General features: G+C 56.0%; 41 protein-coding genes, 1 tRNA gene and 1 pseudogene (1 of these 43 running past the window's edge). 25 read left to right on the top strand and 18 right to left on the bottom strand.

Annotation, left to right across the window (positions count from 1 at the left end; translation table 11 throughout):
- The 5 genes from JAO29_RS02540 to JAO29_RS02560 all read left to right on the top strand — a co-directional run.
- A partial coding sequence (locus JAO29_RS02540; protein ID WP_334266608.1) for a tetratricopeptide repeat protein occupies positions 1–558 on the top strand: 558 nt, incomplete at its 5' end.
- The gene (locus tag JAO29_RS02545) at positions 555–2,111 is read left to right on the top strand and encodes a tetratricopeptide repeat protein (RefSeq protein ID WP_334266609.1); all 1,557 of its coding nucleotides are present in this window, start codon (positions 555–557) and stop codon (positions 2,109–2,111) included. The genes JAO29_RS02540 and JAO29_RS02545, both read left to right, overlap by 4 nt.
- 81 nt (positions 2,112–2,192) lie before the next feature.
- Positions 2,193–3,455, top strand: a complete 1,263-nt coding sequence (locus JAO29_RS02550) for a multiheme c-type cytochrome (RefSeq protein ID WP_334266610.1) — start codon at positions 2,193–2,195, stop codon at positions 3,453–3,455.
- A gap of 358 nt (positions 3,456–3,813) precedes the next feature.
- Entirely contained in the window at positions 3,814–4,689 is an 876-nt protein-coding gene (locus JAO29_RS02555) for a ThuA domain-containing protein (RefSeq protein WP_334266611.1), read from the top strand.
- A 63-nt stretch (positions 4,690–4,752) separates the two neighbouring features.
- Positions 4,753–5,763 (top strand): hypothetical protein, encoded by a 1,011-nt coding sequence (locus JAO29_RS02560; RefSeq protein ID WP_334266612.1) that lies wholly within the window; start codon positions 4,753–4,755, stop codon positions 5,761–5,763.
- A 41-nt stretch (positions 5,764–5,804) separates the two neighbouring features.
- Here JAO29_RS02560 and JAO29_RS02565 read toward each other — a convergent pair whose 3' ends face one another.
- Positions 5,805–7,427: a CRTAC1 family protein gene (locus JAO29_RS02565; protein ID WP_334266613.1), complete on the bottom strand. Its 1,623-nt coding sequence runs from the start codon at positions 7,425–7,427 to the stop codon at positions 5,805–5,807.
- A gap of 433 nt (positions 7,428–7,860) precedes the next feature.
- Complete coding sequence (locus JAO29_RS02570; protein WP_334266614.1) at positions 7,861–8,841, bottom strand: hypothetical protein; 981 nt, start codon at positions 8,839–8,841, stop codon at positions 7,861–7,863.
- 509 nt (positions 8,842–9,350) lie between these two features.
- On the opposite strand from JAO29_RS02570, the gene JAO29_RS02575 reads away from it, so the two are divergent.
- Both JAO29_RS02575 and JAO29_RS02580 read left to right on the top strand, forming a co-directional pair.
- On the top strand, positions 9,351–9,650 hold the full coding sequence (locus tag JAO29_RS02575) for a putative quinol monooxygenase (RefSeq protein ID WP_334266615.1): 300 nt from the start codon (positions 9,351–9,353) through the stop codon (positions 9,648–9,650).
- 27 nt (positions 9,651–9,677) lie between these two features.
- Positions 9,678–10,814 carry a Gfo/Idh/MocA family protein gene (locus tag JAO29_RS02580; protein ID WP_334266616.1) on the top strand — a complete coding sequence of 379 codons (1,137 nt, stop codon included), beginning with the start codon at positions 9,678–9,680 and terminating at the stop codon, positions 10,812–10,814.
- A gap of 34 nt (positions 10,815–10,848) precedes the next feature.
- Here the strand turns inward: JAO29_RS02580 and JAO29_RS02585 are convergent, their stop codons facing one another.
- The 9 genes from JAO29_RS02585 to JAO29_RS02625 all read right to left on the bottom strand — a co-directional run bounded on the left by JAO29_RS02585 (position 10,849) and on the right by JAO29_RS02625 (position 21,258).
- Complete coding sequence (locus JAO29_RS02585; RefSeq protein ID WP_334266617.1) at positions 10,849–11,823, bottom strand: aldo/keto reductase; 975 nt, start codon at positions 11,821–11,823, stop codon at positions 10,849–10,851.
- Between the two features lie 37 nt (positions 11,824–11,860).
- Complete coding sequence (locus JAO29_RS02590) at positions 11,861–12,304, bottom strand: DMT family transporter (protein ID WP_334266618.1); 444 nt, start codon at positions 12,302–12,304, stop codon at positions 11,861–11,863.
- Positions 12,305–12,655: 351 nt separating this feature from the next.
- Positions 12,656–13,765 (bottom strand): substrate-binding domain-containing protein, encoded by a 1,110-nt coding sequence (locus JAO29_RS02595; RefSeq protein ID WP_334266619.1) that lies wholly within the window; start codon positions 13,763–13,765, stop codon positions 12,656–12,658.
- Between the two features lie 78 nt (positions 13,766–13,843).
- Positions 13,844–14,950, bottom strand: coding sequence for a transaldolase family protein (locus tag JAO29_RS02600; RefSeq protein WP_334266620.1), 1,107 nt, complete (start codon positions 14,948–14,950; stop codon positions 13,844–13,846).
- A 61-nt stretch (positions 14,951–15,011) separates the two neighbouring features.
- Positions 15,012–16,043: a zinc-dependent alcohol dehydrogenase gene (locus tag JAO29_RS02605; RefSeq protein WP_334266621.1), complete on the bottom strand. Its 1,032-nt coding sequence runs from the start codon at positions 16,041–16,043 to the stop codon at positions 15,012–15,014.
- A gap of 64 nt (positions 16,044–16,107) precedes the next feature.
- Positions 16,108–17,586, bottom strand: coding sequence for a CoA-acylating methylmalonate-semialdehyde dehydrogenase (locus tag JAO29_RS02610; RefSeq protein ID WP_334266622.1), 1,479 nt, complete (start codon positions 17,584–17,586; stop codon positions 16,108–16,110).
- A 270-nt stretch (positions 17,587–17,856) separates the two neighbouring features.
- A complete protein-coding gene (locus JAO29_RS02615) occupies positions 17,857–19,008 on the bottom strand; it encodes a Xaa-Pro peptidase family protein (protein ID WP_334266623.1) in 1,152 nt (383 codons plus the stop codon).
- A gap of 63 nt (positions 19,009–19,071) precedes the next feature.
- The gene (locus JAO29_RS02620) at positions 19,072–19,929 is read right to left on the bottom strand and encodes an SDR family oxidoreductase (protein ID WP_334266624.1); all 858 of its coding nucleotides are present in this window, start codon (positions 19,927–19,929) and stop codon (positions 19,072–19,074) included.
- Positions 19,930–20,295: 366 nt separating this feature from the next.
- A complete protein-coding gene (locus JAO29_RS02625; protein WP_334266625.1) occupies positions 20,296–21,258 on the bottom strand; it encodes a hypothetical protein in 963 nt (320 codons plus the stop codon).
- 44 nt (positions 21,259–21,302) lie between these two features.
- On the opposite strand from JAO29_RS02625, the gene JAO29_RS02630 reads away from it, so the two are divergent.
- Entirely contained in the window at positions 21,303–21,596 is a 294-nt protein-coding gene (locus JAO29_RS02630; RefSeq protein ID WP_334266626.1) for a hypothetical protein, read from the top strand.
- Positions 21,597–22,074: 478 nt separating this feature from the next.
- Here the strand turns inward: JAO29_RS02630 and JAO29_RS02635 are convergent, their stop codons facing one another.
- From JAO29_RS02635 to JAO29_RS02645, 3 genes are all read right to left on the bottom strand, one after another.
- On the bottom strand, positions 22,075–22,842 hold the full coding sequence (locus JAO29_RS02635; protein ID WP_334266627.1) for a DUF4352 domain-containing protein: 768 nt from the start codon (positions 22,840–22,842) through the stop codon (positions 22,075–22,077).
- A gap of 955 nt (positions 22,843–23,797) precedes the next feature.
- Positions 23,798–23,862: transfer RNA gene (locus JAO29_RS02640), tRNA-Phe, on the bottom strand.
- Positions 23,863–24,191: 329 nt separating this feature from the next.
- Positions 24,192–25,940: a winged helix-turn-helix domain-containing tetratricopeptide repeat protein gene (locus JAO29_RS02645; protein ID WP_334266628.1), complete on the bottom strand. Its 1,749-nt coding sequence runs from the start codon at positions 25,938–25,940 to the stop codon at positions 24,192–24,194.
- Positions 25,941–26,198: 258 nt separating this feature from the next.
- On the opposite strand from JAO29_RS02645, the gene JAO29_RS02650 reads away from it, so the two are divergent.
- On the top strand, positions 26,199–26,789 hold the full coding sequence (locus tag JAO29_RS02650; protein ID WP_334266629.1) for a hypothetical protein: 591 nt from the start codon (positions 26,199–26,201) through the stop codon (positions 26,787–26,789).
- 85 nt (positions 26,790–26,874) lie between these two features.
- Here the strand turns inward: JAO29_RS02650 and JAO29_RS02655 are convergent, their stop codons facing one another.
- The gene (locus JAO29_RS02655; RefSeq protein ID WP_334266630.1) at positions 26,875–27,372 is read right to left on the bottom strand and encodes a DUF47 domain-containing protein; all 498 of its coding nucleotides are present in this window, start codon (positions 27,370–27,372) and stop codon (positions 26,875–26,877) included.
- Here JAO29_RS02655 and JAO29_RS02660 point away from each other — a divergent pair, their 5' ends adjacent.
- Positions 27,373–27,999 (top strand): site-specific integrase, encoded by a 627-nt coding sequence (locus JAO29_RS02660; protein WP_334266631.1) that lies wholly within the window; start codon positions 27,373–27,375, stop codon positions 27,997–27,999. It begins immediately after the preceding gene.
- Positions 28,000–28,771: 772 nt separating this feature from the next.
- Here the strand turns inward: JAO29_RS02660 and JAO29_RS02665 are convergent.
- On the bottom strand, positions 28,772–29,719 hold the full coding sequence (locus JAO29_RS02665) for a sortase domain-containing protein (RefSeq protein WP_334266632.1): 948 nt from the start codon (positions 29,717–29,719) through the stop codon (positions 28,772–28,774).
- Between the two features lie 531 nt (positions 29,720–30,250).
- Between JAO29_RS02665 and JAO29_RS02670 the strand changes: the two genes are divergently transcribed.
- The 3 genes from JAO29_RS02670 (at position 30,251) to JAO29_RS02680 (ending at position 36,843) form a co-directional block, all read left to right on the top strand.
- A complete protein-coding gene (locus JAO29_RS02670) occupies positions 30,251–32,401 on the top strand; it encodes a PAS domain S-box protein (protein WP_334266633.1) in 2,151 nt (716 codons plus the stop codon).
- Between the two features lie 316 nt (positions 32,402–32,717).
- Positions 32,718–35,912: a hypothetical protein gene (locus JAO29_RS02675; RefSeq protein WP_334266634.1), complete on the top strand. Its 3,195-nt coding sequence runs from the start codon at positions 32,718–32,720 to the stop codon at positions 35,910–35,912.
- Between the two features lie 40 nt (positions 35,913–35,952).
- Positions 35,953–36,843, top strand: coding sequence for an SMP-30/gluconolactonase/LRE family protein (locus tag JAO29_RS02680; protein WP_334266635.1), 891 nt, complete (start codon positions 35,953–35,955; stop codon positions 36,841–36,843).
- Here the strand turns inward: JAO29_RS02680 and JAO29_RS02685 are convergent.
- Together JAO29_RS02685 and uxuA are read right to left on the bottom strand one after the other, a co-directional pair.
- Positions 36,838–37,590 (bottom strand): SDR family NAD(P)-dependent oxidoreductase, encoded by a 753-nt coding sequence (locus tag JAO29_RS02685; RefSeq protein ID WP_334266636.1) that lies wholly within the window; start codon positions 37,588–37,590, stop codon positions 36,838–36,840. The two genes, JAO29_RS02680 and JAO29_RS02685, sit on opposite strands and share 6 nt — an antisense overlap.
- Positions 37,575–38,798, bottom strand: a complete 1,224-nt coding sequence (gene uxuA / locus JAO29_RS02690) for a mannonate dehydratase (RefSeq protein ID WP_334266637.1) — start codon at positions 38,796–38,798, stop codon at positions 37,575–37,577. Before uxuA ends, JAO29_RS02685 begins: the two co-directional genes overlap by 16 nt.
- A 247-nt stretch (positions 38,799–39,045) precedes the next feature.
- Between uxuA and JAO29_RS02695 the strand changes: the two genes are divergently transcribed.
- The 12 genes and pseudogenes from JAO29_RS02695 to JAO29_RS02750 form a co-directional block, all read left to right on the top strand.
- Positions 39,046–40,212: a substrate-binding domain-containing protein gene (locus JAO29_RS02695; protein WP_334266638.1), complete on the top strand. Its 1,167-nt coding sequence runs from the start codon at positions 39,046–39,048 to the stop codon at positions 40,210–40,212.
- Between the two features lie 310 nt (positions 40,213–40,522).
- Complete coding sequence (locus JAO29_RS02700) at positions 40,523–44,368, top strand: carboxypeptidase regulatory-like domain-containing protein (RefSeq protein ID WP_334266639.1); 3,846 nt, start codon at positions 40,523–40,525, stop codon at positions 44,366–44,368.
- 203 nt (positions 44,369–44,571) lie between these two features.
- Complete coding sequence (locus tag JAO29_RS02705) at positions 44,572–44,721, top strand: hypothetical protein (RefSeq protein ID WP_334266934.1); 150 nt, start codon at positions 44,572–44,574, stop codon at positions 44,719–44,721.
- Positions 44,722–44,877: 156 nt separating this feature from the next.
- Positions 44,878–47,144, top strand: a pseudogene (locus tag JAO29_RS23355) (glycoside hydrolase family 2 protein).
- 108 nt (positions 47,145–47,252) lie between these two features.
- Positions 47,253–48,434, top strand: a complete 1,182-nt coding sequence (locus JAO29_RS02720) for a glycoside hydrolase family 27 protein (protein ID WP_334266640.1) — start codon at positions 47,253–47,255, stop codon at positions 48,432–48,434.
- A gap of 40 nt (positions 48,435–48,474) precedes the next feature.
- A complete protein-coding gene (locus JAO29_RS02725) occupies positions 48,475–49,362 on the top strand; it encodes an alpha/beta hydrolase (RefSeq protein ID WP_334266641.1) in 888 nt (295 codons plus the stop codon).
- Positions 49,363–49,796: 434 nt separating this feature from the next.
- A complete protein-coding gene (locus tag JAO29_RS02730; protein ID WP_334266642.1) occupies positions 49,797–51,065 on the top strand; it encodes an SMP-30/gluconolactonase/LRE family protein in 1,269 nt (422 codons plus the stop codon).
- Positions 51,066–51,203: 138 nt separating this feature from the next.
- On the top strand, positions 51,204–51,830 hold the full coding sequence (locus tag JAO29_RS02735) for a hypothetical protein (protein ID WP_334266643.1): 627 nt from the start codon (positions 51,204–51,206) through the stop codon (positions 51,828–51,830).
- Positions 51,831–51,834: 4 nt separating this feature from the next.
- Positions 51,835–52,581, top strand: a complete 747-nt coding sequence (locus JAO29_RS23360) for a GlxA family transcriptional regulator (protein WP_442886302.1) — start codon at positions 51,835–51,837, stop codon at positions 52,579–52,581.
- A 522-nt stretch (positions 52,582–53,103) separates the two neighbouring features.
- The gene (locus tag JAO29_RS02740; RefSeq protein ID WP_334266644.1) at positions 53,104–54,792 is read left to right on the top strand and encodes a carboxylesterase/lipase family protein; all 1,689 of its coding nucleotides are present in this window, start codon (positions 53,104–53,106) and stop codon (positions 54,790–54,792) included.
- Between the two features lie 21 nt (positions 54,793–54,813).
- A complete protein-coding gene (locus JAO29_RS02745) occupies positions 54,814–55,896 on the top strand; it encodes an alpha/beta hydrolase (RefSeq protein WP_334266645.1) in 1,083 nt (360 codons plus the stop codon).
- A gap of 106 nt (positions 55,897–56,002) precedes the next feature.
- Positions 56,003–57,671, top strand: partial view of an alpha-N-arabinofuranosidase gene (locus JAO29_RS02750; protein WP_334266646.1) — the 5' portion only. The gene runs 290 nt beyond the window's last position; 1,669 of the gene's 1,959 nt are visible here — the first part of the coding sequence; it begins with the start codon at positions 56,003–56,005; its stop codon lies beyond the right edge, outside the window.

Here is a 57,671-nt window from a genome sequence, read left to right on the forward strand (position 1 = left end):
TACTCTGCTCACCAGCTGTTAGGCGAAACATACGAATATGCCGGTAAAGACGATCAAGCCCTCGCAGAGTACAGGATTGTCGCGGCATCTGCACCCGATCTGCCTGGAGTACATTATTCAGTCGGCCATCTCCTTATGAGGATGGGACAAGACAAAGAAGCACTCTCTGAGCTAATTGAGGAGCTTAGATTGAATCCGAGCAACGCAGAAGCGGACGCAGCTGTGGGTTCGATCCTTCTTGGGCGATCGGAACAGGCGGACGCCGTGCCCTACCTGGAAAAAGCGATTCAGCTGAATCCAGACCTTTCGGAGACACGAAGGCAACTAGGCAAAGCCTACTACTTACAGAAGGATTTCAGGAAAGCTGAAGACGTGCTGAGGGTGGCCCTTAAGGATGACCCGCAAGGTCTAGCCCATTACCAGCTAGGCCTTGTGTACAGGGATCTTGGAGATAAGATCGCAGCTCAAGAGCAATTCGCCATTTCTCGGAAGGCCAAGCTTGACAGCCTGTCGGACGCTGAGAACCGGATGACCGCCGTGGGAAATCTAAACAGATGATCCATTACCGCCAGATCGTAGGTGCAGGCCAGATCCTGGCCTGTGTTCTCGCATATGGGCAATCTACACCGTTGCAACTTGGAATTCTATCGCTTGAACGTGGAGATTACCCTGCCGCGCTCCGAGAATTGAAGGAGGCTAGTCACGGCCGCCCCAATGATGCTTCCATTCATAACTTTATTGGAATTACGGAGACCAAGCTCGGAGATATCGATGATGCCGATCGAGAGTACCAGGCGGCATCTCGTCTGGACCCTACACTTTCAGGCCCCTACAAGAATCTCGGATTCAATTATCTGAATGCTGGACAATATGAGCTCGCTGAAGCACCGCTGAAGACGGCACTGAGTTTGGATCACAGGGACCCCTTCATTCACTACTACCTGGCTATTCTTTATCTTTCCACTTCTCGAATAACAGAGGCCATCCTGCAGATCAGCCCGGCACAGGATCTTTTAGGAAAGGATGCATCGAACGCACTGCTGGCAATCAAGACCTGTCTGCAGTCTGGCCATCCTGATGAAGCCTTGAATCTCATCCATTTGCTCAGTCGCGGATCACTTTTATCGTTCGCCCAAGTGTATGAGGTTGCAAATCTGCTTACCGAACATTGGATGTACGTCGATGCCGTTCCGCTCTTCGAAGAGCTTGTACAGCGGCAACCAGGCTCCTGGGAGAACAAGTACAATCTCGCGAGCGCTTTTCTCAAGGCGAAACGGCCGAAGGATGCTCGGATGTTGCTTGTGCCGCTCTCTCTCGAGCACAAAGGAGATGCAAACATCCTTAGTATGCTCGGATCTGCCTATGACCTTGAAGGCAAGCCTGCCCTGGCTCTCGAGCCATATAGAAACGCAATTGATCTCGATCATAGCAACCCGAATCGCTATCTGGATTGCACGCGGGTTATGGTCGATCTAAATAGATTCGACGAAGCATCTGCACTCCTCCGGCGAGGTCTCGCGCTGGTGCCTGATCCTTACGTATTGAGGATCCGAATAGGTGCGATTGAGATGATGCAGGGCCATTACGAGAAGGCACGCGAAAGTTTCAAAGAAGCGCTGCTGGAACATCCAGACATTGCGTTGGGCTATGTTGCGCTTGCTCAAACCTACATGAAGGAAGCAGATAACCAAACGGCTATGAGTATTCTGATGGATGGACGTAATAAGGTGAGCAAAGACTTCGCTCTTGAGTACGTTCTTGGCCTTGTCTCTTTCGAGGTGGGGGAGCAGGAGCAGGCGTTAGAGGCCCTAACAAATGCAGAGCAATTAGGGCCAGATGTGGTGGAACCGCATTATCAGTTGGGCATGCTATATATGCAGCGCCATCAATGGATCGATGCGCAGGATGAGTTTAATCGCGTTCTCCGTATAAACCCGCATCATGCAACATCCTTTTACCAGTTGAGCCGAACATATGAACGAACGGGAGATGTAGACAAAGCCCGACAAATGGCCGCCCAGGCAAGTTCGCTTAACCGAACGCAACGCGAAGATGCGATCAGATTCGAGCAACTACGTCTAGGCATTCCATCAAATCCTGATCAACCTTGAGTTATTTGTGACTGAATAAACTTTCGAGTTTGCCCACCTTTCGGGCTTGACGCGACGTATCGATAAAGAGGAATCGGCAAGATGGTTCGAGCGGGTGGTGGCGCACTGATCTTAGTGGCGGTCGGGCTATATTGTCCCATTCTTCGAACTGGCGTGCAGTCTCCAGGGAATGCCATCGTGCAGGCGAATGCAGTCGGCTCGGTTGAGAATAGGCGAGGGCAGCAGGCCGACCACATTGCGGATGACGTTTGCCTGGAGTGCCACAAAGATAAGGCCACGTATACGACGACCGCTCATCCCAAAACATCCCAGACGAGCAGCAAATCGAGCATCCTCGGCTCGTTCGGCCTAGACGGCTCGAATATATTGATGATCGCGGACCCAGCTAAGGCTGAGGATTCCCCCGGCCTCTACTTTAAGATGGAAGAGAAGAACGGCAATCACTATCAGACTGCAGTGGCCGGCTGGCCTGATCAGTTACGTACAAGAAGCGAAGCAATCGATATCGTCATTGGGTCTGGGAAGCGCGGGCAGACCTACCTATACTGGCATGGAAGTCAGCTATATGAACTGCCCGTAAGTTATTGGTCGGAAGGCCATCGGTGGATTAACAGTCCGGGCTACAAAAACGGCACGATGAACTTTGCCCGTCCTATAACTCCTCGTTGTATGGAGTGCCATGCCAGTTTTATCCAGCAGGATTCCAGCGATATTTCAGCAAATCGTTATCAGAAGGACAGTCTTGTGTTTGGAATCACCTGCGAGCGGTGCCATGGTTCTGGCAAGGAACATGTCAATTTGCATGTCTCGGCCGGACCGCGGACCGGAGCTATCGAAGAAAACATTGTCAATCCTTCGAGGCTCTCCCGCGATCGGCAGGTTGATATCTGTGCACTTTGCCACAACGGCAATCAGGCAGAAGAAAAGATTCCTGCATTTTCCTTCGTCCCCGGTGAACGGCTCGATCGATACCTCCATCCGAACCCCCGGGATGCTGCAGAACACCCTGATGTGCATGGAAATCAAGTCGGCCTGTTAAAAAAGAGTCGATGTTACGCCTCATCACCGACAATGAACTGTTCGACATGTCATGACACTCATGCTCAGGAACATGAGCCCTCGTGGTATTCGTCCCGGTGTTTAACCTGTCACCAAGTGGAGAACTGCGGTATGTCAAAGACGATGGGAGCAAAGATCGCCGATAACTGTGTTGGCTGTCATATGAATGTAGAGCCAACAAAAGCTTTCAATTTTGATACCGCAGGTCAACCGTTGAGACCGGTGATGATAAATCATTGGATCAGAATTCCCGATCAGGTGAGTTCGGGTGCGAATAAAAACTAAAGGTTAGTCGATCCTCTTTAGCTTTGCCGTTCGAGATTTAGACCTCCTCTCAGCCTTGGTAAAGCCAGGCTGCTTGTCAGCAAATTTTACTTTGTAAGTCAACGGTAAGTTTAGTTCCTTATTGAATCGTCACTTTTGACAACAGAATCCTTGACAGGCTTTTACAGAACGGAGTAGGGTCGGGTACATAACCGGCTAGAAGAAATAAGTTCATTTGGGAACAAATTGAAAACGTGGCCTTGCATTTTAAACGTCTGATTATGAACCTACGTAATTTGCCATCGTATCCGAAGACGAGGGATGCGAACTCACAGCACTGGTTAGTCTTGAACGGCAGATTCAAATCTCAAGAGGCGGAGTGAAAGTGAAAAAGCTTATCTATCATTGCTTGCTGGTGTTATTTGTGACTGCTCTTAATCCACTAAGCGCCCAGCAGGGATCTACTGCTCCCGGGAAAAAGATTCGCGTGCTCATTCTTACTGGTAGCTCAGACTGGTCTCACCCCTGGCAAGGCACCGCACCCTTTCTCCAAGGTGCCTTGATGAACACTGGCCGGTTCGATGTCAAGCTTGAAGAGGAAGTCGTGGGTATAACGGCGGCGACCCTGGCAAACTATGACGTGCTGGTGAACTACTACTATGGACCTCGGTGGGGGGAAGTGACTGAGCATGCAGTAGAGGAATTTATTAAATCCGGTCATGGCATGGTGGGCATTCACGGTGTAACCTACGGCCCATTCTTTGGTCAAGCTGGTGGAAGTGCCAAGGAACCGCGTCGGATGGAAGGAGAGGCCTGGGCTGCATACTCTGACATGCTGGGCATGACTTGGCCGATTGACGATATTGGGCATGCAAAGCGCCACGTCTTTGTCGTCCAATGGATAGATCAGGAGCATCCTGTTAGCCATGGATTGCCGCCCACCTTCGTCGCTAACGACGAGCTCTATCACAAAATCCAACTGAAGCCCAATGCTCATGTGCTCGCTACCGCGCGTGACCTTCCGGTTTCCGAAAAGGGAACAGGCAAGGATGAACCAGTGGTCTGGACGGTTCCCTATGGCCAGGGGAGGGTCGTGATGACGGTACTCGGGCATGACCTCTTGGCAATGAGCCAACCGGGATTTTTGGATTTATTGAGTCGGGCGACGGAATGGGCAGCAACGGGCAACGTAGATCCGTCGACACCGACGCTAGCGCCTTCCACGAGTTTGCCAAGTCCTTCAAAGACTCAATAGATCCGGGATGTTATAGCGGTTTTATGAGCCGCTATCAGGTTTGACTGAGGAGTACAGGGCTTTATGCGTCAAAAGTTATTGGTGGGCCTCGTTGCTTTATTAATGTCAGCTTCCCGAGCGTGGTCTGCTCCTCCTCAAGCTGAAATCACTAACGGAATTTTAAACTTGCGTGTCTATCTACCTGACGCTGAAAAAGGCTTCTATCGCGGAACCCGATTCGATTGGGCGGGTGTTGTCGCAGATTTGCGCTATGCGGGGCGCAGCTACTATGGTCCGTGGTTCTCAAGGACTGACCCTAATATCAAAGACTTTGTCTATGACGGTTCCGACATCGTAGCTGGCCCTTGCAGTGCAATTACAGGTCCTGTTGAAGAATTCGCACCAGCGCTGGGTTTCGATGAGGCGAAGAGCGGAGGTCACTTCATCAAGATCGGTGTCGGAGTCCTTCTGAAACCCGACGATGAAAAATACGGTGCTTTCCGCATGTACCAACTGGTAGATGGTGGGCGAAGGACTGTAAAGAGGGGACAAGGCTTTATCGAGTTCCGACAGGAAGTCGAGGACCCTTCTTCAGGGTACGGCTACATCTATACAAAAACTCTAAGACTCACCAAGGGGCAGCCTGAGATGGTAATCGAGCACACTCTGAAGAATATAGGAAGGCTTCCAATCAGAGGGAACACCTACAATCATAACTTCCTCGTGCTCGAGAATGAGTCCCCCGGCCCCGCTTATACGATAACTCTCCCTTTCAATGCCACAATCGAGGAAGGTAAAAATAAAGATCTCATCGAAGCGCATTCCAATCAGATTGTGTTTCTGAAAACGCTGCATGGAAAAGATCGAGTGTTTACAGGGATCGAAGGGTTTGGGACTACCTCTGCTGATTACAATGTTCGGATTGAAGACAAGAACGTGAGAGCGGGGCTTGTCATATCCGGCGATCATCCCCTCTCGAAGATGGCCCTATGGTCGATCCGGTCGGTGTTAGCGGCAGAGCCTTTCATTGACTTCTCGATCGACTCTGGTAGCGAAGCATCCTGGAAGATCAGGTACGAGTATTACACTTTCTAGGATTCCTCTAACCTGCCTTGGATGCTGTTATCGCATTGCTTTCAAGGTAAGATCGCCTGTGCTGGCTTCCCCTCGACTACCGTATAGAACGTGTCAAGCACGGTAGGCGGAGCAACTTGCTGGGTCGCGCCGTCAGGCCAGCGAATCTCAATAGCGTCGATCTTAGTGGCGCTTCCCAGCCCAAAGTGCAATCGGGGGTCTGGATTAGATTCGAAGCTGCCTCCGCTGATCAGATCGGCGCGCTGGCGAAATCCATTGGCTGTGACATAAACTCTGGATCCGATCGCATCATGAGGAGACCTCGGACCCCCCGTCAGGCAGAGGGTTATCCAGTGAGAGGTCGTGGACAGTGCGGCAGACTGGCCTCCGCCGTTCGCCGGAGCATCTGCGACATTGACCAAAAGAGATGGTGTGACGTCCATGTTATTGATGACGACATCTATCTTTCCATTGTTGAATAAATCGCCATAGGCCATGCCGCGTGAACTTGCGATCTTTGCGAGACCACTTCCTTCTACTGACGGGACAAGACGCAACGATCCACGATCGTTATGAAAGAGTAGCGGCTTTTGTGCCCAGGTCGTACCCCAGTTCTGATGATCGACTTGGGGATAGACATGTCCGTTAACTACCATGAGATCCAGCCAGCCATCGTTATCGTAGTCGAAGAAGGCGTTACCCCAGCCAAGGAAGGGAATGGTAGCCTCTGCGATACCAAACTGATGCGCAACATCGCTGAAGTTGCCATGACCGTCATTCAGGTAGAGAGGGTTATAGTCGTCAGAAAAAGTGGTGTGATAGATGTCGATATTGCCGCTGTGGTTGAGGTCTCCAACGCCAATGCCCATGGAAGCGGTTTCAGCGCCACTTTCATTGAGAGCATAGCCGCTTACAAAAGAGGAATCCTCGAATGTACCATCGCCCTTATTGATGTAGAGATAATTGGGGGTAGAGTCGTCGGCGACAAGAAGATCCGGCTTGCCATCATTGTTGACATCGATAAAAAGGGAAGCCAACCCATAATATCCAGGAGCATCGGCAACGCCCGCTTTAGCGCTGGTATCCGTGAAGGTTCCATCACCGTTGTTGTGAAAAAGATGATCGGGTTCTCCCTTAAGGCCACGAGGACCACACATGACATCGATGCCACGGAATGTGCAGAAAGCAATATGGGAGGTTCGGCTGCCTGGCTTTGTGCCTAGTCCAACACTCGCGACATGGATGTATCCCGGGACGAAAAGATCGAGTTTGCCGTCACCGTCATAGTCGCCCCAGGTTGATCCCGTAGACCAACCATCAACTGCAACGCCGGCCTTCTCAGCAATGTCCGTGAAGGTACCGTCATGGTTATTTCTATAGAGTCGATTTTTGCCATAGTTGGATACGTAAACATCTGTCCAGCCATCATTGTCAAAGTCTCCGGCGACAGCTCCAAATCCCCATCGGTCGTTCGTTATTCCCGCTTTAGAGGCCACGTTAGAAAAGGTGCCGTCATGATTGTTATGAAAGAGAGCAGCCTGTGGTGGGGCTTCCTTGCCAGCGAGTGCGTCGAGAGTAGAGCCATTGACGAGATAGATGTCCAGCCAACCGTCATTGTCGAAGTCCAAAAGGGCAACGCCTGAACCAATTGACTCTAGGATGAGCTGTTTATCCGGTGTGCCCATTCTATGTGTCCATGACGATAGACCCGCTTTAGCCGCGTTATCTTCGAATAGGATAGGACCGGATTTCACAAAACCACCAGCTGTAATCGGCCGGTGTTGATCGTCCAGGGTAGGTGGTCGAGCATCCCCCGTTGCAGATCCAGAGGATCCACCATGTGCTGACGGCGCTTGTGATGTCTGGCTCATGCCTTCCTGTTGGCCGGCAGTATCCGCAGCTGTCTGAGACCTTGCCGCTATAGGAAGGAAGGCCAGCGTAAGCGCAAGAACGGCTAGTGAAACCACATTGTGAACTGGGATTGCGATTAGACGGCTCCATAAAGATCGGTATCGCTATCTCGAGAAGGCAGCATGTGTTGTTCCAGTCCGATGGCTGCCACTCCCGTGCATCGGCAAGGCAACTTTAGCCTCAGAGCGCCGAAATAGATGGCCGGAATCATGGCAAGATGTCCTCGAAGAGTATAGGAAGTGTAGCGTGACTTGTTCCTAAATGGGGGTCGATGGTCGAAGACGGCACCGAGCCTGCATTTGGACTTCCGCCAACTGAAAATTCTTGTGGAAGTACAAGGCCTTCATAAAACCGAGCGGTGGCGTTGATGGTCTCAGTCCCCCCGCCCGTACTGGGGACCCCTTCTTCATACAATTTCATTGCATCTGTCGCCTCGCTTGATTGAGCGGGGACCTTCAATGCCGTCCAGTATCTTTCTTTGGTCGAAATGGTGGCTGATCCAGCAGAGGGGATTCCAATAAACGTTCGAGTTATTTCTTCTACGATGTAGCCGCCATCGCGGGAGGGCTGCGCGAGATGCCATCTTAAGCGCCGATGCGAAGATTCTGGGTCGCCTGCAATCTTTGTATAGCTCAGCCATTGCCCAGCTACGTCGATACCGCTGATCGTGAGTGTTGAAGGAAGCAAGTGGCCCTTTGCTGCGACGCGACCGTTGTCCGCCGAGAATTCCCCGGTTTTCCCCATCAGCGATGTCGCCATAAAACTTGCTCTCCAATCGGCATTGGCAGGCCAGAACGCATCCTTCATCGGCTGAATAACTACAGCGATATGATTGTCTCGTGCAGGCGTTGCGTAGCTTAGCTCATAGCGTTTCTCCGTGCGAGATGTATTGAGCTTTGCGTTGGAGAGAGTCGACATTCCAAATTCCCATGTCGCATCCCCAATTTGGAGTACTGCATTGGTGCCAGGCGAATCCAGTGTGGTGTTTGCTATTTCGGATTCGGTGATGAGCCCGTTATAGGAGGCTAGGATTCTCTCTCGTCCTTTATGGTCATCAAAGGTGTAGACCAGAGTGAATGGTGTGCCATCCGGAATATGTTGGTAGGAGCTGTAGCCGAAGATTGGACCTTCCTCCACGTACACACTTTTGGTAGTTCCTGTGACAGCAACGCGGACCGTCGACGCCATTGCGGATGTCAAGCAGGTTGAAACGAGAACACACGAAGCGAAAAGCCGCACAATTACCTCACAGGGAAACGTCAAGCTGCACTGCGATGTGGCAGAAGAATTCTATACGGAGCGAGCTTCAAAGGAGCTCCGAAGTGGTGGCTCTTGCGGGTATTAAGTTCTATTGGGAACTACAGCTTATTCTTCTTTGCTTGACAGCCACCAGAGTGGAGATTATCTCTTTTTAGAGCTGCTTCCGAGTGCTTGGAGATGACTTCAGGCCATTCCCAAGTTCTTATCGGAACTATGCGAGTTTACTGCAAAAACACTCGATCCGGGCGCTTTAGGGGGTGTGCAGCTGCAAGGTGGTTCGTGTCGGATAACACTGCTTCCGCAAGTACAGGCTTTGTGAATAAGAATCGGGTGTATTTCTGTCATTTGTCACCGCACAAGGAAGTCCCGGATCCGCGGGTTTGAGGTGGGGGCTTTCGGTGGATGTGAAAAGCAACGGTCCTGAGGAGGAATATTCGATGGTGGATACGATCGTTCTGAATGTACATATTGAAGCAAGAGATGGGCGTCAGGAAGACCTAGCTCGAGAGTTGCGTGCGCTAGTGGCGCCCACTCGATTGGAAGTCGGGTGCTTGGCCTATGAACTACACCGTGATCCGGAAGATGAGAGGAAGTTCATGTTCTACGAACAGTTTGCGGATCAGGCTGCCCTAGATACTCACATTGCTGCTCCGTACTTCAGGAGATTTTTGAGCTATCGTGAACAAGATGATCCCGTGCTGGGCCAAACCGTAACACGATGGAATAAGCTCGCCTGAGTGCGATTGGGAAGGGACAGGATCAGCTTGGAAAAGATAAAAGTGGCAATCTTTGGCACCGGCTTCATGGGACGCGTACATACCGAATCACTGCGACGCTTGGGAAATATTGAAGTAATTGGTGTAGCGGGTTCGACCGCCGAGCGTGCCAGGGCATTCGCTAATGAAGTGGGCATCGAACGCTCAACCGGGGATTATCGTGAGTTGCTTGAAGATGACGAGATCAAGTCCGTTCACATCTGCTCCCCGAATGCCCTTCACTACGAGATGACGATGCGTTCGTTGGAGCACGGCAAGCATGTAATCTGCGAGAAGCCGCTCGCTTCTACGGTGGATGAAGCGCGCGAAATGGTAGCACTTGCTAAAAGGACCGGCCTCGCGAACTGCACGCTATACAACATTCGAAGCTACCCTCAACTCCAGAACCTGCGCCGAATGGTGGAGAATGGCGAACTGGGAGATATCCAGATTGTCCAGGGAGCCTACTCCCAGGACTGGTTGCTCTTCGACACTGACTGGAATTGGAGAGTCAATTCAGGGAGCTCACGTACGTTCGCTGATATAGGTACTCACTGGTGCGATCTGGCGGAACATGTGACCGGCCATAGAATCACATCACTGTGCGCTGACCTTCAGACATTCATCAAGACACGTAAAAGACCAAAACAATCTGTCGATACTTTCAAAGGAAAGAATCTGGAACGTTCAAAGGACGTGGAAGAAGTTTCCATCGATACGGAGGACTTTGGATCAATGATCTTCAAGATGGGCGGTGTGATACGTGGATCTATGACAACAAGCCAGGTATCCGCGGGGCGGAAGAACAGGCTGTACCTCGAGATATACGGCACGCAAGCATCGGCCGTTTGGGATGGAGAGCGACCCGAGGAGCTCTGGATTGGTCACAGGAAAAGGGCGAGCGAGCTACTCATCAAGGATTCTATGATCTTCCCAGAAGCTGCACGGAGCTATTCCGATCTTCCGGGGGGACACAGCGAAGGATACGACGCCACCTTCAAGCAAACGTTCCGAAGGTTCTACCGCACTGTGGAAGATCCAGGGGCACCGATCGAGTATCCGACGTTTGAAGACGGTCTGCGCCAGTTGGCTTTGGTTGACGCCGTACTGGAAAGTTCTAAGCAGCAATCCTGGATTACTTTATAACGTTGCGTTGCCCATTTCTGAGAGGGAATAGGTATTAGGTCGGCTGTATCCATCCCTGTTTATCGGTTGGATTTCCAGCCGTATCGAGCTTGTACATCTGTTCTTCGGTCAGGGTGAGGCCGCAAGCGGCAATATTTTCTTTTAGCTGATCTATCTTGCTTCCCGCAATAATGGGAAGAACCGCAGGCTTACTCTGTCGCATCCAGGCGATGATAACCTGATTCACGCTGCGACCGATCTCCTTACCGACTTCTATCAAAACGTTGAGGCGCTCGTTGGATTCTTGGCCTGCGAACTGAACGGGAAGGTCTCTTTCGGCGCGGCTGTATGCACCTTGCAACAGCACAGAATAAGCAACAAGAGCGACGTTTTCTGTAAGGGCGAAATCCTTGAGCTCTCGACTGATGACGATCTGTGGCCCAAAGTCAGCACCGTGCCGCGGACGAAGATAGGTGTATCGCTGCTGTACCACGCTGTAGGGGGTGAGGCTCTGAGCCTTCGCAATTGTGTTAGCTGCAGCGATGCGCCAGACCGCGACGTTGCTGGCCCCGAGCGCTCGTACTTTGCCTGCCTGTATCAAGCGGTCAAAGGTGCCCATGGTCTCCTCCTGAGGCACGTCTCGATCATCGCGATGCGCATAGTACAGATCGAGTCGATCCGTTTGGAGGCGTTTGAGGCTTTTTTCGCATTCACGTTCGATCTCCAAGGCGGTAAGTCCGCCGGCACAACCGGGATAGTCAAAGGCAAGCTTAGAAGAGAGAACGATCTGGTCACGATTAGTGCGTGCCTTCATCCAGGCGCCGATCACCGTCTCGCTCTCGCCCCCGTGACAGCCCGGAAGCCAGCTTGCATAAAAGTTTCCAGTGTCGATGAAGTTGCCGCCTTCGCTGAAGTAGTAATCAAGCAGTGCGAAGGTCGTAGCCTGGTCGATTTTACTTCCAAGCACGTCTGTGCCCATAGCCAACGCGCTTACTCGAAGCCCGGTGGTACCTAGCAATGTTTTATGCATTGTTATCCCTGCGCGTAACGAGAAGATGATGCGCTGTCTATTTGCTGTATGTCGCCAAAGCAACACCGGCAAGCATGATGGCAGCGCCGATGCAATTTTGAGGGGTGATGCGCTGTACGGGAGACCCTAGCCAACCGAAGTGAGAGATAATCATGCCACCTAGGACCTGACCCGCAATCAGGCTAATGAACATTGCCCGTGCGCCTACATCGGGCAGTAGCCACGCGATCGCAAAGACAAGACACGCTCCTAATGCACCGGCTGTTAGGAGCCAAGGGTTGACCCCTTTCAATCCGGTGAAAGCATTGGATTGCCACCCCGTGGCGCCGATAAGGACAGCCGTAAGCGCACCGATACACCAGAACAGAGCGTTACCGACACGCGGATTGCCGATGGATGCGCCGACCTTACCGTTCATTGAGAGGTGAAGTGCAAGGATGATGCCCAGAAAGATGGAAAATACTAACGAGAAACCCTTCATTGTTACTCCTTTTCTCTGCGTTACATCGGACGTTCCTGTCGAGGAGCTGCGATTTCTCCGATGTCGTTGCTTGAAAGCGCCTTACTTACACAGATTTGTTTCAACCGAATACCCGGCGAATTAGGTAGCAATGATCCCGCTGGCATGTGATTGAGCGTACCGTCGCGCCTAAGTTCCCAAAAGAACTTCTTTCAAGTGCTGATCACGTACGTGTATACCTTCGCGGTTTGAGCTTGTCAAGCCGTACTTGTGTTCACAGGAAGCCTCCTGCTAATTGAAACTCTGGCGAAGCAAAAAGTAGCCGCCGAAATTCGGCGGCTACGTCACGGCGACCCAGATTCCAGTGAGGAATCACTTCGCCGGAGCACGACTGATCAGTTTGTGCGGTACATAGTGACCTGTGGGAGCCGAACGCCCCTGTACGATGGGCAATGCGAAATTTAAGAGTTCGGGTCCATAGCGCTCGGCATGGAACGAGACCACACCAATACATGGACCTTTAGGATCTTTCAGGATTTCCAGAATGTCGGAACTCCCACCAAAGCCGACAATAGCAATTTGGCGAGCCCCCTTATTCGCGTTGACTGCATCGACGGCGCCGAGGGCACTTTCATCGTTGATTCCTGCGACAAGAATCCTACTGGCAGGACGCATGGTCTTCAGAAAAGTGGAGAGAGCCGTCTTGGAGATCGCTCTGTCCCCACCTCCGTCGAGGTGGTGAACTACGTTTTCCGGAAGTTTGTTCAGTCGCTCCTCCATTCCCTTTTGAACGCCAACGCTCCGGCTTTGCGTCGTTCTGCCGGCGAGAGGGGACTCTAAAAGGACAACAGCATCAACTTTGCCTTTCCAGTGACTGATCGCATGGTCCGCGAGTGCCAAGCCAGCTGTCAGGCCCGCCCGATAGTTGTTGACACCAAAGTAGACCGTTCCGTGATGGGGATTGACCAGGGAGATGAGTGGTATCCCGGCGCGGGCAAAGATATCGGAGATTACCGGAGCAACATGCTCGAAGATCTGGAACTCGATAGCCAAATCCACCTTTTCGGCGACCATCATTTCTGCATTTCGAATGGCAGTGTCAGCATTGCGGTCGTTGTCCCAGACGACGAGAGCGACGCCTGCCGCCGTTGCGGCTTTTTCCAGACTTGTTTGAATCTCTACGGCGAGGTGAACGTGGGTCGACAGGTTTGCGAAACCGACCTTTATTTTCTTTCGCAGACGGCTAAGCCGGTACTGCCGCCCGGACTGGCTCAGATAGTCTCGAACGACGAGTGTGTGGAGGATGCGGAAAGCACTTGTGTGCGGTATGCCTGTCCGCCGGACAACTTCTTCAAGGGTCAGCGCTTCGTTGACAGAATTAAAGCAGTCCAGAAGATCAAGGGTTTTAGCCACAATGGGCACCCAATACTTATCTAGTTTTCTCGAAGGCTCCTGTTGTTTTGCTGGCGATTTGCTCTTCATCGTGCCTCATATTAGCACCACTGCCCGTCAAGGGCTGCCGGAGACAGCCCTATAGAGAACAGGGAACAGCAAGATGGCTTAAAGCAACGCATCGGGGTTCGGCAGCATGATGTCGCGAACCCGGACAGCCAATTCCTGACCTGCCTCAAGAAATTGACGTACAGTGCGCATGGTAGGACCGAAGCTATCGAACTCACTGGCGGCGAGACCGCCATCATTGAATGCGCGACCAAAATCCTCGAGCTTTTTGAGCAGAACCTCGACAATCTCGGGATCGACAGGCTTGTCTATACGAGGGATCACGGGGACGTCGCTGGAATTGAACCGAACCTGCCACTTATAAGGCGGAGAGATGACAACATCACCGCCGATGAATTCGCTCCAATGCATATGATTGCGGAAGGCAGCTGACAACAGTCTTATTCGATATTTACGTTCTTGGAAGAGTTCGTAAGCTTTCTTAAAGACCGCCACACCAGCCCACTCAAGAGATCCGGGGTCCAGAGTGATGTTCTTTTTTTCAGCGACAACCTTTAGCCAGTCGTCCAGACGGCCGACCATAATGGTGCAGACCGGGCCCATGGTAGAGATGTCCTTCCCCTGTTTCTCTCGTCGAGACAGTCCACGCTCGACCGCCTCAGCTACGGCGATGCATTGGGGAAGTGTGAAACAGGCAGTAGCGTTAATCGTGACACCCGCATAGGTTGTCTCCTCGATAGCCGAGATTCCTGCCTCCGTGACCGGGATCTTCACGATCATGTTGGGGCCGAGTGTGTCGAAGTGCAAAGCTTGTTCTACAAGCGCCTTGGGATCACGATAGAAACGCGGATCGGTCTGAATGGAAAGGCGGCCATTCTTGCCTTTGTACTTTTCAAAAATAGGCAGCAACAGCTTCGCGCGAGTGGCTGAGATGTCCTCAACAAGTTTCCACCCAATCTGGTCTTCAGTCGCCGTAGGCATCTCGACTGCTAGCTTCCTTATGTGATCATTCCACAGGTGGGGCTCACGCTTCAGTGCTTCGAGTACGATTACTGGATTACACGTCGCTCCAACCGCTCCATGCTCAATGGAATATGTAAGCTCATTGAGTGTCGCGGAATCATTCCACAAAACGGTAGAGGTTCTCTGCGTCATCTCATGCAGAGGACTCTTGTAGGCAACAGGTGTTTCAGTAGCGCTGCTCATTATTGTCCTTTTCGAAACTAAGTCGAGTTACGTAGCGAGCATAGGAATGGGGGTGCAGGTACTATTCTGGATACATCAGCACCTTTAAGGCCTTCTTTGTTATACAGAGCTCGAATGCAAGCTCCCAATCGGAGATTGGGAGCTTGACGCTGATCATCTCTCTGAGGCTGATCTCGCCGGTGGCATAGATCTTCATCATGCGATCCCAGGTATTGGCTGTGTAGCAGACGGAGCCCGACATGGTGAGTTGCTTATAGAAGATGTTGTCGATAGGGAACTGAATCTCTTGGCCACAGATCGCCACCTGAACATGCTGACCCTGCGGGCGCAACGATTCGAGACAGCCCTTCACTGAGCCCGCGACACCTGCGCATTCGAAGGCGACGTCGACTCCTTCGCCCTTCGTGTATTCGTTGATTGCATCCTGCAGCCTCTCGCTGCGCAGATTGACGATTTGCGCAGCCCCGAAGCGTTTCGCAGCATCGAGGCGATCGTCATCACCGGGCGCGCCTACAACGATAGTCTTAATGCCTTGCGCTACCAGGAGTTTCAGGCAGAGCAGGCCTATAGGTCCAGGGCCAGAGATAAGCACCGTATCACCAGCCCTGACCCGGGAAATCTCCGTTACAGCTTGTACGGCGGCGGCGAAAGGCTCGCTCATTGCCGCCTCCTCAAGCGTGAAGTTCTCCGGAATACGGAACAGCTGATCGGGCCGCAATAGGACATAACGGGTAAACGCACCATTCACGCCATGTCCCATGCCTCGGCGATTGGAACAGAAGATGAAGTAGCCAGACCTGCAGTATCTGCACTGGCCGCACGTTACAGCCGTCGCGCCCAAACCCGCGATTCGTTCACCGATCTGAACGTCTTTAACATCCTTCCCAACTTCAACCACTGTTCCAGCAAATTCATGTCCGAGGGTTACGGGAGGGAAATTGCGGAAGGTGTCATGCAACACATGAATATCGGTGCCACATACACCGCAAAAGGCGATCTCTACCTTGACGTTGCGATCGCCACAAGTGGGTTCGGCGACATCTCTTATGCCGACATTGCCTTCACCTGATGCGTATTTCACTAGAGCTTTCATTCGCAGGTTTTTATCAACCTTCCGGAAGTGTTCGAGCCGAAATCAGCACTCCTGACACTAACTCCTAAAATTTCCGAGACCATTCCTTCGGCCAACGCTCGATAACGACTTTCTTATCGGTATAGAAGTCGATAGCGTCGTGGCCCTGGCCATGTTGGACTCCAAGAAAGCTGTCCTTCCAGCCGCTGAACGGAAAGTACGCCATGGGGGCCGCTACCCCAATGTTGACCCCAATGTTTCCGGCCGCGACTTCGTATCGGAATTTGCGTGCATAATTGCCGTTCGATGTGAAGATCGACGCAGCGTTCCCGAATCTGCTTTTCGAGAGAATCGCAATTGCTTCGTCGAGGTCAGAGGCCGACTTCATCGAGAGTACCGGTCCGAAGATTTCGGTATCGGTAAGTTTGCTGCTGCTCTCGATGTCGCTGAGGATGGTCGGATCGAGAAACGAACTCGGCTCGCTTGAGCTCTCGTTACGCCGGCCGTCGAGAACGAGTTTGCCGCTCCCCTCCAGACCCGTATGGATAAGACTCTCAATACGTTCCCTGCTGGCGGGAGAAATGACGGGGCCCATCTGAACTCCTGCGTCAAGTCCATTGCCAACCTTTAGGCTTGATGCAAGTTCGGAAATTTTGTCGGTAAAGGGCTTAGCGGCTTCACCTACCGTGATCGCGACGGAGACGGCAAGGCAGCGCTGGCCGGCGCAGCCGAAGGCGCTGTCACTGACAATTCTCGCGGACATATCAATATCCGCATCGGGCATAACGACGACGTGATTTTTGGCCCCCCCTTGGCACTGCACACGTTTACCGTTCGCAGAACCTTCCGCAAAGACATATCGTGCGACTGGGGTAGAACCGACGAAACTTACCGCCCTCACGTCAGGATGGTGAAGGAGAGCATCCACGGCAGGCTTGCCGCCCACGACCATACCAACGACACCCTCGGGGATTCCGGTCTCCTGAAGAAGACTGATCAGAAAACGGGCAGTGAGCGGAACGCGTTCTGATGGTTTGAGGATGAACGTATTCCCGCATGCAATTGCATAGGGGAGAAACCACAGAGGAATCATCGCCGGGAAGTTGAACGGAGTGATCGCCGCGGTGACTCCCAATGGCTGGCGTATCATCATCTCGTCAATGCCGCTTGCGACATCTTCGAGGTTGTAGCCCTGCATCATGACGGGAACACCGCAGGCTACTTCGATATTTTCAATACCGCGCTGCAGTTCCGCACGAGCCTCAGCAAGGGTCTTTCCATTTTCCTGAGTAGTGATCTGCGCGATCTCACTCGCATGCGCTTCAAGCAACGTTTTGAATCTGAAGAGAAACTGAATGCGACTTTGGGGCGGGGTACGGCGCCAATCGGGAAAGGCTTTCGTGGCTGCTTTTACTGCTTCGTCCACATCCTGTTCGATTGCGCCGGTGAACTGCGCGAGGACACTCATGGTTGCCGGATTGAAAACCTCAAGTGTTTCGGTAGCTCTTCCCGGCGTCCATTTACCGCTTACAAAATTCAGCGGCTCCAGTTGACCAACAGACATTTATTCCATCCTTGAGAATCCATTTCGATCAATTCATAGACACAGAAGCCTGGGTACGGTTTATTCAAATCGCGTCTAGTTCTTCCGGGAACTAATTTCAAAGGACTTGACAAGAGTGAATATAGTGAGACGTCAAACTGTTGGCAAGGGTTCTTTAGCTCTATCAAGTCCCGATCCGACATTTTCTGCTTTCATTTTCTGATGGGAACTTTTTCGACAAAAGGCCCCTCTCGATTGCCTCTAAAAAAGACGCGAAGGGTCTCATGAGGGTCAAACCAGAGATTTTTGATACGGACCTAAAACTCTGGCACCCGTGGAGGTGACCAGGACGTCATCCTCAATACGCATGCCTCCAAAGGATCTGTCGTAGATTCCGGGCTCTACGGAAGTCAGCATACCCACTTCCAATACGTCTTGAGATTGTGGCCCAAGGATTGGCGAGGATTCGTGATACCCGAAGCCGAGACCGTGACCTGTGATGTGGGGGAAGAAGCTTCCGTAACCGGCAGACCGGATTGCGGAGCGCGCAGCTTGGTCTACCTCTGAGGCGGCTACGCCGGGCCTGATCTTCGCGATCGCGGCTTCCTGCGCGTGGACGACCCCAGCGAAGAAATCCCGTTGCGCCTCGCTCGGTTTGCCCGCGATCCGAACACGGGTACGATCGGCCCAAAAGCCATCGGCCACCAGACCCAGCTCAAGCAATGCGATTTCTCCGGGCTGCATCTGGCGTTTCGTCGAAATGATGTTAGGCCGATACGCGACGGCTGTCTCTTCTGTCCCCACGGTGACCTGGGCATAGGCACGCACGCGCACGGCCCCGCGGTATCCGGTACCGCGGACCATGACTTGATGCTCCACTTCCGCCGCCAGCTCTACCCCTGTCTTGCCAACATCGACCGCATTCTGAAAGGCTTCCAGCCCGATCGCCGATATCTCGCTGGCGATCTCAAGGCGAGAGATTTCAAAATCTGTTTTGGTACGACGCTGCTTCTTCAGAAGACCGGATACATCAGTGATTTCCGCAGAAGAAAAGGCAGAGCGCAACAGTGAGACAGTCGCGCCGGCGGGAACGAGAGATTCGGCGCTGTTCCACGAAGGGGCTATCGCCTCGAAGTCCGCCTCATAGCCGATCTTCCGCCATGATGACGCGTTCGTGAGGCTGCTCGCGATCTTTCGCACGGCGTCATTTGGCGGAGGTGAATCCGTGAGGCCGTACGGGAAAAAGATAGGCTCGGTAGAACGTAGAGCAGAGAGCGCCTCGTTCCGATAGCAGTCAGGAATGATACAGACGGACTCTCCGCTAAGAGGAAACACCAGAAACGCTGCGCCAATCATCGGCCAGAATCCACTAAGCAGAAGAACATTCTCTGGCAGTCGAAGAACGAGCGCGTCGAGCTGCGCTGCCTCCATTGCCACTCGCATCCTGTGTAGCCGTTCCTGATCTGGCAACTGAGTTTACCTTTCCTTTCAAGTCGAAACAATCTATCATCCGGCCCCGATGAAACCTGGATAGAGCGTCATGCCGCCGTCGACATAAACGGTTGTACCTTGCACATAGTCTGACTCGTCCGATGCGAGCCATACGGCTAGTCGCGATACGTCTTCAGGTTCTCCAATGCGCTTGGATGGAATCAAGTTAAGGAGCGTCGATTGGAACTGCTCAGGTGTTGTGAGCTTTTCGACATTCATGGGGGTCCGTATCGCTCCGGGAGAGATCGAGTTGACACGGATGCGAAGGTGAGCAACCTCTTGCGCGAGGCTTTTCATGAAAAGCATGAGGCCTCCCTTCGCAGCGGCGTAATTTGCATGTCCTTCCCAGGGAATGATGTCATGAACGGAGCTGATGAAGATAAGTTTTCCGCAGGCGTAGGATATCGACCGGTCGATGCCCTGCCGTTTGAATGCCCGGATGGATTCGCGGGCACACAGAAACATTCCGGTGAGATTGACGTTGATGACCTCCTGCCATTGATGGAGCGTCATCTCATCCACCCGCGCGTTCAGTTGAATCGCGGCATTCGGAACACATATGTCCAATCTTCCGAAAGTGTCAAACATGTGTTGAAACATGGCCTGCACTTCATCTTCGTGGGAGACATTTGCTTTGAACATTGTCGCGCGTCTGCCAATGCCTTCGATGATCCTTACGGTCTCCTCTGCACCCGCAAGATCAGTGCTGTAATTGACGAGAACGTCTGCACCGGCACGCGCAAAACCGATCGCCATTGCCTGACCTAGACCTTTGCTCGAGCCGGTTACAAGAGCGTTTTGACCGACGAGCACTTGGTGTATCGGTGCTGGCGGCATCTCATTCGGTGGTGTGTAGCCATTGGTTGAGCTCATCAGCAACCTTTCAAGTACGATGCGATCTTGCGTGATAGCGACAATGGGGCAAATACAGACCCCTGGAAGTGTAGCCACAGAGCGACGTAGTATCCGGCCCAAGCATTGACGACGATATCGGCAGAAATAGAAATCCGTTCCCGAATGAAAATAGTTCCACGGAAGCAATGCGAAATAGTATCTCAAGAATGCAGAAGAGGAAAGTGCAATCTCACACGGTTTGCCGATCTCTACTCTAAAGATCGATTGCCCTTTCATTCAGCAGCTCTGCGAATCGAGTCGGAGCTATTCGCTTGTGAAATCTATCATTGCGATGCGTCATAAACTCCAGGTGGAGGTGTCTGCTCCGGGTTGCTCGCAAACGAGCTAGGTTGGACTCGATGGCGCGGCGATCAGCCGTTCAAGGCGCTCTCGAACCAGCGCGATCTGCGTATTTGCTTCGGTAATCTGGGTATCTAAATCTCGGAGCATTTGTGCATTTTCAGCATGGTTGCGAATAGATCGGACAGCTTCATCTGGCAATGCTATTGCCTCCAGAGGAGCACCCTGCTTCCGTTCGACCAAGGCTTGCACCAACTCGTACGCCATCTGCCAGCTATTCGCAAGCGCAACCGTATCGAGAGCGAACTCCGGCGTTGGTATGAACTCTTGCCAGAATTGTTTCCGCTCCTGCGCCACCCTCACACTTCGCTCGAAAGCCGCTCGCCCGTCCCCTCCATGCTGCCGCTCCAAGAAGCGCAGAAGCTCTGCAATCTCGCTCTTTAACCGCCCATATTCTTCGCTGAAATACCCACGATAGGACTCAATTACCGGAGAGGTGTTTAGGGGTTGCGCACAGAAGGGACAATCACTCCGTTCCGTCTCCGACACGAATCCCATTCCTGTCGCGATCCACTGTTCGCCACCAGGGTCAATCGTGGAGATGTGCTCCTGTACCCGCGCAAGTGCGCCCATCTCCAGAGCGGCCAGATTATTGGCTAAGATTACCTCGATCCGTTCAATGTCTATCTCAGGCAAACGGAACGAATCAAACGTCGCTGTCGTCCGTATGGTTTCTGACTGACGATTCGCGGCGAGAAGTCTTTCCTCTGCGAGGATCGCGTCATCTATATCAACCCGGTCGGGAAGATTGCAGAAATCGTCAACTGTGAGTCCATTACGTTCCGTCGCCGGAATCGCGTTAGAGGCGTTCCTAATTCTTCCGTTGACGTTTTCGATAGCCTCGACCGCAGCGGTAACACGGGAATGCAGTGCCACACCTTGCGCGCCCAGAATCAGCTCATGCAGATTCTGCCGGTGTTCGGAAGCTACATCTAGGCCGGAGCACACATTTTCATCCACAAATTGGTCGTCGAAGATTTCGATTTGCGGGTATGTGCGGTTCCAAGCACCGTTCTGAAACATGGCCGCTGGTGGGCCGCCAGCGCAATCGATCGCTACGTGAGGAGGATTTGCAGCGGAAAGGCAAGCCAGAGACCTTCGACTTCCTCGGCTTCACGCATATCAGCGGGAAGAACGGGAATGGGTCTTATGCTGTGCGGCGCATCACGATCCGCAAACGCATGCGAAAGAAGCTGCAGGAAGGTCAAGCAGCAACTACGGATGCGCATGCACGATCCCGTGCCACAGACAGGCGCTCCGACGGTGAAAGTTTGGTTGTCATCTAATCTCCTCATCTGATTTAGGGGCTTTTCAACCGCCGCTAAGGGCTAATTCCCAGGCGGAGCCGGTTTACCGGGCAAAACCCAGTAAAAAAAAGCACGTTCTACAGGAGGGATTTCGTAGTTAGTTTTTTCTTCCACTTCGATTTTTACCGGGATCATCCGCTACTGATCGGAATCCAGGTAGATCAAACGAAGTGGAATACCGGACCCCATTAGTAGGAGCAACCAGCTCCCAGAAGAGGTCCAAATGATCCATGATGACCCCGCAGCTTACCGTGCTCGCGCCTATCGCGGGCTTTAACCGTAACTTCTTCTGCAAGAAAGCGTCGATCAAAGGCGCGGCAGCGCGGCGAGTAACTCGCTCTCTGAGGGTCGCAGGATCATTTGTCGCACGCCGAGTTTTGCGCTGCCCTGGAAAGGGCGATCAAGGATGAGATGGTGGCGGGGCAGGTGCGCCAGTGAGCGCCACGCTGCCTTGGCCTCAGTTCTGGGGCTGCGCGGGATCTGCTGGTGGCTGTTGCGGTTGCTGATCCGTCTCGACACGTTGCTGTGGAGATATCCCTTCGGTCCCGGCAGGCGCGTTCGGAGTAGTCGGCGGATCGCCCACCTGTTCGGCTTGTGATCCGGTCTGCGGCTGGCTCTGTACCGGCTCGGGCACAGGCTCCGACTTAACCGGCTCCATATCCGAGGCTACAACGCGCAGCGGCATAGAGGCCTCAGAACCAGTCATGCCACCTCGGAACTGAAGCGTGAGATTCCTCAAATCGAGGGTTGGGGGCACATCAAACACGATGATGCCGACCTTGGTAATGCCCGGGTTCAGACTGGCCAGGAAGAGATTCATTCCCGCGGGAACACTCATACTCTTAGACGATGAGCTGTACTCTACCCCATCTGGGGATAAGAGCTTGAACAGATTGTTGTCCATAGTTATGGCGTCGCGCTGATAGTTCGTGACCGCCACTTTGACCACAATGAATTTTCCGTCCGGACGCTCCATGCTGTAGCCGGTCGACAGGAATGGTGCATCACCGAAACCCAAGATAGCAGCACCGACATTACTCACTGTCTTACCGGTATATCTCTTGTCCGCTACCTCAACCGTGTACGGCGAGTCGGCCTTCGTCTCCGTCGCCTCGGTCGAACCTGCTGACGAATCAGAGGATGATGCGTTCGACATCATACCAAAAACGACTATCCCGAAACCCAAGCAGGCAACGAAACCCACAACAGCTAAGATGTTCTTCATTTTTCTCGCGATCTCCACTGGAAACCGCCATAGCTTACCTCAGCATCCCTAGGAGCGGAATCCCCCAATTAGGGCGGCCAGAGTCAATTACGGCCAGGTTTGGGGGTAGTGGATGTCTATGCTGCCGTTGTAGGGGGTCTGGAGACATCCATCGGCCCTCCCGATAAGCCATGAGCGTTATAACAGGCGTCGTGTGCCTGGCACGCCACGTCTAAGAATTCACCGTCGGTCCTGCTCCGCCAAGACCACAGTAAAAGGAGGTCATGCTGTTGATGACTTTTTGGCACGTCGGCGCTGAAACCATACCCCCAAAAAGTACCACCAGGCGGTTCCGACTATACCCCACAACGAAAGTCCAAACGCTAGCTTATGATCCCAGATCGCTGAAAAACCAATTACAGACACCGGAAAATCAGCAAAAAATAGAACTATGAATCCCCAACGGGCGGGCCCATCAAGGATGGGCTGTGGTTGGACGAAAGCGGTCAGCCATGTAAGCGCGAAGAGTACAGCGTGCAGTACAGGGGCAAACCATCGAGATTGAACTGAGCTTCTAATCACTTTCCATATGAACCTTCGACGTACGACAGCAATGAGGTCACATCAAGGGATTCCGCAGAACGTTGTCCTCTACTTAGAGGAAGTAGTTCCCATGAAGAACGGACCGGCCTCTCCTCGTTTTCACTCATCCATCCTCCAATCGCTGCGCAACCTAGGAGGCCGATATCTCAAATGCAAACGACCTCTTCGTTCATTTGTTGCGGCTGGCGTCGGAGAATAAGCGAATTACTATCTTGCTCATTGTAGAGATCTTAGGTTCGATCCCTTGTGCCTACCCGAAATCAGCGGGAACGATATGGGAACAACTGTTTAGATTCAGTGGGCGATCGAGCTGAGTAGGAAAAGAGAGGACATTCGTCGCGATCTTTAGTGTGCCTAAGTTATTGATTCTGAATGGTGGCCAGAGACGGGATCGAACCGCCGACGCCGGCCTTTTCAGGGCTTCCTACCAATGGACCTAAATGGCTTGGAATCAGCGGACGCGATTGATACGAAAGACGTTAGAACATCGTCGATTTAGGATGGTTTGAGAGCATTTGGGATGGTTTCGTCCTCAGGTTGTTCCCGTATTGTTCCCTCCAACGTGGAGGCGAGGCAAGCGCCGTTATTCCTGGTGGAGAACTTCATATCTCGAGAATTCGATCCGGGAGATCGTCTTGATGAACCCGCTCCTTTGGTGAGCCTCCACGCCTGTTCTGCTGTTGGAGACCTGCGCAAAGCTAGCTGGGGAGGCAGTCGCGCCGGCTACTTGCGGATTGGGTCCGATCACTGCTTGATTTCGGCGTTACTCAAGAATTACCCCAAGAATTTGAAATACTCCGCAATACTCTATGAAACCGAGGTTCACTTCGCAAAGGCGCGAATGTTGGATCGACAGGGAGATACGGCATCCAACCGGACCGCTCTATATACGCTCTTTCCAGACAATCAAGCGCATGCTCGTATTCTTGTAGTCCCACGTGAATCGCACCGAGTTCATACGCCGCTACGTAGCGGCTCTTCGATAATTCCTTTAATGTACCGAGTACGTGAACTGCCTTGTCCCTATCACCGGCAGCTGCGTATGCGTGTCCGAGCGCGGACAGCATGAATGTACTTCCCGAAAGCTGATATGACTTCTCCAGTGCCTTGACGGCATCGCGGGTACCTCCAAGCTGTTCGAGAGCGAGACCCCTGAAATAATGAGCTTTGTGAAAGTTCGGCTCCATTTCGAGGAGCTTGTTCGATTCTTCGAGTTCCTCCTGATAATGTCCCCCCATGTGGTAGTGCCATGCGAGGTGCGAATTGATAAGCAGGTCGAAAGGATCGAGTTCGATAATGCGAAGGCTGTGTTCCAGCGACTCTTTCATCCTTCCCCTGGCGACCAGCAGATGAGAGTACCAGTGGTGAGCGTGGGAGTAATTGGGGTTCAGATCAATGGCTCGCTTGAATGCGGCCTCGGCGCTGCCCCAGTCCCACTCATAGTGGAAGTGACAATAACCACGAGAAGTGTGCGCTTCGGCCAGATTGGAATCGAGTTGGAGTGCCCGATTGGCGGCGGCCTTGCCCCGTTCCAACGCGATCGCCGGCTCCAGAACGCCGGCTTCCCATGCGCCTAACGTGTTGTAGCAGTCGGCAAGCCCAACGTGGGCCAGAGTGAAGGCGGGGTCGAGTGCAACCGCCTCATTGAACAGCTCAATTGCTTTTTCAACATAACCCGCTCCCGGGCGCTTCGCCCAGAGGTATCGTCCTCGCAAGTAAAGACGGTACGCCTCGGGATTATCAGTCGACCGATGAGATACGCTGCGTGGCACCCCAGTGCGCTGCTTGGATCCCAGGCGATCACGCAAAGCCAAGGCGATTGTCGATGAAAGCAGCGGAAGCTCCTGGATGAGTGGCTGATAGCTGGCTCCCCAAAGGCGCAAACCTTGAGTCGTGCTGATAAGCTCAGCTCGCACCAGCACATGATCGCCAGCGGGATGCACACTTCCAATCACTACTGCCTGTACACCGAGTTCGCGCCCTGCTTCCTGCGGGTCACGCCCTTTGAATCGGTAGGCCGAATTGCGAGCGATTACTTTCGCGATCCCGCGAATCTCAGAAACAGCGTCAATCAGAGCTTCGGTCATGCCTTCACACAGATAATCCAGGTCCGAGCTATCTGAATCGCTCGTGAAAGGCAGAATTGCAACGGAAATGATGCGCCTGTTGTTGGTATTCGTTCCGTTCTCGAGCGAAATAAATCGGTAACCGACCCGCGGCACGGTTTCAATGTAGCTATTGTTGCCTTTGGCCCCCGGAGGTCTGCCCAGCACGACTCGCAGTTTACGGACCGCAGCGCTCAATCCATTATCGAAATCGATGAACACATCGGGCGGCCAAATCTGTGTTCTTAACTGATCTCGCGTCAACGCCTCGCCACGATGTTCGAGGAACGTCGTCAGGAGCCGAAAGACCTGGTTCTGCAGCCGGACTGGCCGGTTATTCCTGCGAAGTTCGCCGGCGCGAAGGTCGACCTCATACTGATCGAATCTGATAATTCCTTCAATCTCCGGCACGTCTTCCCCCTCGGAGTCCCAAGATTATGCCACAAAAACTTCAAACCTGGCAGATGTATAGGAGTTTCAGCAAGTTAGCTGAACAGAATCCGATAAGAAACTGGTAAACCTTCGTCTATGGCTCAATTCCGCGTGCGTGAGCCATGATCGACCCCAGTTTGTCAGCGTCCTCGCTCCACGCCAAAGACTTCAATCGTTGAAGAACTGCAGGCTGTGGGCAGTATGCGCTGTCCGAAAGCAAGAGGATGGAGGTTTCTTGTGAAAAATAAGGCTTTCCTGCTGTCTACGCAACTTGCGGTCATGGTCCTGGCGCTAAGCAGTGTGTTGGTTGCTGAGGGTCCGCGCTCCACCACACTCAAGGGAACTATCAACGACTACAACCCCTTCGCGATGGGAGGGTACGAGATTCGCGGAACGTGGTCGCTCGAGGTCTACCCTAATTTCGATGTCGTTGATTTTAGTGCGGCACTGAACATGGAGCATTCCGACCTTTGGATGATCGCCAACAAAACGACCGACACGACCCTACGTGACCAACATACGCATCACTTCACCATGAGGGACGCCCGCGTGATCTCTGATCCTAACTACGTGGCAGAGAACTGTCCTACCGCCCACTTCGCCGTTGCCGCCACGACAACCGGTTTTGTCGTTGTCGGGATGGCGAGCACTACCGGGAATGGGGGCAACGCGCCGTTTGCACCCGACGGCGAGAAGTCCCAGCTCATGGTCTGCATCACCGGATCAGATAAGGTGCCGTTCTCAAATATCACGCTGATGTTTGCCCCAGGCTCAAAAGCGAGCAATCACTTCGGAACGGTTCCGATTAACGGCGTTGTCCGGCACTAGCCTCGGGACAGTCTTACAAATCCAGCTCTCGCCTAGTTGCGCCAAAAACCGAACCACAATATCGGATCGTGAGAGCACGAAGAGATCATGGCGGTGAGGTCAAACTCTGTGGAGGGGTGGGGATCAAAGCGCTTTCAAGGCGCTCATCTCCCCTCTCTGTAAAGAACCGCGTCGTAAAGCCCGGCAACAGTTCCGCAAAGCTGCATCTGTTCGCACCCTCGCGACCATTCTGATCAGAATACCAGTAGGAAAGTTCCATAGCTCCTGAGACGCCATCCGATCCCGGCTTTAGATCTTTGAGCTTTTTCTGGTGACGAAGACCGTGAATGATTCGATTAAGCTCGCCGGCGATAGTAGAAAGGTTCTTTGCCTGCCCGGTTAGCGTAGGGTGCAAGTCCTTTAGTTGATAGAGCCGAAGGCGCTGCGAGAGTTCCGCAACTCGATCGACGACACCATACATTTCGTTGATCAGGCCAAGAATGTCTTCTCGATCGAGCGGAGTGATGAAGGCTTGATCAAGCCGCAGGAGCGATTCTCCATAGACCTTACGTGCCGAAAGCCGTGTCTGCTCAATATCGCTCAATTGACCGTCAAAATTCGGAAAGCTGGTGACAGCGGCTTCGAACTGGCCTGCTGTGCTGACTACACCATCCGGGAGTTGCTCAAGTTCAATCTGACCATTCGCAGAATGAGGCTGGTTGTGCTGATCGCGTTGACGACGGGCATGAGGGCATCCGAGATATTTGGGCTTCAGTGGAGTGACGTTATGTACGGGGAAGGTCTATTGGCAGTGCGGGCGAAGCTGAAGGGCGGCAAGATGCGGTACGTCCCGATGACACCCACGCTGGCGATGGCGTTGAAATCGGTTGGTGAGGAAGACGGGCCGCTATTCCCGCTTCGGGCTAAAGCCGTTGGAAAGCGCCGAAGGCTGGAAGGCAGTTTCGAAGACTTGCTGAAGAGGGCAAAGATTCGGGATTTCCGCTTCCACGACTTGCGCCATACCTTCGCATCCTGGTACATGATGAACGGCGGCGATCTCTACGAGCTTGCCAAGATTCTCGGTCACTCGAATATCAAGATGACGGAACGCTACGCAAAACTCGGTCGGAAGCATCTCGCCAAGACCGGGAATACAGCTAACGGAATGTGGAAGCTTCTGCAAGCTCCAAATGACAACGTTAGGGTCGATAGCGAATCCGTTGCCGCCTAGCGATGTTCCAGCATGGTTCCACAGACTGAAACTTCAACTCTCGGGTTGCCGCTAAGTTGTTAAAAAAGTGGTGGCCAGAGACGGGATCGAACCGCCGCCGCCGGCCTTTTCAGGGCTGGCCTAGTGCGCGAACCAACACTATGGAAGCGGCTGCAAACCGGATTCGTTCTTAGAAGCGCTTTTTAGTGCGGCCAAACCATCCCGGATTGATGCCGACGTCCAATGACTCCCGTGCCAGACAAGCTGGGCTGAATCCTCACGATTCAGCCCGTGCCCACTGGTTAGAAGTTGATGCCAATTTGATGCCAAATATAGCCCGGAATGCCGATCTTTATCGGCTACGCCGACTCATAATCCCTTTAGAACGCGCAGCAGTCCACTTTCAGCACACCTTCACACGGTCGAGGTCGGACGAGTTACGCGAACAAGTGAAAGACCAGCCACTCTCGCGGAATCCGCGACAAACAGGGAACTAGGAGCCCACGCAATCCGTTCTGTCCACGACCAGGTATCCAGAAGCGGTTGGGGATGAGCCTTCGGTCCAAACCCGAGACTCCTCTCGTCTCAAAACTTCACCAAATTCTTCACCAAATTGTGCGCCAAAAAGGCTCCAAATTGTCCTTTCGGCTCCGTCTATTCCATTGAAAGTAAAGGTGCTCCGAGCCTGACGACCCGCCTGTTAACCGAAGGGTTGTAGGTTCGAGTCCTACCTCAGGAGCCATATAAATCAATCACATATAAATCTCCCTTCCAAGAACTTCGTCAAACTTCGTCAAATTACCAGCGGAGCCTGAGGATTCCCCTCGAGCACGAGCTGCTTCTTGATGTTCCTGCCCTTCAGTCCCATACTCTCCACCTCAGGCGACCAGCCATCAAGCACTGCTATGGCATGAGAGTTGACGGCACGCATCACGCTTTCCTCGACCACCTGCACGTAGACATTACCTGTCGTCGTGATGCTGGCGTGACGGAGAGCGCCTTGAGTGTCCTTCAACGTTCCATAGTGCTGAAGATTGGTTCCCAGAGAACGCCGCATCACCTGGAAGGTGACCAGGCGATCCGGGATCCCCAGCTCGCGCGAGCTCGGACGGATTCGCCATCGGAGGAAGTTCTTTCCCCAGCGGGGCACCGCCTGTCCCTTCCGCTTGCCGCGTCCGAAGGTAGGGAACATGAGTGCCTCGGGCGATGGATCTGGACAGAGCCTCTTCCATGCCTCGATGACGGGGCGGACCGGTTCGGGGAGCGGGATCGGTGCTCTGCTCGCCTTCGACTTGAGACGTCCCTGATGGAACTGCCCCTCATACGCGGTGCCATAGGGAACAAGCGAGATCCCTGTCCAAGACTTCCACTGCAAACCCGTCGCCTCGCTGGCGCGTGGTCCGCTGAGGATGCCGACAAGCATCAGGGAGAGATCGTGCAAATCCGTAATGGTGCCGAGCAGAGACAGGATCTGCTGCAGTTCTTTGCGTCTTCGCGGGTCAGGATGCGGCGGTAAGGAACCGGGATTCAGTTCCAGTTCGCGAACTATGTACCGCTGCGGTGCACTGTCATCGAAGTAGAAGGGGTAACAGGTAACAAGGGTCAATGAGGATACCGCACCGGATTCCAGTACGCTCACATTGCTTGGATCTACGATCTGAATCTTGTCGATGGCAAAACTCAGTGTTTGGTCTGGAAGTACCAGATCGACAGTGTCCCCGTTCCCGTGGGAAGGCGACATCCCGATGCTTTGCGCTAGAGACCAAGCGGATTCGCCCTGAGGAGGTGCGGTTTGGGCGGAGGGAGTTGATGATTGCGCCACCGCTTGCGGAGTCAAACAAGAGAGTACAAGACCGATTGCGAGGTATTTCATTGTTCCCAACCTCCTTCTTTCCATTGCAAAACGGCTTATCTGCTTCTTGGATTGTTCGGAAGACTCCTGATCTAACTCTTTTTTGAAGTCCTGACGAGCTTCCTGGGTGAAAGCGGGTCCGGTTGCGAATAATCTCGCAAAGACAAGGAATTGCGCCATGGTTCTCATCACGGGAACTTACCTCATCGTTGCTCTCAGAAGTTCCCTAGGCAGGCTTCAAAGCAATTTCGTTCTTAGAAAATACCCAAGCTCACCTGCCAACCCCAATTGCTTTTGTGCGCTCGCAACATAGCCATAAGAGCGTTGATTCCGCCAACATCTTGCCATGGTGGCTCGATCCCACTTAAGAAGGGGGTCCGTAGCCTCTTCCCGCGCGTAAACTGTGTTCTGAGGTCTCCAATGGACACAGAGGTACTTGGCATATCGACTGAGAGCGATGATCCAGTAATGCCGCCGGAGGCGAGCGCTACCCAGTCCAGCGGGCATATCGTCCAATTCTACGAAACCGATGATGCTCTTACCCAGGGATTGAGCCGGTTCATCAGCTCTGCTTTGGGCGCTGGTCTCCCTGCCATTGTGATTGCGACTAAACCGCACCGGGATGCCCTAATCGTTCACCTTCAGGAACAAGGCATAGATACTCATCTCGCAGTGCAGCAAGGAAGGTTTGTTTCGCTTGATGCGAGCGAATCTCTCTCGCGGTTCATGGTCGCGGGTGAGCCGGATCCAGTGCTGTTCAGAAAAGTGATCGGGACGCTCATCGGAGAAGCTTCCGTAGTAGCCGAACGGCATGGAGGCAAACTTGCTGCCTTCGGGGAGATGGTATCTGTTCTTTGGGCCGAAGGAAATCATTCGGCTGCCCTCGCTCTTGAGAGGCTATGGAACGAACTGGCTAAAATACATCGCTTTCAGCTGCAGTGCGCCTACCCGATGCACCTGTTCTCTGAGCACCAGGACGGCGAGAGGATGGCAGAAGTCTGCGCCGAGCACTCGTATGTTATCCCCACGGAGCGATATACCTCCGTGGAGACTGAGGATCAACGGCTCCGCACCATCCTCTTCCTTCAGCAGAAAGCTCAGGCACTGGAACTTGAGGTCGCTCGGCGAGAGAGGCTGCAAGCGGAACTGCAGGAGCGTGAAGCTGAACTTCGTGACTACGTTGAAAACGCGCTTATTGGGATGCATTGGGTCTCTGCAACGGGCGAAATTCTCTGGGCGAACAAGGCGGAGCTGCAACTCCTCGGCTACGAGTATGACGAATATGTCGGTCGTCAGATTTCAGAGTTCCATGCCGACGCTGCGGTCATAGAAGACATCCTTTCTCGGCTAAGTAGGTGCGAGGAGCTGGTGGGATATGAGGCGCGTCTGCAATGCAAGGACGGTTCGATTCGGAACGTTCGCATCGATTCCAATGTCTATGTGCGCGACGGAAAGTTTGTTCACACTCGCTGCTTTACGACGGACATCACGGAACAGAAGCAGGCGGAGAAAGCGATGGCTAGCCTCGCAGCGATCGTTGAATCGTCTGACGACGCGATCGTCAGTAAGGATCTGAATGGAATCGTCACAAGCTGGAATCGCGGGGCCGAACGCATTTTGGGATATTCGGCCGACGAGATCATCGGAAAGTCGATCACAACTATTATCCCGTTGGAACTCCAGGAGGATGAACCGCAGATCCTGGACAAGGTCCGCCGGGGCGAGCGCATCGAGCATTTCGAAACCGTACGAATGCACAAAAACGGAGATCGACTCGACGTGTCGCTCACCATCTCTCCGGTGCGAAATCGGCACGGAAAAATTATTGGTGCTGCCAAGATTCTGCGAGATGTGACGGAACAGAAGAGGCTGATCGCAGCGCTACACACGAGCGAGCGACTGGCCTCCGTGGGGAGATTGGCCGCTACGATCGCACATGAGATCAACAATCCGCTCGAATCGATCACCAACTTGATCTATCTCGGCAAAAAGCACCCTGAAGTTCCCCAGGAGGTTCGGTCCTACCTGGAATCTGCCGAGCAGGAGCTACGCCGCGCGGCCCACATTGCGCAGCAGACGCTAGGCTTCCAACGTGCTACCTCCAACGCGAGTTGGATAAATGTCGCCGAGGTGGTCGAGACGATTGTTGCGATCTACGAGCGCAAGTTTTCATACAAGAACGTCCGCATCGAACGACAGATTCAACCTGATTTGAAGATTTTTACGTGGGCTGGCGAATTCAAGCAGATACTCTCAAATCTCATTTCGAATGCGCTCGATGCTTCTCGCGAAGGTGGCAGGTTGATCATTCGCGCCCGTGTAGTTACTCAGGTACGGATTGGGGCGCTTGTCGCTCGTATCTCAATCGCGGATGATGGAACCGGTATCTCTAAGGAGAACCAGGCGAAGATCTTTGACCCATTCTTTACGACCAAAGAGCTCGTCGGGACTGGTCTGGGCCTCTGGATCACAAAGTCATTGATAGAGAAACGTGGCGGCACGATGCAGGTCCGTAGTCGTGACTTCCAGCCGTCGGGGACGGTAATGAGCTTCCGGCTTCCAGAACGGTAGCTGGTGCGAAAGCACCCAAGCACTGACTAGAGGAGCAGCTCGATGCCAGCCTTCGGTCTTTACCTTTTATCTCGCATGGTGAGATGTCATCTTCGATCAGAAGTTCTGTTTCGCGATCATGGCGAAGCGAAGGGTCTGGGCTCCCAGCGCGGATGAACTGTCTTTTGATAATTTCCCGAACTCGGATGGTGAAACGCGATCGCGTGCCGGCAGGGAAGTCTCGTGATCTTTCACGATTCTTTATAGTATTTTCCCGGCTGACAGGCGGCGCGCATTCTGAAACAGCACGTCGGCTGAAGAAGCTCGTTGGAGATCTATGAAGCGCATCCTGGCAGTCCTTGCGATCCTCGGTACTCTGTTTTTTCCGTTCGCTCTTCCGGCTCGCAACCTTGGCTCGCCTCAGTCGGCCATCGGCATTCCTTATGAAGCAAAGCAGGACGGTCTGCTCACGCTGGTGATTGAAGATCAGCAGGGAAACCGGATCAAGAACCTGGTTGCGGATTATCGTGTCCGCCGGGGTCATAACACGATTCCATGGGATGGAAGTTCTCTCGACGGCGTCGCCGCTGCTGGCCGCTATCGCGTTCGCGGCCTCTTTCATGAGCGGATTGTTCCGCGCCTTCAGTATTCGATCTACTCTCCCGGAACGCCTCCCTGGCCTACGGCTGACGGTGCGGGCGCGTGGCTTGCCGATCATACTGCGCCGGCTTCGGCGCTTTTTCTGCCGGAGGGAAGCGCGTGGCCCACGCATTCGACCGCGCCGCAGATTCTGCTGGGAGCGCAGGCGGCTGAGGCGGGGCACGCTTTGATGTGGACGGATCTAAAGGGCCGCAAGCTGGATGGAATCAAGATTCGGGGCTGGAACGGTGGCATTGCGCTGGCGCGGGACATCGGTCGTGACCGCAACCCTGACCATATCGCCTACACGGTCTATGTCGTCAATCCGAGCCGTGACTTTGGCAAGACTGACCCTGGCGCGCTGCAGGTCTTGGCGATCACGAAGACGGGGCTTGCGCCCCTGGCGAAGGTGGTGGGTGGTATTCAGATGCACGACGCCTTCCGCGAGCTGGTTGGCCTCTCCGCGTGCAATGGCCTGCTTCTGCTTTCGAACCCTGGGGCTGACGAGATCGTCGCTTTCGATGTCCGCCACGGCGCGGAGGCTCCTTTTGCGAGGATTAAGCTCTCTCATGTTGGAGCGCTCGCCTTCGAGCCGGACGGCCATCTGCTGGTCACGACCGAGGGGGCTATCACGCGCTTCACCGTGAGCCATGACTGGCACACGCTCTCGCTAACCGATCCGAAGGTGGTGGTTCCTGCTTCGTCGCTTGAAGCTCCCAAGCAGATCATAGAATCCGATGGCGAGATCTATGTCACCGACTGGGGAAGCAGCCATCAGGTCAAGGTTTTTTCCGCAGCTAGCGGTAGGATGCTGCGCGTCATCGGGCGTCCGGGAGGTCCACAGATCGGAGCGTACGATGAGCGGCGCATGGCTCATCCGCTGGGGATGGCCGTCGACTCGAACGGTGTTCTGTGGGTCGCGGAGGAGGACTATCTTCCGAAGCGCATCAGCCGGTGGGAGGCGAAGACCGGACGCTTCCTCAACGCGTGGTATGGTCCCACGCAGTACGGCGGCGGCGGTTTCGCTGATCCGCACGATCTTTATCGCGCGTATTATCCCTCGATTGGGAATCCCGGGAGCATGGGGCTGCTCGAGTTTCGTGTCAATCCTGCGACCGGTCACGAGCGCCTTACTGCGGTGCGGTATCGCTTTCCCGATCCGCTCAACGACGCGATCAGTTATGGCGGTTATTCGCCTAAGCCGATCTTCTTTCCCCAAGATATGATTCCCGCTGGCTCGCATGGCGGAATCACGCCGGCGCAGACCTTTTATCGCAACGGCCATCAGTACTTCACCGATTCCTACAATACGTATTGGTATAACCAGACCACGGTCACAACGCTCTGGATTCTCGAGGATGGCGTGTGCCGGCCTATCGCCAGCGCGGGCTGGGTGGGAGCGATGGGAGGCCCGCATCACTGGGTTGCGCTGGACCAGCCGGAGGTCCGGCGACGCATCCCGGCTGGCGATCCGGACCAGACTTTCTTTCTCTGGACCGATCGTAACCATGATCACGCGGTGCAAGCGGAAGAGATCGAGTTTACCCGGCCTGCGGTGCCCGGCTCCGCGGGAGTTGTCTTTCAGCCCGATCTCTCGGTGATCAGCGGAGGACCCTATCATTTGCCGGAGGACTCGGTGGATGCTGCGGGTGTTCCCTCCTATGATCTGAGGAAGCTCGCTCTGGTCTCTCATACGCCTGCGGTGGGAGAGGTTGCGCTCAGCCCAGATGGATGGTTTCTCGTGGACATGAGTGGATATAAGGGTGGCCGTCTTCGCTGGAGGATGCCTGCACGCTCCTCCTCTGTTCCGCCCACGGGCCCGGGGGAGATTCAGGATCCGAAGAGGATGCTTGGTTATCCTGTGCGCCCGGCGCATGGGGAGGCGGGGTATCTGGTCGCGCGCTACTCCTACATGGGTGAGATCTATGTCTACACCGTCGACGGCCTGCTGGTCGCTACGCTTGGCGGGGATACGCGCATGTCACCCTTCTGGCCCTATCCCAAGGAAACTCCCGGCATGGCGATCACGAACCTCAGCTTCGACGCCGAGCAGTTCTGGCCCTTCATGTTCGGTGAAGATGATGGGAACGTCTACCTTGCCGTAGGCAAGTGGCACACCTCCATCGTGCGTTTGGACGGCCTCGATACTGTTCAGCGCGTCGATCTCGGAAGCATCGATGTCAGCAGCTCGCAGCTGGCTCAGGCAGCGCCGCTTCGCGCGCAATCCCTCTCCCTCGAGAGACGGAAGGCGGAGATCGAGGTTCATCATCTCGCTGCAATCCCGAAGGCCGGGGCGGAGGCGTGGCCCAAAGCGGATTGGGCGGTGATCGACAAGAGCTCTTCCTTCCAGCTTGGCACCGATGGCAAAAATCTTGTCGTGGCGTATCGCTCTAGCCATCCCGATCTGTTGCGCAACTCCGGGGCTGAGTTTCCCTTTGCGTTTACGCAGGGCGGCGGCCTGGACCTGATGCTGCGCTCGACTGGATCCAGCGACGATCGCCACGCCTGCATCGGCGACGAGCGTCTCTTCGTGACGCGCCGTGACGGCAGGCTGCTCGCCGTGCTCTACCACCAGAAGGCCGCAGGGCCGGGCAACCGTGTTACTTTTTCCTCGCCTGTTGGGGAGGTCATCTTTGACGATGTCGAGGACGTCAGCGACCGCGTCACGCTCTCCGCTGACGGAGGCTTTTACCAGTTCACCGTTCCGCTGTCTCTGCTTGGGATCGATGCATCGTCCGGAAAACAATATCGCGGCGATGTCGGCCTTGTTCTCAGCGACGGTACGCGCGCGCAGGCTCGCGTTTACTGGCACAATAAAGCCGATGCCATGACGGCTGACGTTCCCAGCGAAGCCAGTCTCAACCCCAGCCAGTGGGGGCTGTTCCGCTTCTGAGCGCAGACCTTCTGAGCGCAGATGATCCTTGAGGGTACCGATGCTTCACACCTCGATTCGCCGAGTTGCTGCAACGCAGGACATCTGCGGGGAAGGGTGCGTCTGGCATCCGCAGCAGAACGCCGCCTTCTGGACCGACATCAATCGCGGCCTGCTGCATCGCTGCTCGCTCGCGAACGGCAGCGTCCAGACATGGGCCTTCGATGAGCCTGTCACCGCAGTTGCGCTCACGACGCAGGAGCATCTTCTGGCGCTTGTGCTCGGCGGGCGCATCGTTCTTTGGGATTCGCTCGCTCACCGGGAGACCGAGGTTCTCTTTCGTCTGCCCGGCTGGCCGGCTCTTCGCTGCAATGACGCTCGCGTCGACCCTGCGGGAGTTCTCTGGTTCGGCACCATGCAGAACAATGTGCGTCCTGACGGGGCAACCGCGGAGGTCACGGAGTGGCAGGGCGCGCTTTATTCGCTGGCTGCCGGTGGGGAAGCGAAACAGTGGCTGAGCGGCTTCGGCATCGTCAATACGCTTGCCTGGTCGCCGACAGGGGAGACCATGTACTTCGGAGACACCCTCGCAAACTGTCTCTATCGCGGCAGCTTCGACCCTGTCCGGAGCCGACTCGAGAGCCGCGAGGACTTCTTCGCGGAGTTTCCGCGCGGGCTTCCTGATGGCTCCACGATCGACGCCCAAGGCTATCTTTGGAACTGCCGGTTCGGTGGCGCGTGCATCGTTCGCGTCGCGCCCGATGGCTCCATCGCTGACATCATCGATACGCCCGTGCGCAACCCGACCACCTGCGCCTTCGCCGGAGGCGATGCCTCGACTCTTCTTTTCACCTCAGCGGCCGACGCTACGCAGCCTGACGATCCAGGAGACTCTCTCTTCTCTCTCGAGGCCGGTGTGGGCGGTATGCTCGGTACGCCGCTCCGGTTATAGTCGCACGGCAAGTTGCGCCAGAAGGCCGCCGTCGGCGCGATACGAGGCTCCGGTAATAAACGAGGCTTTGTCGCTCAGCAGAAACGCAATGAGTCTTGCGATCTCGTCCGCATGCGCCACGCGGCCAAGCGGATGATTCTCTCCCCACTGCTGCAACGTCTGCTCAAGCCCGGCGGCTCCTCCAAAGCGCTTTGCCGACGAGCGCACCATCGGCGTATCCACCGTGCCCGGCAGCACCGTATTGACGCGGATATTGTCCTTCGCGTGGTCCACGGCCATGGCGCGCGTCAAAGACTCCAGCGTCCCCTTGCTGGCTGCATACGCCGCAACGCCCTCCTGGCACGCCAGGGCCTGTACCGACGAGACCAACACGATGGCGCTGCCCTTGCGCATCTTTGGGATCGCCTCACGGCAGGCCAGGAACGCACCGCGCGCATTGATCGACTGCACCAGATCGTACTCGTCCACCGTGGTGTCCACGACGGACCCGTAGTGCTGAATGCCCGTGCTGTAGACCAGCCAGTCCAGGGGACCGCGTTCCGTCGCGTCACGGACCGCGTCGCGCACTTGCGCCGGGTCACGGACATCGCATTGGATGGAGCGTAGCGCATCGTTGCGCTCTGAGGGCGTGCGCACATCCGCGCTCGTCACCGCGGCCCCGCTCTCGATCAGAGCGCAGGCTGTTGCCCATCCAATGCCCGAAGCTCCGCCGAAGATTAGCGCATTTTTGTTCAGGGAATCCTGCATTCCTGCTCAACTTTCGTCATCCATCGTTCCGCCATCGTCAAGGCCCCGCGCAACTCCGCCAAGCCACGCAAACGTCCTACTGCCGGATATCCGGGCGCCGCCCCGCGCTCGTGGTCATTCAAAAGCTCCTGCCCATGATCTGCGCGAAACGGCAAGGTACGCTGGTCGCCTTCGAGCTCGCGCCGGCGCGCCTCGCGCATGACTTCGAGGGCGAGGCCGATCAGATCCGCATTGCCTTCTAAGTGCGCAGCCTCGAAGAACGATTCCATGCCTGCAATCGTTTCCGGCTCCCGCTCGGTCGAGCGCAGGTGCAGAAACCCGATACGGTGCGCGAACTCCGCAAAGATCGCCCGCAGATCGTTGTCCGCGCGGACCCCGAGCGCTCCCGTGCACAGGGTCAGCGAGTTCGCATCGCCGTCATGCTGATCGAGAATCCATCGCAGATCCTCGGCCGTGCTCACGATCCTCGGCAGGCCCAGCAGAGGGCGCGGCGGATCATCGGGATGAATGCAGAGCCTTACGCCGCACTCCTCCGCGACAGGGCAGACCTGCGCAAGAAAACCCGCCAGCGTCTCGCGCAGATTCTCGCGCGAGATGCCTTGGTAGCCGCGCAGCATCTCCGCGGTCTGCTCGAGCGTCAGCCGATGATGGCCTCCCGGCAGGCCGGCGAGGATCGTCTCGCGCAGCGTCTCGGCTTCGGCCGGGGTGAGGCGCTCGAAGTAGGCGTGGGCCGCGCGAACCGCCTCCTGGCCCCACTCCTCATCCGCGCCCTTGCGCTTCTGCATATAGAGATCGAATGCCGCAAAGGCAATCGCATCGAAACGCGTGGTAAATCCGCCCTTGGGCGCAGGCTCGTGCAGATGCGTTCTCATCCAGCTGAACAGCGGCATCCAGTTGTATGCGACGGTGTGGATGCCGCATTCCGCGAGATTGCGAATCGATTGCGCGAAGCTCTCCACGTCCTTCTGCCAGCCGGGAGCGCGCATCTTGATGCGCTCGGTGACCTCGAGGCTCTCGATGACCATCCACTCCAGCTTCGCCGCGCGAATGATCTCCTGACGCTCTCGAATGGCCTCGACCGGCCATATTTCGCCCGCCGGAATCTCATGCAGGGAGGTCACGATGCCGGTGGCCCCGGCCTCGCGTGCGTCTCGCAATGTGATACGGTCCTGGGGACCGAACCATCGCCAAGTCTGCTCCAGTAACATCCTCGCCCTTTCCTGAGATCGCTTGCTCTCCTCAAGGGCAGGGTGCGATCTCTTTGCGTTAACTACGTGCTATGCGGTAACGTTCCGGTGAAGGTTTCAACCCGGAAGAAGATCGTTTCGCCAAGCTTCACGATGCTAAGGCGGCAAAAGCATTGCAGGAAAGCGCAGGGCTCGCGGGAGATCGCCGTTTTGTATTGTGAAACAGGCCCGGCGCCTTTCTGGGGCGCAGATGGAGGAAAAGATTCGTATGAAGTCACCCTTGAAGACCGCACGCTCCTCCACGGCAGGGAAGCGCGGATACATGGTTCAGTCTGTCGCGCGCGCGGCCGCCATTCTTAATGCATTTCAGTCCACCTCCGAGGTTCTTGATCTTCGGGTGGTCGCCGCTCGCGTCGGACTTCATAAGGCGACGACCTTCCGCCTGCTGGAGACCCTGGTGGAGACGCATCTGCTGGAGAGGGCGGGGAAGCAGGGCTATCGCTGCTGCGTCCACCCCGCGCGCACCAAGCGCTATCGCATCGGCTACGGCTCACAGACCAGCCTTCTGCCGTTTACCGCTGCTGTCAGCGATGGGCTTGTGGTTGCGGCCAACTCCGCCAACATCGATTTGGTGGTGCTGAACAACGGCCTGAGCCCGCGGATTGCGCTGCAGAACGCGGATACCTTCGTTTCGGAGAAGGTCGATCTGGTCATCGACTCGCAGATTAACATCGGCGTTGCGGCGCAGATCGCGGTCAAGTTTTCCGAGGCGCGCATTCCCTTCATCGCGCTCGATATTCCTCATCCTGGTGCGATCTACTTCGGCGCCGATAACTACAAGGCGGGCCGCATGGCGGGCCGCCATCTGGCTCGATGGACGGCGAAGAACTGGGAGAAGGGCCCGGAGCAGATCATTCTTCTTGGAGTGGATGCTGCGGGGCCTCTGCTCAACGCCCGGCTCACCGGGGTCCTCGATGGCATCGATGAGGTGGGCGCCTTCAATCATCGCATTCCCACGCATCACTATGACACCAAGGGCGGACAGTTCGAAGCCACGCTCGATATCGTCCGGCGTCATATCCGTCGCAGAAAGCCGGAGCGCGTCCTCATCGGCGCGGTCAACGATTCCACGGCTCTTGCTGCGTTGCAGGCCTTTCGCGAGGCGGGCCTTGAGCGTGCCTGCGCGATCGCCGGGCAGGATGGCAGCCTCGCCGCCCGCGACGAGATGCGAAGGCCTTCGAGCCGGCTCGTTTGTTCCGTCGCCTACTTTCCTGAGACCTACGGTGAACGAATCATTCGCCTGGCTCTCGACATTCTCAAGCACAAGCCGACGGCGCCCGCGGTCTTCGTGCAGCATGAGGTGCTCACGCCGCAGAATGTCAACAAAGTCTATCCCAACGATGCCTGGATGAAATCCGCGCCGGAGCCGATCTAAGCGCGGAGGCAGCCTCATGGAAGGCCAAGTTTTGTTTCGTATTGTGAGACGTTGATGGGAAATTCATCGTAGCCATCCCCAAGGCAGCTTTATTCGTTTAGTGACGAATAAATGAACAAATCCCAATTATCTTGATGTGCCTCCGGAGTTTCCCAGGCGGGATGCGTATCGTATCGCGATACGTATACACCAGATCCCATTCGCTTTTATCCGCCCATTGACATGCCTTTCCGCCAGCGAATAAAAACTGCTCGTCCAATCAGCCAGAGCCGATCGTGGCGCAGTTTGTGCGAGTTTTCCCGGAGGTTTTATGCAAGACCATCAACAAAACAAGAATATAGAGCGAAGTCTTCTACGCAGCTTTTGTCTCAACTCCGCTGGCCGCCTGGCGTTCTCGATGCCCTGGATTCCCTTGAGCGCTGCCGCAGCTGTCCTCGCCTTTCCTGTGTGCGTCTCTGCGCAGACGGGGCAGGGAGCCATCAATGGGTCTGTGCGCGATAACACCGGAGCGTTCGTTGCCGATGCCGAGGTGGATATCGCCAGCCAGGCCACCGGCGTTCACCAAAAGGCGGTCACCGACCGGAGCGGTGTCTTCGGGGTTCAGTCGCTCAATCCCGGACTCTACACGGTGACGGTGCAGAGAGAGGGTTTCGAGCGCATGGTCACAGAATCGGTCAGCGTCTCCGGCGTGGGCGCCACCCCGCTCGATATCGTGCTGTCCGCCGGCAGGATCACTCAGAGCGTTACGGTCAGCGCCGATGCGGACCTGCTTACGAAGTCTGAATCCAACGTGATCACGACGGTCGATCACGCCCTGGTCCAAAGCCTGCCTTACCCGGAGCGCAGCTCGCTGGAGGCCTCGCTGCTTGTGCCCGGCGTGGTTGGAGACCCCCTGCAGCCCGGCGGCATCTCGACCGAGAATCCCAGCGCCTACACCAGCTACGTCACGCCAGGAGCGGGCATCGTGATCGGCGGCGCGCCTCCAGGCACAAGCTCCATCGTCGTCGACGGCTCAGACGTTACGCAGCCCAGCCTCGCCCGGACCGGGGTCAACCTCTCCGGCCGCGAGGTGCAGGAGACCACCGTCATCACCACCGGCCTGTCGGCCAAGTATGGCCGAACCGGCGGCGGCGTCATCGTTCAGAGCAGCACGGCGGGAACAAGGGATTTTCATGGCGCCGTCACCTACAGCCATACCGATCCTTACTTCAACGCCTACCCGGACGGCAACACGGCTCCCAGCGCTCTGCACGAAAATTACTATGGCTTCTACGTCGGAGGCCCGGTCTGGATCCCGAAGATCTACCCGAAGCGGAACAAGACCTTCTTCTTTGTCGGGGTTGAGCCGGCCCGGATGCAGAACACGTTCGGCTTCCGCGGAATCTTCCCCACGCCCGATGAGCTTGCCGGTCATCTTCATAACTCGCTCACTCTTCTCAACCAGAGCATCCTCAAGAGCTCCGGTTACGCGGCGGCGCTGGCGGCTCCACGCATCGGCTCGATCAACTATCAGTCGGCGGTCGACGCGAAGGGCTTCCCGAGCGGCTCCTATGACGCTTCGCAGATCCGCGCTATCCCCAACGACGATGTCTCCGACCAGTTGGCCAACAACCCCTTCGCGCAGTACGTGCTGTCGCAGTTCCCGACACCGTCGAACCCCGGCCCTTATATCAAATTCGACAACGGCCAGGCTACGCCCCAGAACGACGGCACGAATGCGACCTACAAGCGCGGCGTTCTCAACACAGACAACCGCTACTCTTTCCGCATCGATCAGCAGTTCAACAATAACAATCAGCTCTTCGTTCGCTACACGTCCATTCCGGTCAGCGCGGCGCGATTCTTTGCCGTCGCCGCATCCAATCCGCTCACGATCGTTCCGACGGACTCGGCTGCCACGCACGACATCGCGCTCGGCTACACGCATGTCTTCTCCCAAAATATTGTCAATGGTTTCCACTACTCGTTCATGCGCGTCAACCAGCAGCGCCTTGCGCCTCCCAGCACGCGCGACAAGGATTACGCGGCGGCCAACGGTCTTACACCTGCTTCTTTCGGCTACGGGTTTCCGAGCCTCGGCAACCTGAACGCGAATGGCGTCGCCTACACGATGCAGATGGGCCTTTCGAACGCGGCTATCCAGGTCGATCAGAACTTCATCGCCGGTGACGACGTGACCTGGACTCACGGCCATCACCTCTTCCAGTTCGGCGGTGAGGTTCGCTGGCTCCAGTCCAACCAGTACGATCTGGGTGGGGCTACCGGTGGCCGCTATTCCTTCTCCGCCGGGCAGACCAACAACGGCGCGACCGGCGGAGCTCCGCTCGCCACCTTCATCCTGGGCACGATCTCGACCTTCAGCAACACTCCTGTCGAGGTGCCCGGCTACTACCGCTGGCACTACTATGCCGGCTACTTCCAGGACGACTGGAAGCTCCTGCCCAATCTCACCCTCAACATCGGTATGCGCTACGAGCTTGAGACACCGCGCATGGAGAAGTTCAACAACCAGGCCTTTGTGGGCCAGAACATCTCCGGCAACCTGAACGGCTTCGCCACCTCCACAGCCTTCTGCTTCTCGGGGGCCTGCGGCAATCCCCGGTCGCTGTGGCCCATCAATTACACGGGCTTCGAGCCTCGCATCGGCTTCTCCTACGCTCCCACGCCGAAGACCACCGTACGCGCGGCGTATACGCTTCAGCGCCTTCCGCTCACCGGCTACGAAAACACTCCCGACCCCAACTTCAACGTGCCCTCTCAGGCGGTGGGCGGCCAGACCGGTGGCGTTGTCGCCAACTCCATCGTCAACTACATTACGAACCCTGTCGGCCCGCTTACCTCGGCCTACACCTCGCTCAACGGGAACCGTGGACCTATTTTCTACTCCACGGGCCTCGCTCCGGTCCATGTCAACCAGAGTAAGGCGGTTCCATACACGCAGTTCTGGAACCTCACGCTCCAGTATCAGCCTACGGCTCATACCCTGCTTCAGGCCACGTATAACGGGTCCAAGGGAACTCATCTGATGGGCGCATTCGGCGGCGGAGGCTATGCCAGCGCACTCAACGTTCCCTCACTCAGCACCATTACGAATGCCATTCAGACGCACCAGAACCTCGGCGCCTCGAATCCCAATCCGTGGGGCATCACCCAGAACGGCGCGCTTGTCCCCGAGACCGGTCTTCAGCTCCTCAACCCCTATCAGAACTTCTTCAACCAGCAGATCAACGAGATCTATCCTCGCGGCGGAACGATGGAGTACAACGGACTCTATCTCAGCGTGAACCAGCGCTTCGGCGCCGGTCTCTCGCTGCTCGCCAACTACACCTGGTCGAAGACTCTGGACAACGTTCCCGACACCAACACCGGGGCCAACGGCGGCGGCTTCGGCTATGTTCTTCCGCAAAACCCGACCAACTCCAACTCGGAGTGGTCGGTGGCCAGCTTCGATCAGGCCAGCCGCCTCAAGATCGGCTATACCTACGCTCTCCCCATCGGCACAGGGCAGAGATTCAACCTCCACAATCACATCCTCGATAACCTTATCGGCAACATCTCCACCTCCGGCATCGCAACCTATGCTGACGGCCTTCCCAATGCGATCACCCTCGGCACGGTGGGCTACTTCGTCTCGGTTACGCCCACGGGAACGAACGGCTGCGCCGCCAGCGGGACCAACCATTACTGCACGGCAAACGCCCTGCCGGCCGGATACACGCTGCGGCCCAACATCGTTCCGGGCGTTCCTCTGATCAACAAGAACTGGAAGAAGAACGCGCTCAACCCAAACTTTGTCCCGTATCTCAATCCTGCAGCGTTCGCGGTTCCGGGCTCGCTCAATAACCCGCAGCTCGGCAATGCTCCGCGCCTTCTCGCGAACGCACGCTCTCCGCGGGAGGCTATGTTCGACATGCAGTTCAGCAAGGGATTCAAGATCGGCGAGCGCTACGATCTCAAGGTCACCAGCAACTTCATTAACGCATTCAACCATCCTGTCTACTATGGCGTGAATCACGCTCTGTCGAGTTCGAACACGGTCTCCAATGTGACCGGCACGGTTACTCCGGTGAGGACCGCGAGCTTCGGCCAGTTCAACCAGTCACAGACCGCCGGTATGTCCCGCGTCATTCTCGTCGGAGGCGAGTTCACTTTCTAAACTACTGTCGCGGCAATCACCATCTCCGCACTCTTTCGCGAAAGAGCCGGCGGTCAGAGCGCATTGTGAGGAAGCTCCGGATTGAACAGGCACGAGACAGGCGAGATCGTAGGCTACAACCCTGTTGTCCGCATCTACCAGGGTTCTACACCGCGCTGTTCCATGCCTCGCTCGCGCCTCGCATCGTCAGTGACGCAGACGGCATGTACAACGGCTTCGCTGGCGAGGGCCGGCTCCATCGTGCGCCTAAAGGTACGGACTACTACGACTACTTTTCGCTCTGGGGTAGCCCTCACCATCGGTGCGCGAGACATCTCTGCCGACAACATCTACGTCCGCTCCGTCCACCTTGACGGTCACGCGCATCCCGAGTGGAGCTTCGGCCACAAGGACGTCCTTCGCCGCGCCGCCCTCAAATTCGACATGGCAGCCGGACCCGTAAAGCAGGAGAAAGGATGAATCGCAGAGCCTTTCTTAAATCATCGAGCCTCGCTGCCGGAGGCTCGCTGATGGGTCCCACAGCCTATGCGCAGTCTCATGCCCCGGCGTCTCTACCGCAACGCATCTCCATCAATCGCAGCTGGCTCTTCCATGCCTCCATCACACCGGGCGACACCAGCCCCGACTTCGACGACCGGGGCTTCGACTCCGTCGTCCTTCCTCACACTAACAAGCTCCTTCCCTGGCACAGCTTCGACGATGCCGATTACGAGTTCATCTCGACCTACCGCCGCCACTTTCGTCTCCCCGCTGTTGCGCGCGCCAAGCGCGTCTTCGTCGACTTCGAAGGCGCCATGACGGCCAGTACCGTCTGGATCAACGGCCACCCACTCGGCGAATATAAAGGCGGCTACACTCCCTTCTCGTTCGAGCTGACGCCGCACCTGCGCTGGGACGCGCCCAACGTTCTTGTCGTCCACCTTGACTCCACTGAGCGCAAAGATATTCCTCCTCTCGGCTATGAGGTCGATTACATGACCTTCGGCGGCATCTACCGCGAGGTCAGTCTGCGCATTGTCCCCGACATCTTCCTCGAAAACATCTTCGCCGGCGCGGTCGACCCGCTCTCCTCTTCGCCATCGCTGGAGGTCGAGTGCTTCTTCGAGGGTTTTGTCGCCGATGACGCCATCACCCTTGAGGCCGAGCTGCGCGATGGCGACAAAGTTCTCGCAAAGCAGACCGCGCCGCTCTTTCTCCACACCGGCAAATCGGGCACGCCTTCGCAGATTCTGCGCTTCGATCGCCTCACCGGCATTGAGCTGTGGGATCTCAACACCCCGAAGCTCTACGAGGTCCACACGCGCCTGCTTCGGGGCGGCCAGATCCTCGATCAAGAGATGCGCCGCATCGGTTTTCGTGAGGCTCGCTTTACACCCCAGGGCTTCTCGCTTAATGGACGCATCGTCAAACTGCGCGGACTCGACCGTCACCAGACTTTCCCCTTCGTCGGCCAGGCCATGCCTGCGCGCGTGCAGCGTCGTGACGCCTACATTCTCCGCCGCGAACTTAAATGCAACATCGTCCGCACCTCGCATATCCCCAGTCGCGCCACTTCCTCGACGCGTGCGACGAGCTTGGTTTGCTCGTGCTCGAAGAGATTACCGGATGGCAGCATATCGGCGACCATGCGTGGCAGGACATCGCCGTCGACAATGTCTCCCGCATGATTCGCCGCGACTGGAACCACCCCTCCATCATTCTCTGGGGGGTGCGCATTAACGAGTCGAAGGACGATCACGACTTCTACACGCGCACCAATGCCGCCGCCCACGCGCTGGACAAGACCCGTCAGACCGGAGGCATTCGTTCCAACCTCCACTCTGAGCTGCTTGAAGACGTGTACACCAACAACGACTTCGGATTTCCGCTGCACCCTCCTGTTGCCTCGCTCTACCTCAACACTGAGTTTGTCGGCCATACCTTCCCCACGCGCTCCACCGACAACTCCGCGCGCCAGCGGGAGCACACTCTCCGTCACGCCCGCGTTCACAACCAGATAGCCTCCGACCCGAAGTTTTCCGGAGGCATCGGCTGGTGCGCCTTCGACTACAACACCCACTTCAACTTCGGCAGCGGCGATCGCATCTGCTATCACGGCGTCTCTGACATCTTCCGTCTGCCTAAGCCCGCCGCGGGTTTCTACAAATCGCAGTGCGATCCTGAAGAAGAGATCGTCCTCGAGCCCGCATTCCACTGGGCCCGCAATGACGAGGACACCGGCTTTACGGTCGCACTCATCTGCTCCAACTGCGATCATGTCAAGCTCTTCCTCGACAGCGGCAAAGGCTTTCAGCAGATCGCCGAATCCGATCCCGATCGCGAGCAGTTCCCGCACCTTCGGTATGCCCCCTTCTCCGTCTTGCTCGATAAAAACTCCATTCGCGACTGGGGAGATCTTCGCGTCGACGGCTTCCTGCGAGGCAAGCAGGTCATCTCCAAAACCTTCTCCGGGCGCGGTGTCGATCGTCGCTTCGAGCTTCTCGCCGACGACCGCGAATTGGTTGCCGATGGAGCCGATACGACCCGCATCATCTTCCGTGTCACTGACGAATATGGCCGCATTCGTCCCATCGCGAACGACCCCATCCAATTCGAGCTCACCGGTCCCGCGCAGCTGATCGGAGACAATCCCTTCGCGCTTGTCGGCGGTGTTGGCGCTGTCTGGATCCGCGCCCAGCAGCGTCCCGGCACTGTTACCCTCAAGGCAAAGCACCCTCGCCTTGGATCGCAACAGATCACTCTCACCCTCACCTCCGCTGGGCCGGAGCTTGCATAAGCGAGGGTGGCCACCAATGATCTCTCCCGCGCGTAACGCCGATCCAGCTTCCCAATGGAACGGACCTGCTTGCTCTAAGCCCAGCGATTAACTAAAGAAGATTTCTTCATGTGCCTGCCGCGCAAGTGCCTTGCCCTTGTTTCTCTTCTCTTTCTTGGCTTCGTCGTCATGGCTCAAACTACGCTCGCTCCCACGCCGCCGATGGGATGGAACAGCTGGAACCACTTCTACCAGCATGTCACCGACGCCGACGTTCGCGCCGCAGCCGACGCGATGGTTGCGAACGGTATGCGCGATGCCGGATACGTCTACGTCAATATCGATGACGGCTGGCAAGGTACGCGCCGCGCCGATGGCACTCTCCAAAGCAACGAGCGTTTCCCCGACATGAAGGCCCTCGCCGACTACGTCCATGCACGTGGCCTCAAGCTGGGCATCTACTCCTCACCCGGTCCCAAGACCTGCGCCAAGTTCGAGGGCAGCTATGGCCACGAGGCACAGGACGCTCAAACCTACGCTGCCTGGGGGATCGACTATCTCAAGTACGATCTCTGCAGCTTCGGGGAGATACTCAGCAAAGCAGGGAAGGGCGATCAGGCTGCTCCCGCTGCCTTCGCGCTGCAGCAGGAGGCGTATCGCAAGATGCATGACGCCCTCGTCGCTACGAGCCGTCCTATCGTCTTCAGCCTCTGCCAGTACGGCATGAGCAACGTCTGGGAGTGGGGGCCTGGGCTGGGCGGCAATCTCTGGCGGACGACCGGAGACATCAGCGACAAGTACGATCGCATGGCCCTCATCGGCTTCTCGCAAGCCGGGCTCTCCCGCTTCGCTGGCCCTGGTCACTGGAACGATCCTGACATGCTCGAGGTGGGCAACGGTGGCATGACACTCGACGAGTACCGCACCCACATGAGCCTCTGGGCCATCCTTGCCGCGCCACTGCTTGCCGGCAACGACCTCAGCCACATGAAGCCTGAACATCTCGCCATCCTTGAAAACAAAGACGTGATCGCCATCGACCAGGACAGCCTCGGCAGGCAGGGCGATCGCATCTCCGCGCTGGGCCCTTATGAGATCTGGACCAAGCCCATGGCCCACAACCGCATCGCCATCGCGCTGTTCAACCGCGGCGAGCTTGCCCACACCCTGCGTGTCGACCTGCGCCAGCTCGGGGTTCCGCCCGCCGCGCATATCCGCAACGTCTGGGCCGGAGCCGACCTTCCTTACAGCAAGACGATCGATCCCATGATCCCCAAGCACGGGGTCGTCCTGCTTCTCGTCTCCCGCTAACGCAACCGATCCTGCAAACCCAACGCGAAAGGCAGATGCAGTGAACGCACGCTATTCCAGGACAATCCGCCGACTCCTCCGCACCGTCGCCTGCATCGGCCTCTCCTCCTTCACCGCCGCGCAGCAGAGCACACTTCCGCTGTGGCCTGCTCCCGCTCCGCTCTCGCAAAGCTCCACGGATCAGCCCTCGCTTGACGTCTATCTGCCCGCCGCCAATCCCAGCGCCACCGGCATCGTCGTCATCCCCGGCGGGGGGTACCACTATCTCGCAGCGCCCGAAGGCCAGCCCGTAGCGCTCTGGCTGCAGGCGCATGGCATCGCCGCCTTCGTGCTGCACTATCGCGTCGCCCCCAATCACTATCCGGCCGAGATGCTCGACGGCCTGCGCGCCCTCCGCCTGGTGCGATCAAATGCCGCCCGGTTCGGCATCGACCAGAACAGGCTCGGTGTCTGGGGATTCTCCGCCGGCGGACATCTCGCCTCCTACCTCCTCACCCAATATCGGCAGCCGCTGCTCCCCGCGCGCGACGACATCGACAGCATCGACGCGCGCCCCTCCTTCGGGATCCTCGCCTATCCTGTGATCTCCATGCGCCCCGGCTTTCTTCACCAGGGCTCGCACGACAGCCTGCTCGGCCCGACGGCCACGCCCGAGCTCGAGACACAGCTCTCGAGCGACCTTCACGTGACCTCCGATACGCCGCCTGTATTTCTTTTCGCGACCACCGACGACGGCGTCGTTCCCGTCCAGAACAGCCTCACCTTCTACCAGGCCTGCATCGACCACCACGTCTCCGTCGAGATGCACCTCTTTGAGCACGGTCCTCATGGCGTCGTGCTCGCGCAAAATCTCGCGGGTTCCTCCGCGTGGCCTGGCCTTCTCGCCACCTGGATGACCCGTCATGGCTGGATGCAGCCGCACCCCTGATTGCCGTTCGCTCGTCTCGCATACAGAGATGCCGTCACCCTCTGTTCGCGTCTTGTACTGTGCGAGGAATTTCGATTCTCACGCATCAATTCCCCAGAGAACATGGGTCGCCACGTGTCTTCTCCTTTCCTCACAATTCATCGCAGTATTCCGCATAGTGAGACGGCCGTAAGTCCGAGGGAAATCTGCAGATCTTCGTTAACCGCCGCTCCCGCGTCCACGTAGAAAGTTCGTCGCCGATGGCCTCTCCTGCCACACACGGCCCCTGCATCTGCGGAACTCCCCTTTAGGAGCATCATCTCCATTCGAAGTCCAGAAGTCCGCTTACCCTCCTTCTGCTCGCTGCCGCCATTTTCTTCGCGTCTGCCTCGCAGGCGCATGCCCAGTACACCACCGACTGGCTGGCCAATACTTTTGGTCTCGACGCCAACCACGTGGGCAGCGTTGCCCGCTCCATGTGGGTGGCTCCTGAAGGCAGCATCTACACCTCCAGCCTGTGGGATGAGGACGCCGGCGGCGTTGGCATCTACCAGAACGGCGCCACCGTCGGCTCCATCGGCGCCCACAATGAGTTTCAGGGCTCTGTGATCACCGGCAACGCCAGCGACCTATTCGTCGCGCTCTCCTTTAATAGCTCCCTCGGCGGCAGCGGTCTGGTCGGAAGTTACAACCGCTCCTCCAAGACCCGCGACCTCATCCTCCAGGTCAGCTCCGACACCACCGAGCAGAAGGCGGACGTCATTAGCGGCCTGGCTACCTCCGGCACTCTGCTCTACGCCAGCGACAATCCCGGCAACCGCGTTCGTGTCTACACCACCGACGTCACATGGAAGCTCGATATCAGCGTTGCTTCGCCTGGGGCGCTGGCTGTCGACAGCACCGGCAACGTCTGGGTTGCGCAGAAAGCCGCCGCTGCCATTCAGAAGTTCGATCCCACAGGCGCTCCTCTTGCCACGATCACTCTAGCCTCTACCGTTCGCCCCGTCTCGCTCTTCGACGACACGGGGCAACAGAAGCTCTATGTCGGCGACGAAGGTCCTGACATGAACATCAAGATCTTCGACATCAGCAATAGCACGCCTATCCTCTCCGGAACCTTCGCACCCCTGGGAGGCTTCCTGGATACTGCCACGGGGACCAAAGGCCATGTCGGTGATAAGCGCTTCACGCGCGTCCACGGCATAGGCAAAGACTCGAGCGGGATGCTCTATGTGCTCAACAACCCTTGGGGCGGCACCTGGGACCTCGGTCGTGACGGAGGCACCGACATTCACGCCTATGACCCGAGCGGCCAGCTTAAATGGAAGCTTCAGAGCCTCACCTTCGAAGCCGTTGCAGCGCCCGACCCCGCGACCGACGGCGTCTATTTTTTCAGCGGCAACAACGTCTACACCGGCACAGCCGGAGGCTCCTTCCAGTACAACACTATCGATCCCTTCACCTACCCGAACGATCCCCGCATCGATATCAGGGACCCGCAGCGCGGCGAAGACTTCGGACAGATCGCCTACGTGAATGGCCATCGCATTCTCGTCGCCAACGGCCAGAACCCGATATCTTTATCTCCACTACTTCACCAACGCCACCGGATACATCGCCAATCCCGTCGGCTCCATCCCCGGGACGCTCTTCAATACCACGGCACGCATCCGCAATGGTTTCTGCATCGACAGCAAAGGCGGCATCTGGGCTGGCCTGGATAAGACCAATGCTATCTGGCACTATCCCTTCACCGGCTTCAACTCGACCGGCGAACCTATCTGGGGCCTGGAGTCTCCACTCCCACGCCCGCAAGCATCGGCACCCTCACCCGCATCATCTATCTCGCCGACACTGACACCATGATCCTCGCCTCGGGCATCACCGGAAGCACCGACTGGACAGCCATCGGCACTCGCGTCGAGGTCTATCACGGCTGGCTCGCCGGCAACACCAGCTCGCCTAACCCCGTGATTACCCTCTCCAGCGCCAATCCTAAAACCATCGCCGCCGCAGGAAACTATCTCTTCGTCGGCTACGTTCACACCGTTCCCAACATCGAGGCCTTCAACCTGACCAGCGGCGCCAACGATATAACCTTCACCAACAGCAACCCTGCCAATGTGTCCGTTGGCAACGACGTCGACTACATGTATGGAATTCGCGCCTACCTTCGTTCCACTGGCGAATACGTCGTTACGAAGGATGACTACAACAGCTCGAACATTATCGTCTATCGCTGGACTCCATCCAATCAGATCTCGATGAGAAAGAGCGGTGATCGGGATGCTCATTCAGACCTGATCACCGCAGTGGTCTCCGTAGATATTCGGCGATCTAGCAATACCGCTGGAACTCTTCGGGCGGGTGCGCGACAAGACCGGGCAAGCTTGTTACGACGTGCGCGTGTGCGGAGTTGCCCGAGAGGTGGGTTGGGAGCATCTGAAGCTCAAGGTTCCCTGGAGGCTGTCTTCTGTCGCGCGCGCTGATACAGTGATCGTTCCCGGCATCGATGATTTGCAGAAACGAATTCCGCCTGCGATTTTCCGCGCTCTCAGGAACGCTTCGAACAGAGGCGCCCGCATCGCATCTATTTGTACAGGAGCTTTCGTTCTGGCACGGTCCGGCCTGCTCAAGGATCTGCGCGCCACCACGCACTGGATGGCCGCAGGAGAGTTGGCGCGGCGTTATCCGGAGATTGAGGTGAATGCAAATGTGCTCTATGTAGATAATGGCCGGGTGTTGACGTCGGCTGGAGCTGCTGCAGGCATGGACCTGTGCCTGCACATGGTCCGGTGCGATCATGGCGCCTCGATTGCTGCCCGGGTTGCCCGCGCTGCCGTGATGCCGCTCGAGCGCTCCGGCGGTCAGGCTCAATTGATTGAGTACGAGCTGCCTGAGAGTAACGAGGCGATGGGGCCCTTGCTGCTTTGGATAGAACGCAATCTTAAGCACGATCTCCCACTCTCCACCATCGCGAGGCACGCGCGGATGAGCACCCGGGCCCTGACGAGACGGTTCCGCGAACAACTTGCACGGTTTCGAAAGGGATCTGCCGACAGAGAATGTCGAGAAAGTTGTCCAGGACTACGTTCATTCGGAGATCCTTGCTTAGCGCCATTGTGGCGTGTCGGAGCATGTCGGCTTTATTCCATGCTGTCCTGGCGAATGTTTCATCGCTGTTATAACACGAGGCCACAGGAGGCCGATTTATTGTGCATTCGTCCAATACGGAATTGATTCCTGGCGTTTGGTTTACGGAACCGATCCCTCGCATTTATTCCAGAACACAGCTGGACCAGTTCAGGGAAAGTCTTGACCGCTTCAGGATTGGTTGAAGATAACGGGTGGAGGGCAGAATTCTCCCATAGAAGTTCGCTCCACTGGCTCAAGAGCGGACCTTCCAGCTTGCCAGCGCACTCAGCTTGTCAGAGTGCATCCCGGCGATGGGCAACTCCATCGAGACTGTTCACGAGATTATCCGCCATGTTGCCGCCGACGAATACGCGGCAGTGCACTTCGAACGCGGGCATGTAGCCTCAACAGTCTCACCTGCAGTTTTTGCTCGTGTTTTGAGCTTCATCGCGGGGGAAGTGGAGAAGAAACAGACGAATCGGTGTCTCAGTCGGTGCATTATTTCAGTAGCGAATTAACAGCACATCTTGAGCTAGCATGTTGGCGGTCGTCTAAGCGAATGTGCGAAGCCAAACCATTGCATTGTGGGTTCGAGAGCTAGGCAGGATCCTGTGTCTGGAGGCAAAAGTGAAGAAGGACTCGCTGAACGGTGTTCGTATGACTCGACGTGAGGCCCTGATGCTATCGGCGTCAGCGGGAGTAGGGCTAACATTGAGTGAACCGCTTCACGCTCTCGATAGCACAAAAACGGTCGTGCATCAGCAGGCGGGGAGTTGCACCACTCCACAGAGCGCAGCCGCGAAGACGCAGTACGGTAAAGTTCGTGGCTATGTCAGCGGAGGCGTGTACACCTTCAAGGGGGTTCCCTATGGCCAGGACACAGCTGGAGAAAATCGCTGGCTACCTGCCAAACCGCCCACCTCTTGGAAGGGCGAGTATCCGGCTCTGGTCTATGGAGCGAACTGCCCTCAGACGCTGCACAATTACAAATCAATCGAGATGTCATTTCTCTACGACTGGGATGACGGCTACATGAGCGAGAATATGCTCAAGCTGAATATCTGGACACCCAGTCTTTCCGGTCAACGTCCTGTAATGGTGTACTTCCACGGCGGCGGATTCAGCTTCGGCTCCGCGTATGAACTGCCCTCGCATGAAGGTGCCCAGGTGGCTCGCAATCATGAGGTCGTACAGGTGTCGGTGAATCACAGGCTCAACATCCTGGGCTTTTTCGATCTCACCGAGATTGGCGGTTCTTCCTACGAAGATTCAGTGAACGTCGGTATGACGGATCTGGTAGCTTCGCTCCGCTGGATCCGCGAGAATATCGCTAATTTCGGCGGCGATCCAGACAAGATCATGATCTATGGCCAGTCTGGCGGCGGATCCAAGGTTACCTGCCTCATGGGGATGCCTTCGGCTGCGGGCCTAATCCACCGTGCAGGAGTCCAGTCGGGCGGAGGGGGGAATATCCCAAGCGCGGAGCAGTCAAAGGACCTGGCACGTCAGGTGATGAAAGAGCTGAGCCTAGCGCCGAACGATATCGAGTCGTTGAAGAAAATGGAATGGTCGCGGCTCTTCGCGGCGGGCAATGCAGCAATTTCTAAGATCAATCCCCAGATAAGCGGACTAACTGGGCCAGGATCGGCACCGCCTCCGATCCCAAGGGTGGGTTGGTCGCCGACAGTGGACGGTCGGACCGTAACAATTCGATCCTTTTACGATGTTGCTCCTGAGGTTGCGAAGAACGTCCCTATGCTTGTCGGCTCAGTAAGCGAAGAAGGCATGCAGTACAAGTTGAATCCATCAGAAGCCGAGTGGCAGGAGACGCTTACCAAAGCCTATGGCAATGAGAAGGCAGTCGCACTGATTGCTGCGATGAAGAAGGCTCATCCTGAAAAGAGTATCCGCACCTTGTCATATGGTGTCCAGGGATTGAATGCGCGCAACAACGTGCAGCGGATGGTGAAGCTCAAGCATGGGCAGGGAAGAGCGCCTGCTTATCAATACTGGTTTACCTGGCAGTCGCCTATGCTCGACGGCGAATGTGGGGCGTGGCATACGGCTGAACTGGCATTCTGCTTCGACAACACGAAACGCTGCGAGCAGGGCACAGGGAATACACCAGAAGCGCAGGCGCTTGCGAAAAAGATGAGTACGGCGTGGGCAAATTTCGCTCATAGCGGAGATCCGAGCCAACCCGGACTTGAGTGGACGCAAAGTGATCCGTCGAGGTGCCAAACGATGGTCTTCGACAGGACATGCCGCATGATGGACGATCCAGACGGAAGCATCCGTAGGATACTGCTGAGCTAACGAACCTTAGTGGAGAAGCCGATGCGGAAAGAACTATTCGGACTGATGTTATCAATGCAACTTGCCCTTCTATGCACTACCGGCTTGCGGGCCCAGGTTCAAACCCTCGTACCGGCGGTGGTGCCTGGAGCAAAGCCCGCGAAGGTGGAACAGATCACCGTTCACGGTACCTCTCTCGAAGGCAATCTGGAAGGTGATGCTATCGATCGGCCTGTTATTGTTTACCTGCCTCCGAGCTATGCGAGAGATAAAAGGCGACACTATCCCGTCATTTATGCCCTTCACGGTTACTCCATCGGGGCCGAACAGTGGAGTAAAGAGATTCACGTGCCCCAGACAATCGAAGGCGCGTTTGCGCAGGGCGCACAGGAGATGATCGTTGTCCTGCCGGATTCAAAGACGGTTCACAACGGCTCGATGTACTCCAGTTCGATTACAACCGGCGATTTCGAACAGTTCATCGCAAAAGACCTAGTAGCCTACGTCGATGCACATTACAGAACTATCCCGAATCGAGCTAGCCGAGGGCTTGTCGGGCACTCCATGGGGGGCTACGGTGCGACCCGTATTGGCATGAAGCATGCCGATGTCTTTGGCAGTCTCTACATCATGAGTCCGTGTTGTCTGTCGGCACGCAAGATAGGCCCTGCGGCGTCGGAGCTCGAAAAGGCAGTGCAGAACATGAAGACGCCGGCAGATTCTGCATCGCTCCCATTTGGCACAAGGGCGCAGTTGGCCTCGGCCGCGGCGTGGTCGCCCAACCCCAAGAATCCGCCTTTCTATCTTGATCTTCCTGTCAAAGATGGTGAGCCACAGCCGGACGTTCTGGCGAAGTGGGCCGCGAACGCTCCCTTGGCCTTTGTCGATCAATACATCAGCAATCTACGTCGATACAAGGGCATCTCCATGGACGTCGGCGACCAGGACAGTCTCAAGGCCGACGCCACCAAACTCCACGAAGTATTCGATCAGTACGGTTTACAAAACAGCTTCGAAATGTACCAGGGAACCCATACAAGTGCGGTCGCCGATCGCTTTCAGAATCATGTGATGCCGTTCTTCAGCAAGAACCTCTGTTTCAAGGCAACTTGCAGCGACCATTGACGCGAAGCTACTTCGCGTCTTCAACGAATCTCGCTTTTCATTGGCGAACGCACCCGCGATGGATGTGGATCGGACTCTATAGCAAATGAATCGACGAAGCTTTCTCGTGAGTTCGTTAGCAGCTACCGCCGCAGGCCCGCTGTCCGCCCTGGCGAGCCCATTGCATTTAGGCGCTGTTCCGGCTGCAGGTGAACCCAGGGTCGCTGTCCTGGTTGTCGATACGGATAGGGTGACGGTTCCGATCGATAAGCGAATCTACGGTCAGTTTCTCGAACACATCAACCACTCGGTGGAGGATGGGCTCTTTGCCGAACAGATTCGCGGCCCGGGGTTCGAGGGCCAGGACTTCAAGACTTACTGGGAGATGTTCTCGGACCGCGGCAGCGTCGAGATTGCAGACATCGACTTCCAGAACGGGAAGAAGAGCGTGCGCCTGCACGTTGATGGCGGCCACGCGAGTATCAGGCAAGGGCGTCTCTTCCTCGATACGGGGATCAAGTATGACGGCTCGCTCTGGATCAAACGCGAAAAGGGCTCCCCTAAATTGACGCTTCGGGTGACAAGCTCCAAAGGCGTCCCCATGGCATCGATACCTTTAGCGTTTACCGGCTCGGATTGGCAGGAGATTCCCTATTCCTTCACCCCCTCGGTACGGGATACCCAGGCTTTGATCGAGATTAGCGCGACTGGACACGGCACGCTGTTGCTCGATTTCATCTCAATGATGCGCGCAGATGTCCGCCGCGATGGTATGTTGCGCCCCGACCTGCTGCAGGCTCTCGGAGATCTCAATCCATCCTTCATCCGTTGGCCTGGAGGCTCCTTTGCTTCCACATACAAGTGGAAAGAAGGTATCGGTCGATATGCCTCGCGCGGATATCACCCGAACACCTACTGGGGTGGTTACTCAGACTATTTCGGTTTTGGGACAGAAGAATTCCTGGGGCTTTGCCGAAAGCTCAATGCCGAGCCCCTGATCACATTAGCTTGTCCCGGCACGAAAGCCGAGCAGGTTCAGTACGCCATGGATTGGGTTCACTACCTCAATGATCCCTCAACGACTGAATGGGGGCGGCTGCGTGCATCGAACGGACACCCCGAGCCCTACGGTGTGAAGTTCTTTCAGATCGACAATGAGCCCATGAATAACGGGTTTACTCCGGAGCAGTACGCGGAAATCGTGAATGTCTATGGCAGTCGGCTGCGTACCACTGCTCCTCTCGCGCGGATCGTGGCATGCGGGCAAAAACGATCGAACGATATGGATTGGAGCGAGAAGGTCATCGACCTCGCCGGCGATAACTTCGATGTCCTCGGGTGTCATAACTATGAGTACGAGCCGGAGAACTTTGAAACCGGCCTAAGACGCATTCGTGACTATCTGACGAAGCTGCGGGACTATGTGCGCGCTTCGAACCACCCAAAACTCGAAATTGGCGTCCTCGAGTGGAGTCTCCAACACACTTACGATTGGCGCGCCGGACTCCACGCGGCGGGCAGCCTGATGCTTTATGAGGAGCTCAGCCCCGGTCTAACGATGACTTGCCCCGCGCTGCTGATGCGGAACACCACCGACGATCCCAAGTGGACCTCCTCCATCTATCACGACCATGTCTCGTGGTTTCCCGGTGGAAGCTACGCGGTCGAGAAGCTCTTTCGCGAGCACTACGCGGAGCGATATCTTGCATCTGCAAATGGGGCTTTTCATGATGTCCCCGATCGCAAGGTCCTATTCGATAAGATTTCGACGGCAATACCATCAGAGTGGGTGGGGG

Source organism: Edaphobacter sp. HDX4 (assembly GCF_036877565.1).
Lineage (GTDB): Bacteria > Acidobacteriota > Terriglobia > Terriglobales > Acidobacteriaceae > Edaphobacter.

What these genes read in the sequence shown, in the direction of transcription:
- JAO29_RS02545 (WP_334266609.1), top strand. Translation starts at nt 555, where the DNA reads ATGATCCATTACCGCCAGATCGTAGGTGCAGGCCAGATCCTGGCCTGT.
- JAO29_RS02550 (WP_334266610.1), top strand. Translation starts at nt 2,193, where the DNA reads ATGGTTCGAGCGGGTGGTGGCGCACTGATCTTAGTGGCGGTCGGGCTA.
- JAO29_RS02560 (WP_334266612.1), top strand. Translation starts at nt 4,753, where the DNA reads ATGCGTCAAAAGTTATTGGTGGGCCTCGTTGCTTTATTAATGTCAGCT.
- JAO29_RS02565 (WP_334266613.1), bottom strand. Translation starts at nt 7,427, where the DNA reads ATGGGCACACCGGATAAACAGCTCATCCTAGAGTCAATTGGTTCAGGC.
- JAO29_RS02570 (WP_334266614.1), bottom strand. Translation starts at nt 8,841, where the DNA reads ATGGCGTCGACGGTCCGCGTTGCTGTCACAGGAACTACCAAAAGTGTG.
- JAO29_RS02575 (WP_334266615.1), top strand. Translation starts at nt 9,351, where the DNA reads ATGGTGGATACGATCGTTCTGAATGTACATATTGAAGCAAGAGATGGG.
- JAO29_RS02585 (WP_334266617.1), bottom strand. Translation starts at nt 11,823, where the DNA reads ATGCATAAAACATTGCTAGGTACCACCGGGCTTCGAGTAAGCGCGTTG.
- JAO29_RS02590 (WP_334266618.1), bottom strand. Translation starts at nt 12,304, where the DNA reads ATGAAGGGTTTCTCGTTAGTATTTTCCATCTTTCTGGGCATCATCCTT.
- JAO29_RS02595 (WP_334266619.1), bottom strand. Translation starts at nt 13,765, where the DNA reads ATGAAGAGCAAATCGCCAGCAAAACAACAGGAGCCTTCGAGAAAACTA.
- JAO29_RS02600 (WP_334266620.1), bottom strand. Translation starts at nt 14,950, where the DNA reads ATGAGCAGCGCTACTGAAACACCTGTTGCCTACAAGAGTCCTCTGCAT.
- JAO29_RS02605 (WP_334266621.1), bottom strand. Translation starts at nt 16,043, where the DNA reads ATGAAAGCTCTAGTGAAATACGCATCAGGTGAAGGCAATGTCGGCATA.
- JAO29_RS02610 (WP_334266622.1), bottom strand. Translation starts at nt 17,586, where the DNA reads ATGTCTGTTGGTCAACTGGAGCCGCTGAATTTTGTAAGCGGTAAATGG.
- JAO29_RS02615 (WP_334266623.1), bottom strand. Translation starts at nt 19,008, where the DNA reads ATGCGAGTGGCAATGGAGGCAGCGCAGCTCGACGCGCTCGTTCTTCGA.
- JAO29_RS02620 (WP_334266624.1), bottom strand. Translation starts at nt 19,929, where the DNA reads ATGAGCTCAACCAATGGCTACACACCACCGAATGAGATGCCGCCAGCA.
- JAO29_RS02630 (WP_334266626.1), top strand. Translation starts at nt 21,303, where the DNA reads ATGTGCGGTTCCAAGCACCGTTCTGAAACATGGCCGCTGGTGGGCCGC.
- JAO29_RS02635 (WP_334266627.1), bottom strand. Translation starts at nt 22,842, where the DNA reads ATGAAGAACATCTTAGCTGTTGTGGGTTTCGTTGCCTGCTTGGGTTTC.
- JAO29_RS02665 (WP_334266632.1), bottom strand. Translation starts at nt 29,719, where the DNA reads ATGTCGCCTTCCCACGGGAACGGGGACACTGTCGATCTGGTACTTCCA.
- JAO29_RS02670 (WP_334266633.1), top strand. Translation starts at nt 30,251, where the DNA reads ATGGACACAGAGGTACTTGGCATATCGACTGAGAGCGATGATCCAGTA.
- JAO29_RS02675 (WP_334266634.1), top strand. Translation starts at nt 32,718, where the DNA reads ATGAAGCGCATCCTGGCAGTCCTTGCGATCCTCGGTACTCTGTTTTTT.
- JAO29_RS02680 (WP_334266635.1), top strand. Translation starts at nt 35,953, where the DNA reads ATGCTTCACACCTCGATTCGCCGAGTTGCTGCAACGCAGGACATCTGC.
- JAO29_RS02685 (WP_334266636.1), bottom strand. Translation starts at nt 37,590, where the DNA reads ATGCAGGATTCCCTGAACAAAAATGCGCTAATCTTCGGCGGAGCTTCG.
- uxuA (WP_334266637.1), bottom strand. Translation starts at nt 38,798, where the DNA reads ATGTTACTGGAGCAGACTTGGCGATGGTTCGGTCCCCAGGACCGTATC.
- JAO29_RS02695 (WP_334266638.1), top strand. Translation starts at nt 39,046, where the DNA reads ATGAAGTCACCCTTGAAGACCGCACGCTCCTCCACGGCAGGGAAGCGC.
- JAO29_RS02700 (WP_334266639.1), top strand. Translation starts at nt 40,523, where the DNA reads ATGCAAGACCATCAACAAAACAAGAATATAGAGCGAAGTCTTCTACGC.
- JAO29_RS02705 (WP_334266934.1), top strand. Translation starts at nt 44,572, where the DNA reads ATGTACAACGGCTTCGCTGGCGAGGGCCGGCTCCATCGTGCGCCTAAA.
- JAO29_RS02720 (WP_334266640.1), top strand. Translation starts at nt 47,253, where the DNA reads ATGTGCCTGCCGCGCAAGTGCCTTGCCCTTGTTTCTCTTCTCTTTCTT.
- JAO29_RS02735 (WP_334266643.1), top strand. Translation starts at nt 51,204, where the DNA reads ATGATCCTCGCCTCGGGCATCACCGGAAGCACCGACTGGACAGCCATC.
- JAO29_RS02745 (WP_334266645.1), top strand. Translation starts at nt 54,814, where the DNA reads ATGCGGAAAGAACTATTCGGACTGATGTTATCAATGCAACTTGCCCTT.